Below are 57,671 nucleotides of genomic sequence, written 5' to 3'. Positions count from 1 at the left end.
GCCGGCAGCGAGGAAGCTCCCTTGCACCGCCTGGGCGGTGAAGCCTGGGAAAAGGCGCGCCGCAAGGCCGCCGAAAAAGTGCGGGACGTGGCGGCCGAGCTCTTGGACGTCTACGCCCGGCGCGAGGCCAAGCCGGGCTTTGCCTTCGCCCTCGACCAGGATGGTTACCGCGCCTTCTGCGACGCCTTTCCCTTCGAGGAGACGGACGATCAGCTCGACGCCATCGAGGCCGTGGTGCGGGACATGACGGCCAAGCGCGCCATGGACCGCCTGGTCTGCGGCGATGTCGGTTTCGGCAAGACGGAGGTGGCCATGCGCGCCGCCTATATCGCCGTCTCCAACAACCGCCAGGTGGCGGTGCTGGTGCCCACCACCTTGCTGGCCCAGCAGCATTTCGAGAACTTCCGCGACCGCTTCGCCGAGGTGCCGGTGCGCATCGAGGCCATCTCCCGCTTCCAGAGCCCGGCCGAGCAGAAGGCCATCTTGAAGGACGCCGCCGAGGGCAAGGTGGACATCCTCATCGGCACCCACAAGTTGCTGCAGAAAGACGTCAAGTTCGACGACCTGGGACTGCTCATCGTCGACGAAGAACACCGTTTCGGGGTGCGCCAGAAGGAGCAGGTGAAAAAGCTGCGGGCCGAGGTGGATATCCTCACCCTCACCGCCACCCCCATACCCCGCACCCTCAACATGGCCATGTCGGGGATGCGCGATCTCTCCGTCATCGCCACGGCCCCGGCCCGGCGCCTGGCCATCAAGACCTTCGTGCGCGAGTTCGACAAGGCCCTGGTGCGCGAGGCGGTGCTGCGGGAAATTCGCCGCGGCGGCCAGGTCTACTACCTCCACAACGAGGTGGAGAGCATCGAAGACACCGCCAAAATGCTCGAAGAGTTGATCCCCGAGGCGCGTGTCAGTGTCGCCCACGGCCAGATGCGCGAGCGTGAGCTGGAAAAGGTGATGGCGGACTTCTACCACCAGCGCCACAACCTGCTGGTGTGCACCACCATCATAGAGACCGGCATAGACGTGCCCACGGCCAACACCATCATCATGGACAGGGCCGACAGCCTGGGCCTGGCCCAGCTGCACCAGTTGCGCGGCCGGGTCGGGCGCAGCCACCACCAGGCCTACGCCTATCTGATGACGCCGCACCCCAAGCGCATGACCAAGGACGCCGTCAAGCGCCTCGAGGCCATCGCCTCCCTCGAAGCCCTGGGGGCCGGCTTCCTGTTGGCCACCCAGGACTTGGAGATCCGCGGCGCCGGCGAACTGCTGGGCGAAGATCAGAGCGGCCAGATAGCGGCCATCGGCTTCGACCTCTACATGGACATGCTGGACGAGGCGGTCGAAGCCTTGAAGGCCGGCAAGGAGCCCAGCCTCACAGGGGTGCTGGCCAGCCAATGCGAGGTGGACCTGCGCCTGCCGGCCCTGCTGCCCCATGACTACATCCCCGACGTCGGCACCCGGCTGCAGCTCTATAAGCGCATCGCCTCGGCCAAGGACGTCGAAGAGCTGCGCGAGCTCAATATCGAGCTTATCGACCGCTTCGGCCTCTTGCCGGACGCGGCCAAGCAGCTCTTCAAGACCACCGAGATCCGCCTCCTGGCCAACCCCCTGGGGCTGACCCGGGTGGAGGCCTCCAGCCAGGGGATCAGTCTCGACTTTTCTGAACAGACCAAGGTCGACCCCGGCTATCTCATTGGCCTTTTACAACAAAAGCCGTCACTCTATCGCCTGGAAGGGCCGACGCGCTTCAAGGTGCTCAAACAACTGGACCAGCCGGCAAAACGGCTGGATGAAGTGCAGCAACTTCTGGAGGAACTTGCCCGCAATGCAAAAGCTGCTTAAAGGATCCGCCCTGGCCCTGCTGGTCCTGGCCAGCGCCCAGGCCCTGGCCACCGCCACCGTCTTCGACGTGGAACTGATCGTCGTGGCCCGCCAGGACAACAGCGACGAAACCTGGCCCCCCAAGGCCCTGCCCGGCGGCAACCTCAACGCCCTGCTGACCGACCGCGAAGCGGCCCTCTGCATAGCCCCCTGCACCGACTTGCCGGTGGACGTCACGGCCCCCCCCCCGGCCCCTGGCCAGGACGACACCAAGGCAGCCACCGGCACCGAGGCGGCACCAGGTGACCAGGCTAGCCCGGATGAGGCGAATGAGCCCCTGCCGCGGCTGCTGCGGGCCGACGAGCTGCAGCTGAACGAGGCCGCCGCCAAGCTGGCCCGCCTGCCGGGCGGCCGGGTGCTGCTGCACACCGGCTGGCGCCTGGCCCCCAAACAGCCCCGCTACGCCACCCCCATGGCGGTGGAAGCGGGCCGCGACATGACCCCCTATCAGCTCTCGGCGCCGGTAGCGGAAGGCACCCTGACCGAAGGCAGCGACAACCCTGGCGCTGCCCAGGCCACCACTGAGGGCCAGGGCCAAACCGGCGCCCAGCCCCAGGACGCGCAGCCGCCAGTAGCGGCAGCGGAAGCCACCGGCAGCGCTCCTTCGCAAACAGGTGAGACCCAAACGACGGCTGCTGCCCAAGGCACTGGCCTCGGCGAAGGCACTGGCGAAAACCCTGGTGACGCAGGCGTTGCCCAAACCCACGGCCTGCCGGCCCTGCCCGAGCTCAGCGGCCAGATCCAGGTGGCCTTGGATCACTACCTGCTGGTGGACATGGCCCTGGATCTGCGCACCATCCAGGGTGAAGGCCAGCCCCTGCTCATCAAGACGCTGCGCCAAAAGCGCCGCCTCAAGAGCGGTGAATGGCACTACTTCGATCACCCTGCCCTGGGTGTGCTGATGCAGATAAGGCCGGTACTGTGACTGTCAGGCGGCGCCAAAACATGTAAAATACCTGTTAAAAAACAGGAAGCACCATGGGCCGCCTTCTCCTTCTCAATCCGCTGCTTTTCCCCCTGGTGGCCCAAGCCGCCAGGGTCGCCGTCCTTCCCAGGGGCCTGGCCAAGCTCCCCCCTTTTGACCCCCTCTTGCAGAGGAGAGCCCGATGAGTTTCAAGCGCATCCCCCTGGGCACCCGTTTCCTCTGGACTGTGATGATCTACTCCTCGGTGCTGACCTTGCTGTTTGTGGCGGTCAACCTCTACGCCCGCTACCAGCAGGAGATGGATCAGCTGGACAAGCGGGTCCGGCAGATCCAGATCACCATGCTGCCGGCCCTGGCCCAGTCGGTCTGGGATCTGGACCAGTCCCAGATAGAACTGCAGCTGACCGGCCTGACCCAGCTGCCGGACGTGGTCTCGGCCAGGCTCATCACCACAGAGGGGGCCGTCACCGACGTCAGCCGCGGCCGCTCCATAGACCGCCACGTGGTGTTCTCGGTCAACAGGCCCTCCCACGAGCTGGCGGAGCTGGATGTGGGGATCAGCTACCAACGCATCTTTGATGAGCTCAAGGTCCACGCCGCCGTGCTGGTGCTGACCCAGGGCATCAAGACCTTCCTGGTGTCCCTGCTGATCGTGGTGTTGGTGGGCCGCATGATCACCCGCCACCTCGAAGATCTCTCGTCCCAGCTCAAGGAGCACCAGGAGCCCCTGGTGCTGCACCGCAAAGGCCACTACCAGGACGAGCTGAGCACCTTGGTGGACGCCCTCAACCAGCTCCACGAAGAGAAACAGCAGCAGCTGACCGAACTCAACGCCTCCAAGGAGGCGCTGGGTAACCAGCACCAGTTGTTGGAGGAGGAAGTGGCCCGCCAGACCCAGGCGCTGCGCCAGGAAAGCGAGCTGGCGATATTGATGGGTGAACTGGCAGGGGAACTGCTGGAACAGAAATACGAGGAACTGGACAAGGGCCTGCAGCAGGCGCTGGAAAAACTGGGTAAGCGGCTGGCGCTTTCCTCCATCACCCTCTTCGAGCAGATCCTGGTGCGGGCCCATTGGCCGGCGGACGCCGAGGTCTGGCCCCTGTGGAGTTCCAGCGAGGCCCAGAAAGCGCTGCGGGACGGCGGCCACTTCTACGATGAGGCCCAGGGCCTGCTGGCCCTGCCGCTGAAAGACCAAGGCCTCTACCGCGGCGCCCTGGTGCTGCGCGGCAAGCTGGACCAGGCCTGGATGGCCAGCCATTTCACCCATGTGCACCGCTTCACCTCTTTCGTGGCGGCGCTCCTGGCCCGCCAGCAGAGCAGCCAGCTGTTCACCCCCATAGGCTGGCAGAGCAGCCCCCCCAACCTCTGGCAGGACGAGAAACAGGCCCGCCCTGCCCTTGCCGCCCTGGCCGCTCAGCAGGCCCAGGCCGGCGGCTTTTTAAGCGTGGTGCTCTGGGAGTTCTCAGGCCCGGGCGGGCTGGGTCCAGACAGGTTCGCCGAGTTGCGCTCGGCCATCAGCCACGGCATGCCCGACGCCCTTTTCGTGCAGCTGTCAAAACGGCTGCTGATGGTGGCGGTGGCAGGCCCCGGCCCTCAGGCCATAGACACCTTGGTCAGGGCCCTGACCAGCGAACTCAGGGAGCTGGCCAGCCCCCTGAGTACCCACGCCGGCGGCTTCTGCCTGGTTCCCCAGGGGCCCCTGCCCTTCGAGCAGCTTCTGGAGATGGCGGACAGGGCCCTGTTCCAGGCTCGCAGTCAGGCCGAAGGCTTGGTGATAGAAACCAGCAGCGACTGAGCCCGGGAAAGGCGTTCGGCGTCCCAGCCGGCCTTGGCCTGGAGCGGGCTTATGTCCACAGGCCCCTGCCCTTCGAGGGCGGCGAGGATAGGCGGATGGTTGGCGCTGTCGTTGCAGCACAGCAGCAGGTCGCAGCCCGCCTCGCTTGCCGCCAGGGCCCGCTGGGCAGGGGTGCCGAGGCCATGGGCCCCTTTCATGGACAGATCGTCCGAGAAGATAAGTCCCTTGAAGCCCAGCTCCCCCCTGAGCCGGCCCTTGAGCCAGCGGCCGGAAGAAGAGGCAGGCCTCTCGTCCAGGGCCTGGTAGATGATGTGGGCCGGCATGATGGCATCCAGCACACCGCCTTCGATCAAGGTCCTGAACGGCATCTCGTCCAGGGCCGCTATCTCGGCCAGAGGCCGGCTGTCGCGGGCCTCGCTCAAGTGGGTGTCTTCCTTGACCTGGCCGTGGCCGGGGTAATGCTTGGCACAGCAACCCATGCCCGCCGCCTTCATGCCCTCAGCAAAGGCCCGTGACAACAGCGTCACCGTCTCGACGTCACTGCCGAAGGCCCTGTCCCCTATGACGCTCTGGTTGACCCCCAGGTCCAGCACCGGGGCATAGCTCAGGTCGACACCGACATCGATAAGCTCGGCCGCCATCACCAGGCCGGTACACCAGGCGAGGTAGGCCGCCACCTGGCGGTTGCCCCCGGCCAGCGCCAACAGCTTGCCCGCCGCCGGCAGCCGGGTGAAACCCTCCCTGAAGCGCTGCACCCGGCCGCCCTCGTGGTCTACGGTGACCAGTATCGGCTTGCCGGCCGCCTGGCGGCACTCATTGATCAGCGCCTTGAGCTGGGCCCGGCTCTCGAAGTTGCGGGTGAAGAGGATAAGGCCGGCACAGGCCGGATGGGCCAGCCACTGGCGCTCAAGGGGGGCCAGGCGGGTGCCGCCGAGGTCGATAAGGAGCTGGGCCATGTTGGCCTCCACTTGGGGATTTTCGGCCAGTATACCAAGGCCTTGGCTTAACCTCGCCCCACAAAAAAAGCCGCCCTGGGGCGGCTTTAACGGTTGGGAAAGTCGAGCTTAGGCGGCGCTGTCGGCAGAGGCGCCCTGGCTGGATACGCCATGGCCTTCCAGTACGCCGGGGGCGAAGTGGTCCACCTGGATGGCCTGGTAGCGCAGGCTTTCTGCGTTGCGGATCTGCACCGCTTCTTCGTCGCTGATCACCTTGGCTTCCAGGGCCTGCTCTATGGCCTGGTTGAAGGGGATGCGCTTGGCGATGGCGCCGCTGCGCTGGGCCTTCATGATCTTCTTCTCGATGCCGGCGGCACCGACCATGGCCTGGAAGGCACGCTCCATCACACCCACGGCATCGTCCTTCTCCTCGGAGATGAACACCAGGTGGGTCAGGCGGTCACGGGCCACGCCAGGCTGCATCAGGGCGGTGGCGATCTGTTCACCGATGCTGTCCTTGGGCATCTTGTAGTTGATACCGAAGGGGAAGATGGCGCGCTTGAGGACGCCGGCCACGATGCGGCTTTCGAAGTTGGCGAAGAAGCCGTCGAAGGCGACACCGATCTCGAACAGCAGTTTCTGCAGGCTGTAGTGCACGTAAGGCAGGTCGGCTACCTGGCGGCCTTCATCCTCGTAGTGCTTGAGCACGGCGGAGGCGAGGTAGAGGCTGGACAGCACGTCACCCAGGCGGGCGGACAGGCGCTCACGGCGCTTGAGATCCCCCCCCAGCATCAGCATGGAGATGTCGGCGCACAGGGCCAGGGCCTTGGACATGCGGGACAGCTGTTTGTAGTAGCGGGCGGTCTCGCCGGAGACGGGGGCACCGTTGAAGGCGCCGCCGGTCAGGCCCTGGAACAGGGAACCGAAGAAGTTGCCCATGCCGAAGCCGATATGCTTCATCAGCAGGCCGTCGAAGGCTTTCAGGCCTTCCTCGGCGTTGGGGTTGGCGGCCGCTTCCATCTCGCCGAAGACGTAGGGATGGCAGCGGGTGGCGCCCTGGCCGAAGATCATCAGGTTACGGGTCAGGATGTTGGCCCCTTCCACCGTGATGGCGACCGGAATACCCAGGTAGCCGTGGCCCAGGTAGTTCTGGGGACCGAACTGGATACCCTTGCCGGCATGGATGTCCATGGCGTGGTCCAGGGCCTTGCGGGCCTTCTCGGTCATGTGGTACTTGGCGATGGCGGTGATCACCGAGGGGCTCAGGCCCAGGTCCAGGGCCGTGACGGTCAGGCGGCGGGAAGCCTCCAGCACGTAGGTGTCGGCACCGATCTCGGCCATGGCCTCCTGGATACCCTCGAAACGGCCGATGGACAGGCCGAACTGGCGGCGCACGTAGGCATAGGCGCCTGTCATGCGGCTGGCCAGGTGGCCGGTAGCGGTGCCCAGGGCCGGCAGGGAGATGCCGCGGCCGGCGGACAGGCATTCCACCAGCATGCGCCAACCGCGACCGGCGAAGTCGGGACCACCGATGATCCAATCCAGGGGAATGAAGACGTTCTCACCGAAGGTGGGGCCGTTCATGAAGGCCAGGCCCAGCGGGAAGTGGCGATCGCCGACCCGCACGCCCGGATGGCTGGTGGGGATCAAAGCACAGGTGATGCCGATGTCCTTCTGGTCGCCCAGCAGGCCGTCGGGGTCCTTCATCTTGAAGGCCAGGCCCAGTACCGTGGCCACAGGGGCCAGGGTGATGTAGCGCTTGTTCCAGTTGAGGCGGATCCCCAGCACTTCCTTGCCTTCGAACTCGCCCTTGCAGACGATGCCTTCGTCGGGGATGGCGCCGGCGTCGGAACCCGCTTCGGGGCCGGTCAGGGCGAAACAGGGCACTTCAGTGCCGTTGGCCAGGCCAGGCAGCCAGCGGTCCTTCTGCTCCTGGGTGCCGTAGTGCATCAAGAGTTCGCCCGGGCCCAGGGAGTTCGGCACCATGACGGTGACGGCGCAGGACAGGGAGCGGCTGGCGATGCGGGAGACGATGGTGGAGTTGGCCACGGCCGAGAACTCACGGCCCCCGAAGGCTTTCGGGATGATCATCGCGAAGAAGCCTTCTTTCTTCAGGAAGTCCCAGACTTCCTTGGGCAGATCCTTGGCTTCGTGGACGATCTTGTAGTCGTCCAGCATCTTCAACAGGGTTTCCACCTGGTTGTCCAGGAAGGCCTGCTCGTCGGCGTTCAGCTCGGAACGCTTGGTGTCCAGCAGCTTCTTCCAGTTGGGCTTGCCGCGGAACAGCTCGCCGTCCCACCAGACGTCACCCGCTTCCATGGCTTCCCTTTCGGTCTGCGACAGGGGCGGCAAGATCTTCTTGAAGATGCCGAAGATGGGTTTGGTAATGAGATTGCGGCGAATGTCCGGGACCCCAAGGATCACGGCCAGCGCCACCAGGATCAGCAACAGGAAAACCATTTTCCTTTCCTCTTAGTAATGACGCTCAGGCGGCGTCTTGCGAATTGCCAACCACAGGCAGGGGTGCCGTCACGGCCGAAGCCAGGTAGGGAACCAGCCTGTGGATCAGACTTTCAATACTGTTCTTCTCGCCAAAATCGCTCTCGGCGATCTCGCTCAGGGCCATGCTGGACGCCATGGTGAACACCACAGTGCCCAGGGTGAAATGCAGCCGCCAGAAGAGTTCGTTGTCGGGAAGGCCGGGAGTGGCTTTCCGGACTGTGGCCATGATGGCCCCCAGGGCATCACCGTACTGGTTGGTGATAAAGCGGCGCAGGTGGCCCTGCTTCTCTGTATAGCCGCGGCCCAGCAGCTGCATGAAGGTGGCGGTGCCGGCAGGCTTGAGCTGGTTCAGCGCCAGCAGGGGGCCTACAAAGGCGCCGAGCACCTTGGTCATGTCCACCTTGTCATCGGCCTGGAGCAACGCCATGGCGTCGCTTATCATGGGCATGAAGCTGTCCAGGTAACGGGCCAGCACGGCCTGGATCAGCGCCTTCTTGGAACCGAAATGGTAGTTGACCGAGGCCAGGTTGACCCCGGCGTCTGAGGTGATGAGGCGCAGCGAAGTGTCGTTGAAACCGTGCTCTGCGAAGAGCCGTTCCGCCACATCCAGGATCAGGGTTTTGGTATCGGGGCGCGCCATGACAAACACCAGTATCAAACAAGTGTTTTAAAAGTATGTTTACTCATCGGACTTGTCAAGGCACTTATCTAAGTGATTAAAAAGCAACCACAAAATCTTTTCCTCTAATTTGTGAACTTCGCACTTCCCCCCTGGTCATAATCTGTGCACGGCATGCGATACCCGTGCATTGAAGTTCTCTCCCTGGACCCGGCAAGCTGCCAACCGTCATTGAAGGCTTGCCGGGCTTTTTTCTGCCTGGCCTTTGCCACAGGTCCTTTACCTCCCCTGCCCTTGACGCTCCGGCCTGACCATGGTTGCCTTAGACCTGGCTCCCAAGCGGCCGCCCAAAGGCCCTTTGGAAAAACCCGTGCCGCGCTCATGTTCAAGGAGATCCCATGCGCATCTTATTGTTGGCCTGCCTGCTGTGCAGCGCCGCCCACGCCGCCTCACTGAAGGATCAGTTCGATAAGGCCCTGCCCGTGCCTGGCCAGGCCAAGGTGATTTTCTTCGCCGCCGACATGGACGGCGGCGATCTGGTCAAGGACACCTTCGGCAAGGCCAAGGACGACGAGATGGCCAAGGCCGGGGTGCTCTATGTGGCCGACATTTCCAAGATGCCAGGCCTGGTGTTCAAGCTCTTCGCCAAGTCCAAGATGCAGAAATACCCCTACCGCATGGCCCTGGACAGGGACGGCGACGTGACCGCCGGCTGGCCGCGCCAGAAGGGAGCCGTCACCGTCATCGAAGGGGAGCAGCACCATTTCTGCACCCAGGCAGAGTGCCTGCGCGACGCCCTCGCCCAAGCCCACTGAGGCAACGCCGCCCCGGCCAGGCTGAACTGGCCCTGGGCAGTGGGCAAAAAGGCGGCCGGTAGCGCCCCTGCGGGGTCGAAGCCGCCGCCTTTCTCCATTAACATCCATCCTGCCAACCCCCAGCCCTGGAGACACCATGCTGCGCCACCTGCTGCTCGCCCTGCTGAGCCTCTGCCTGATACCGGCCTGGGCCGAGCCGGTCGAGCGGCCCCACATCCAGGTGGATCTCAAGGCCGAGGTCAGCAGCTTCGTGCCCGGCCAGCCCTTCTGGGTGGCGGTGCACTTCAACCCTGAGCCGGGCTGGCATACCTACTGGCAGAACCCCGGTGATGCAGGCGCCGCCCCCAAGCTGGACTGGCAGCTGCCCAAGGATTGGCAGGCCGGCCCCATCCGCTGGCCCATCCCCAAGGCCATCGATCTCGGTGACATCGTCAACTACGGCTTCGAAGGGGAGTCGAGCCTGTTGGTGGAGCTGACCCCGCCGGCGGGAGCCAGCGACACCGAACTGCTGGTCAAGGCCAGTTGGCTGGTCTGCAAGGACAGCTGCATCCCAGGGGACGCCCTGCTGCACCTGCCCCTCAAGGCCGGCGCCAAGGCTTTGCCCGACAACAGCGGCTTTTTCGCCAGCGCCCGGGCCCGCCTGCCCAAGCCCCTGGACGGCCGCGGCCGCATGGAAGTGCAGCAGGATCTGGTGTCCTTCGCCCTCAAGGTCCCGGAGCTGGCCGGCCAACTGCCGCGCATCTTCGTCACCAGCCCCGATCTGGTGGCCGCCAGCGCCAAGCCTCGGCTCATCTGGCAGGGCGATACCCTGCTGGTCAGCCTGCCCAAGCACCTGCTGTTCACCGAGGTCCCCGATAACGTCAGGGTGTTGCTGGTCACCCCTGACCAGGCCCTGGACGTGGGCCTCGGCGGCCCGGCCAGCCCCGCCAAGGCAGGGCCGCCGCTCTGGCTGCTGCTGGCCATGGCGCTGGCCGGCGGCCTGCTGCTCAACCTGATGCCCTGCGTCTTCCCGGTGCTGGCCCTTAAGGCCATGCACCTCAAGGCCGGCCAGGGTTGGCATTACCTGGCCGGGGTGCTGGTCAGCCTCTGGGTGCTGGTGCTGGTATTGTGGTTGCTGAGGTTGGCGGGCCATGAGCTGGGCTGGGGCTTCCAGCTGCAATCCCCCTGGTTCGTGGCGCTGCTGGCCAGCCTCTTTGCGGCCATGGGCCTGGCCTTGCTGGCGGAGGTGCAACTGGGCACCCGCTTCATGGGCCTGGGCCAGGATCAGATCCACCAGGGCCATCCCTGGGAGGCCTTCATGACAGGCCTGTTGGCGGTGCTGGTGGCCAGCCCCTGCACTGCCCCCTTCATGGCCCCGGCCATCGGCATAGGCCTGACCCTGCCCCTGTGGCAGCTGCTGGCGGTGTTCAGCGCCCTGGGCCTGGGCCTGGCCCTACCCTTCTTGCTGCTGGTGCAGGTACCGGCCCTGGCCAAGCGCCTGCCAAGGCCGGGCCCCTGGCTGGCCAGCGCCCGCAAGCTGCTGGCCTTCCCGCTGCTGCTGGCCGCCGTCTGGCTGCTGTGGGTGCTGAACAGCCTCAGCGGCCAGGCCTTCTGGCTGCTGGCGGCCTGGGTGCTGGGGGTCGGGCTCTGGCTGCTGCCCTGGCGGGCCGGCCGCTACCTGGCGGCCCTGCCGCTGCTGCTGGTGGCCTTCTGGCCCCAACCCCAGGCCAGCAGCCAGGCTTTGGCCTTCGACGAGGCCACCCTCAAGGCGCGCCTGGCCGAACACAGGCCGGTGCTGGTCAACATGACCGCCGACTGGTGTATCACCTGCCAGATAAACGAACGCAGCACCCTGGCCAGGGAAGAGGCCCGCGCCCTCTTCGCCCTCTATGACGTCACCTACCTGGAAGGGGACTGGACGGCCAGGGATCCGGTGATCAGCCGCTTCCTGGCCAGTTTTGACCGCGCCGGCGTGCCCCTCTACGTCCTCTACGACCGCCAGGGCCAACCCCATGTGTTGCCCCAGCTGCTGACCCCGGCGGTCCTGGCCGACAACCTCAAGGCGATACTGGAGGCCGAGCCGGCCAGCGCCCCCTGAGCAGGGCCCCCTTGGTCAGGCGCCCCTGTTGCAGAGCCGGGGCGCCTGGTGCTAAGTTGTGCGCAACATCACAGATTGACGTTTCCATGCTGCGCACCCTCTTCACCACCTTGCTGCTTGTCTTCGCCCTGGGCGCCTTCTCGGCCCCGGGACAGGCGGCCCAGGGTGCGCCCGTTCTTCACGGCGCCAGCCAGGCGAAAGCCCACCAGGACACGCCTGGCAAAACGGTACTGAACCTCTCCCGGCTGCAACGCCATTTCAGCCACCAGGGGCTCGACGGCGAGCCCCTGAGCCCCAGCTACGGCCTGGCGGCCGAGGCCCGGGTGCTGCCGGCCGAGCGGTTCCAAAGGGGTTACCGGCAGCGGCGCCCTGCCGCCTGTGACTGGTCCCTCAACATCGCCGACAGCCCAGGCCGCCTCTTTGGCGGCCACGACACCCACCTCTTGGCCCTTTTCGCCGCCTGGCGCGGCTGATCCCTCCTGCCCAAAAACCCTTTTGTTTTTGACGCGGCCCAAGGCCGCGAGGAGAGATCATGTCCATACCAAGGGGCCAAGCCCCCGTCCTTATCAACCGCCTGGCCGGTTGGAAATATGCCGTGCTCGTCGCCAGCCTGGTGCTGCTGGTGTTGAGCGCCCTGCCCACCCTTTTCGGCGACGAGGCGCACCTGGACCTCAAGGCTCAGGCCCCTGTCAGTGCCGGCCAGCTCAAGGCGCTGCTGCCCGAGGCGGCCATTGCCCGCATCCAGGCCCGGGGCGACAGCGCCAACCTGGTACTGAAAGACGATGCCGACCCCATGGCCGCCAAGACCGCCCTGGAAAAGGCCCTGCCGGGTGCCACAGTCACGTTGAGCCGGGGCTCCAAGGCCCCATCCTGGCTGCAAGAGATGGGCATGGCCCCCATCAAGCTGGGGCTGGATCTGCGCGGCGGCGTGCAGTTCATCCTCGCCGTCGACACCCAGGCCGCCCTCGCTGCCCAGTACCAGGCCGCCAAAGACGCCCTGGCGGAGCTGCCCGCCCTGAGCGGAGTCCAGCTGCAGGCCGATGGGCTTGTCCTGCACCCGCGGGCAGGCAGCGACCTTGGCGCCCTGAAAAGCCTCATCCAGCGCCAGTACCCCAACTGGCAACTTCGCCAGGAGGGGGGTCTGTTGCAACTGGGCATGACAGCGGCGCAGCAACAGGCGCAGCAGGCCCAGGCCATGGCCCAGAGCCTCGGCATCATGCGTAACCGCATCCAGGAGCTGGGGATCACCGAAGCGGCGGTGATGCGGGACGGCAAGAGCCGCATCCGCATCGAGATCCCAGGGGTCCAGGATCCGGCTCGGGCCAGGAGCATCATAGGCGCCACCGCCTCCCTCGAATTCCGCCAGGCCTTCACCGAAGGCGGCCAGGGCCGGCTGAGGATGCGGGACGAACGGGGCCTGCCGGTCTGGCTGGCCCGCCGGCCCATCCTCACCGGCAGCCATATCACAGGCGCCAGGGCCGGGGTGGACGAGCTGGGCCGGCCCCAGGTCAGCATCCAGGTGGACGGCAAGGGGGCCGAGCGCATCGGCGACTTCAGCCGCGCCCATATCGGCGACGCCATGGCCAGCCTCTTCATCCAGTACCGCCAAGGCGAGGACGGCCAGACGGAAAAGACCAGCAAGGTGATCAGTGTCGCGCGGATCCAGAGCGCCCTGCCGGCCAGCTTTCGCATCACCGGCCTCAAGAGCCCGGACCAGGCCAAGGAGCTGGCGCTGCTGCTGCGGGCCGGCTCCCTCAGCGCCCCCGTGACCATCATCCAGCAGGGGGCCCTGGGCCCCAGCCTTGGCAAGGAGAACATCCACAACGGCCTGATGGCCCTGGCCCTTGGCCTCGGCAGCTGCCTGCTGTTCGTGGCGCTCTGGTACCGGCGTTTCGGCTGGGTGGCCAATGTCGCCCTCATCGCCAACCTCTTCATGCTGCTGGGGCTCATGGCCCTGGTGCCGGGAGCCGTGCTGACCTTGCCCGGCATCGCCGGCCTGGTGCTGACGGTGGGCATGGCGGTGGACACCAACGTCTTGATCTTCGAGCGGATCAAGGAGCTGGTGCGGGAGGGCAAGGGCCTGGGCCAGGCCATCCACCTGGGCTATGACAACGCCTTTCGCACCATACTGGACGCCAACCTCACCACCCTCTTCAGCGCCCTCATCCTCTACGGCCTGGGCCAGGGGCCGGTGCGGGGCTTTGCCGTCAGCCTGGGGCTGGGGCTCCTGACCAGCATGCTGACCGGCATCCTCGGCACCCGCGCCATCATCAACCCCCTCTGGGGCCGCGACAACCGCAAGGCAGTGAGGATCTGACCATGGACAAACTCAAGCAATTGGCCTTCTGGCGTTACCTGGCCCTGGGCCTGTCCACGGCCCTGGTGCTGGGCTCCCTGCTGACCTTGAGCCTGCGCGGCCTGCCCCTGGGCCAGGACTTTACCGGTGGCATGGTCCAAGAAGTGGCCCTGGCCCAGCCCATCGGCGCCCAGGAACTGACGCAACTCCTGACCCCCATCCTCAAGGAAAAGCCCCAGGTGGTGCGCAACGACGACGGCTGGCGCATCCGCTACAGGGCCGATCCCGGGCCCGGTTTTTCCCTCGCCAAGGCCCTGGAGGCCAAGCTCGGCAGCCCGGTACGGCTCAAGAGCTCCAGCTACCTCTACTCCCAAGTGGGGGACGACCAGGCGGCCCAGTCGGTGCTGGCGCTGCTGCTGGCGGCTCTCGCCATACTGGGCTACCTGGCCTGGCGCTTCGAATGGCGGCTGGCCAGCGGCGCCTTGCTGGCCCTGGCCCACGATCTGCTGCTGGTGTTGGGGGTCTTCTCACTGCTGGGGCTGGAGTTCGACCTTAGCGTGCTGGCGGCGCTGCTGGCGGTGATGGGCTACTCGGTGAACGATTCCATAGTGGTGGCGGACAGGCTCAGGGAAACGTTGGGCCGCCATCCCAAGGTGGCCACCGCCACCCTGGTGGACAGGGCCGTCAGGGCCACCTTTTCCCGCACCCTGGTGACCTCGGGCACCACCCTCTTCACGGTCGGGGCCATCCTCTGGCTGGGGGGCGCTGCCCTGTTCGGCTTCGCCCTGGCGCTGCTGGTGGGGATAGTGGTGGGCACCTGGTCGTCCATCTTCGTTGCCGCCACCCTCGGCGAGCTGTTCGGCCTCAAGGCCGAGCACTATGCGCCCAAGCCCAGGGAGTCCAAGGAAGGGGAGCGCCAGAGCGCCCTGCCCTACTGAGCCAAGGTGGAGCCAGAGAGACCCTGAGAGAGCGTCTCGAGCCCAGGTCAGGCAAGGCGAAATCCGGCGAGAAAGCACAGTTTATGTCCGATAAATGAGCATTCCGAGCCGGGTTTGAACGACGCATGGCCAAGCGCAGTAGCTATCGCAGGGTCTCTAAGCCGGGCTTTATTTTTTTACTTGAGGACGCCGTCCAGGTAATGGTTGCCCAGCTGGCGCATCTGCCGCTCCACCCAGGCGAGGCGCTGGGCCAGGTAAGGGGTCAGGTGGTTGGGGTCACGGCTGCGGGGGCTCGGCAGCAGCAGCGCCAGCCGCGCCGCCTGATCCGCCGTCAGGTAGCGGGCGCCCTTGCCAAAATAATGACGGCTGGCCGCTTCCACCCCGTAGATGCCTTTGCCGAACTCGGCGACGTTGAGGTAGACCTCGAGGATCCGCTTCTTGCCCCAGAGCCCTTCCAGGCTCAGCGCCAACCCTGCTTCCAGGCCCTTGCGCACCAGGCTACGCCCCGGCCAGAGCAAGAGGTTCTTGGCCGTCTGCTGGGAAAGAGTGCTGGCGCCGCGCAGGCCGCCGCCGTCGTCCAGCTGCTCGAGGGCGTTGCCAAGCTCGGTGAAATCGATGCCGTGGTGGCTGGGAAAGCGCTGGTCCTCGGAGGCCACCACCGCCAGCGGCACGGCCCTCGGCAGGCTGTCGAGGGTCACCCAATGCTGGCGCACCGGGTAGGGGCTTTGCAGCATGAAGGCGGTGGTGGGGGGCGGCACGAAACGCAGCGCCAAGAGCAGCAACGCCAATACCAGCAGCAACCGCCACAGCAGTGCCCAGAGCCAGCCTTTGAGTGTCCGCTTCTTATCCGCCATCTTTCCCCCTCGCAACGGCGCCCAGTCTAAGGCGTAAAAAAACCGGGGCAAGCCCCGGTTTTCTTCTGTTCAGCCATCAGGCCTGTTCGGGCAAGGCCACTTCGTCCTTGTCGTTGCGGCCGCGCAGCAGCAGCCAGGCCAGTACCACCAGCGAGGAAGCTATGCCGATGGGGCCGGCGATGGCCAGTGGCAGGTTGAAACCGATTTCCGCGCTCAGCAGGTAGGCGTTGACCACACCTGTCATGAAGGTGGCGGGGATGGTGCACACCCAGTGGAACTTGCCGTGGCGCTTGAGCCAGGCCGCGGCGGCCCAGAGCATCATGACGGCGGTCATCTGGTTGGCCCAACCGAAGTAACGCCACAGCACGTTGAAGTCGGTCTTGCTGATCAAAAAGCCTATGGCGAACATCGGCAGGGCGATGGCCAGGCGCTTGACGATGGGCTTCTGGTCGAAGTTGAAGAACTCGGCCAGGATCAGGCGGGCGGCACGGAAGGAGGTGTCACCGGAGGTGATGGGCAGCACCACCACGCCGAGGATGGCCAGCACACCGCCCACTTTACCCAGCAGGGAGGTGGATACCTCGTTGACCACGGCCGCGGGGCCGCCATGGGCCAGGGTGGCGTTCAAGGCCTCGGGGCTCTGGTAGAAGGACATGCCGAGGGTGGCCCAGATCAGGGCGATGATGCCTTCACCTATCATGGCGCCGTAGAACACGAAGCGGCCGTTCTTCTCGTTTTCCACGCAGCGGGCCATCAGCGGTGACTGGGTGGCGTGGAAGCCGGACAGGGCGCCACAGGCGATGGTGATGAACAGCAGCGGCCACAGCGGCAGGTGCTTGGGATGCAGGTTATCCAGGGTGATGCCGCTGTTGTAGAAGTGGTGGTCGCTGACGCCGAGGCCAACGAGCAGGCCGACGGACATGAACACCAGCAGGGCGCCGAACACCGGGTAGAAACGGCCGATGATCTTGTCGATGGGCACTATGGTGGCCAGCAGGTAGTAGCCGAAGATGACGGCGACCCAGACAGGCACGGCGGTGCCGGAGAGGTTACCCAGCAGCTTGGCGGGGCCCAGGACGAAGACCACCCCCACCAACAGCAGCAGCAGCACGGCCAGGCTGTTCATGAAGTGCTTGGCGCCCTTGCCCAGCTCCCGGCCCACCACGGCAGGCACTGAAGCGCCGCCGGCACGGACCGACAGCATGCCGGCGAAGTAGTCGTGGACGGCACCGGCGAAGACACAGCCCAGCACTATCCACAGCAGCGCGACGGGGCCGTAGAGGGCACCGAGGATGGGACCGAAGATGGGGCCGAGGCCGGCGATGTTCAGCAACTGCACCAGATACACCTTGCCGGTGGACATGGGCACGTAGTCGACACCGTCGTTGTTGGCGATGGCGGGCGTCTGGCGCGTCGGTGCGACGCCGAAGATCCGCTCTATGACTTTACCGTAAACGAAGTACCCCCCCAGAAGGGCGGCGACTCCGAGCAAGAAGTAGAACATAGACTTTCCCCCTTTGTAGTTTGGGCAAAGCCTAATATGCCCTTTACGTACGCGGCACCCGCGAAAAGCGCCAGCGGTCGAAAAGGCCACCTGAGCGGTCAGATGGGCAGCAGGTACCTGTCCTTGAGCAGTTTGAGGTAACGGCGCGACACCGGCACCTTGGCGCCGTGGTGGGTCTCAATCTCGGCGCCGCTGTCCTTGATGGCGATGGCCTTGATGGCGTCGGGATTGACCAGGTACTGGCGGTGGACCCGCAGCAGCGGCAGCCTGGCCTCCAAGGTCTTGAGCGGCAGCTGGCAATGGAGCTGCTCCCCCTGGGCCAGCACCTGGGTGCCGGTGAGGTCGACAAAGGCGCAGTCGATGTCCTTGGGCGCCACCAGGTGCACCTTGTTGCCCTGGTAGCAGGCCAGGCGCTCCAGGGGGCTGTTGTCGCTGGCAAGACCCAAGGCCTCGATGCGCTTGAGGGTCTTGGCCAGGCGCTCGGGGTCGACGGGCTTCAAGAGGTAGTCCAGGGCCGCCTCGTCGAAGGCGTCCAGGGCGTATTGCTGGTGGGCGGTGACGAAGACCAGGGCCGGCCGAGGTTCGGGCAGCAGGCTGCTGACATCGACCCCGGACAGGCCCGGCATGTCGACGTCGAGGAAAATGACGTCCGGGCTCAGCTCGCGGGCCTTGAGCAGGCCGTCCTTGCCGTTGCCCGCTTCCCCCACCACCTTGACGCCGCCGGCTTCCTCCAGGAGAGCGCCAAGCTCTTCCCGCGCCAGGGGCTCATCGTCGACTAACAGTGCCCGGATCATGACAGCTTACCTCTTTGCCAGCTGAGCTCAGCGCGGGTATGTTGCCCCGGCTGGTGGTGGAGCTCAAGTGTACAGTCTGCCCCCAGGGCGGCAAAGCGCTCTCGAACCAGCTTGAGCCCCAGGCCGTCGGTCTGCTTGGGCGCCCGGGCGGCGCTGTCCTCCACCCTGATATGGATGCAGTCCCCTTCCAGCATCGCCGACAGCCTGACCTCGCCGCCGGCCTCGGCGCGGCTGATGCCGTGCTTGATGGCGTTCTCCACCAGGGTCTGGATGGCCAGCGCCGGCACCCGCTCGTTTTCCAGCTCCGCAGCCAGGGACTCCTGGTAACAGAGCCGCTCGCCGAAGCGGGCCTTCTCGATCGCGAGATAATGCTCGATGTGGGCAAATTCCTCGGCCAGGGTGCAGGTGGCGCCGTGGCGGCCCAGGTTGCCGCGCAAAAAGCCCGCCAGGTGGACTATGAGCTCGCGGGCCTTCTTGGCGTCGCGGCGCAGCACGGCGGCCACCGTATTGAGGCTGTTGAACAGGAAATGGGGATTGACCTTGGCCTCCAGGGCCCGCAGCTCGGCCTCGGCCAACAGGGCCCGGCTGGCCTGGAGCTGGTCGTGGAGCAGCTGGTTGGACAGCACCCCGGCGATGCCCTCCCCCAGGCTGCGGTTGAGGTTACGGAACAGCTGACGCTTGGGCTCGTAGAGCTTGATGGTGCCCACCACTTCCTTTTCCCCCTTGAGCGGCACCACCAGGGAGGAGCCCAGCTCGCAGTGGGGGTCTATGGAGCACTGGTAGGGGGTGGTGAGGCCGTCGGCGAACACCACCCGGTTGTGGCGTATGGCCTCGAGGGTGATCTCTGACGAGATGGGCCTGCCCACCTGGTGGTGGTCGGCGCCCATGCCGATAAAGGCCAGGATCTTCTCCCTGTCGGTGATGGCCACCGCCGCCACCCCCGTCTCGTCCTTGACGATCTGGGCTATGGCCTGGGCCGAGGCGGCGTTGAAGCCCTGCTCCAACACCCCCACACAGCGCCGGGCGATACGCAGGGCCCGGGACGACACCTTGGCGGCCAGCTCCTCGGCGCGGAACTTGGCGTCGCGGATGAAGCTCAGGAAGAGCGCCGCCCCTGTGGCATTGGCCAGCATCATCGGCAGGGCTATCACCCTGACCAGGGCCAGCGCCTTGTCGAAGGGGTGGGCCAGGATCAGGATGATGGCCATCTGGCTGGCCTCGGCGAAGACGCCGAGGGCAAAGGCCTGCCAGGGGTTGAAGATACGTTCGGTACGGCCGCAGCGCTGCCAGAAGGCATGGACCAGGCCACCGATAAGGCCTTCCCAGGTGGTGGAAACGGCGCAGGCGATGTCGGTAAAGCCGCCCAGGGAGTAACGGTGCAGGCCGCCGGTCAGCCCCACCGCTATGCCCACCACGGGGCCGCCCAGGAGGCCGCCGAGGATGGCGCCGATGGCGCGCGTATTGGCGATGGCGTCGTTGGTCTGCTGGCCGAAATAGGTGCCCATGATGCAAAAGCCGGAGAAGATGGCGTAGACCATCAGCTTGTGGATGGGCCAGCTGGAGAGGCTGGCCAGGGGCCGGAACAGGGGCGTCTTGGAAAAGACGTAGGCGATGAGCAGGTAGACGCTCATCTGCTGAAAGAGGGGTACCACCAGTTGCAAGGCGTCGGCTTCCGTAAATCAGGTCGGATGGGGCCTGTTGATACTAGCACCTAAGGCCCCTACTGCTCCACGCCCCAGGGGCCGCCAACAAAAGAGGCGCCCAAGACGCCTTTTTTGATAGTCCCGGCTCAGTTGCCATAGAGCAGGGTCTGGTTCTGGGTGCGGGTCTTGAAGCCCCGGTACATGCCTTCGGTGTTGAAGGGCTGGGTGATGGAGCCGTCGGCGCCCAGCACTATGACGCCCCCCGTGCCCCCCAGTTTTTGCAGCCGGCCGTGGATCACCTCGTCGGCGGCCTCCTTGACCGACTTGTGCAGGTAACGGACCCGGGCGCAGATGTCGGCGGCGATGTTGAGGCGGATGAAATACTCGCCGTGGCCGGTGGCGGAGACGGCGCAGACGCCGTTCTCGGCATAGGTGCCGGCGCCGATGACGGGGGAGTCGCCGATACGGCCGTAGCGTTTGGCGGTCATGCCGCCTGTGCTGGTGGCGGCGGCGAGGTTGCCGTCTTCGTCCAGGGCCACGGCCCCGACGGTGCCGTACTTATAATCACCGGCCAGGTAGTTGCGGGCCTGGTAGCCGGTGCCTTGGATCGCCTTCTTGGCCTTGTCCAAGGCCTTCTTGCGGAACTCGGTATCGAAATAGTGGTTGTCCACCATCTCCAGCCCTTCTTCACGGGCAAAGGCGTCGGCACCGTCGCCGGCCAGCATCACGTGGGGGCTGTCGGTCATCACCTTGTAGGCGGCGAGGATCGGGTGCTTGACGTGCTTGACCCCGGCCACGGCGCCGGCGTTCAGGGTCTTGCCGTCCATGATGGAGGCGTCCAGTTCGTGCTCACCGTCCCAGTTGTATACGGCGCCGAGGCCGGCGTTGAACAGCGGCGAGCTCTCCATCACCAGTATCGCGGCCTGCACGGCGTCCAGGGCCCTGCCGCCCTTGTCCAGCACGGCGTAGCCGGCGTCCAGGGCCTCCTGCAGCTTGGCGTGGTAGGCTTTTTCCTGCTCCGGGCTGAGGTTGGCGCGGGAGATGGTGCCGGCGCCGCCGTGGATGGCGATGGCGATGGGCTTCTTGGCCGGGGCGGCTGGGGTGGCGGCCTGGGCCGTAAGGCCGGCGGTGGCCAGCAAGAGGCCGGTGAGCAGTCTTTTCATGGTGTCGTCTCCTTTTTCATTATCCATCGCTCATATACAGGGACAGCGCAAGGACACTGCGACAAAGCGCCGGCCTGGCGCCCTTTTCGACCAGGGCCGCCGCCGACTTGAACGGGCCCTGGCCTCTTTGGTTTTTCTGTCGGGGCGATCACAGCCTTAACACCTGGTCAGACCTTATGCTTTTTTCCGTGCAGACAAGCTCTTAAACTGCGCCTACGCCTCATGCGGCGTCCTTGCAAGCCAATACCGAGAAAAAAAAGAGGATCCTCATGCGTAGATTGTTGTGCGCAGCCGCCCTGATGGGCCTGAGCGCCGCCGCCATGGCGGACATCGCCGTGATCGTCAACCCCGGCCAGAGCCAGGTGCCCTCCGACGAGATGATTTCACGGCTGTTCCTGGGCAAGCAGAAGGGCCTGGTGCCTTTCAACCTGGCCGAAGGCCAGGGTGCCCGTGACGAATTCAACAGCAAGCTGCTGGGCAAGAACAGCGCCCAGCTCAAGGCCTACTGGTCCAAGCTCATCTTCACCGGCGGCGGTACCCCGCCCGCCGAGCTGGCCGACACCGCCGCCATGAAGGCCAAGGTGGCCACCGACGTCAACGCCATTGGCTATATCCCCGCCGACGCCGTCGATGCCAGCGTCAAAGTGATCAAGACCTTCTGAGGTAAGAACAAGATGAAGAAAACAGCCCTTGCCCTGGCCCTGGCAGCCCTGTGCGGCCAGGCCGCCGCCGACGTCCGCTTCAACGGCTTCGCCTCCATCGTCGCCGGCCAGACCCTGAGCAGCGACGAGCAGGCCCTTGGCTACGACAACGATATCTCCTTCAAGCCCGATTCCCTGTTCGCCATGCAGGCCGTGGCCGACCTCGGCGACGGCCTCACCGCCACGGCCCAGGCCATGGCCAAAGGGGAAGACGACTACAACCTGTCCCTGGAATGGGCTTACCTGTCCTATACCATCAACGACAACTGGAAACTGAACGCCGGCAAACTGCGGGCGCCGCTGTTCCGCTACTCCTCCTTCCTGGACGTGGGTTACGCCTACACCTGGCTGCGCCCGCCCCAGAGCGTCTACGGCGTGCCCTTCAACACCATCGAAGGCCTGCGCCTGGACAACAGCACCTACTTCGGTGACTGGGAATCCAACCTCAAGCTCTACGCCGGCAGCTACGACGGGGACCTGTCCCCCAACGGCGTCGAAGGTACCGGCAAGATCAAGGACGCCATGGGCGCCAGCTGGGAACTCAGCCGCGACTGGTTGAGCCTGCGCGGCACCTACGCCAAGGCCAAGGTTTCCTTCGCACCCAAGGATGCCGCCACCCAGGCCCAGCTGCAGGCCCTGGTGACCAACCTGCAGGCCCTTGGCCTCGCTGACCTGGCCGACGGCATGGAAACCAACGAAGACAAAGGCACCTTCTGGGGCCTGGGCTTCGGCATCGACAAGGACAACTGGCTGCTGAACGCCGAATACACCCACTTCGACGTCAAGAACTCGGTGATCCCCAAGACCGCCGCCTGGTACGCCTCCCTGGGCTACCGCTTCGGCAGCATCACCCCTTACTACACCTATGAGAAGTTCGACGCCAAGCCCGACAGCAAGTCCACCGCCGGCTTGCCGCCCCAGTTGGCCGTCCCCATCATGGCCGTCTACGCCGCCGGCCGCGAACAGACCAGCACCCACACCCTTGGTCTGCGTTGGGACTTCCACAGCAGCGCCGCCTTCAAGCTGGAGTTCAACGACATCCGCGACGATCTGGGCTCGGCCCTGGACGCCAAGGTGTTGTCCGCCGGCGTCGACCTGGTGTTCTAAGCGCCGCCCACAAAAAAGCCTCCCAGATCGGGAGGCTTTTTTTATGGCCGGGCGTCAGACCTTGAAGGACGAGGTCACCTGGTGCAGGGCGCCGGCGAACTGGTGCAGCTTGGCCGCCACCTCGGCCACCTCGCCGGTGGCGGCGACGCTCTCCTTGGCCTGGCAGCCGATCTGGTTGACGTAGCCCACCATGTCCGAGGAGGTGCTCTGCTGGGCCTCGGTGGCCTGGGCTATCTCCTGGTTCATGCCGAGGATCTGGCCCACGTCCAAGGTGATGCGCTTGAGCGCCTCGCCGGCGGTGTTGGCCCTGTCGACGCCGGCCTGGGCGTTCTCCACCGAGCTCGACATCACCGACACCGCCTGGCGCGCCCCTTCCTGGAGCTGCTCTATGGTGGCCTGTATTTCACTGGTGGAGCTCTGGGTGCGGGACGCCAAGGTCCGCACCTCGTCCGCTACCACCGCAAAGCCGCGGCCCTGTTCTCCGGCCCGGGCCGCTTCGATGGCGGCGTTCAGGGCCAGCAGGTTGGTCTGGTCGGCAATGGCGCGGATGACGTCCACCACCTGCCCCACCTGCTCGGCGTCCTTGACCAGCCGCTCCACCACCCGCGCCGACTCTTCCACCGTGCCCGACAGGGACTGCATCTGGGCGACGGTGTTGGTGACGTCCTGATGGCCCTGGCTGACGGCCTGGGTGATGACCCTGGAGGCCTTTGACGCCTCGGCGGCGTGAGCCGCCACCTGGTGCACCGACTCGTTCATCTGCTCCACCGCCCTCAACGTCTGGGAGGCGTTATCGAGCTGGGCCTGCATCACCCGGTCGGATTCGTCGGTGAGGCGGTTCAGGCTCTGGGCCAGCTCCGCCAGGGGGCTGGCGCTGGCCACCACCTTCTGGATCACCTCCTGGAGCTTGGCGACGAAGGCGTTGAACCACTTGACCAGCTCCCCCAGCTCGTCGTCGGAGCGCACTTCCAGGCGCACCGTCAGGTCACCGTCTTCGCGGGCGAAGCGCTTGAGGGAGGCCACCACCTCGCCGAGGTTGGCGCGGATGCCGCGCACCACGGGCAAGGCGATGAGGAAGAGCAGCACTATGGTGCCGCCTCCCAAGAGGCCGCCGCGCAGGGCCAGCTTGTTGGCGTCGTCCTGGGCGCTCTGGATCTGGCTCTCGAAGAGGTGCAACTGGCCGTCACGGAAGTCGGTCAGGGCCTGGCTGACCTGGTCGTAGCTGGCATTCATGGCGCTGGTGCGCTTGCCGAGGGTGGAGAAATCCAGGCTCGAATCGATCATGCCCTTGGCGATGGCGCCGGCCTCGTCGATATAACCCTGGGCCTGGGCCTTGAGGGCATCGACCTTGCCGTCACCGGTCAGCCTGGCTATCTGGGCCAGATCCTGGCTGAAGCTGCCGGCCAGGGCCTGGGTGGCCTTGAGGCCGTCTTCGTCGCCGGTGGTGACGGCCGAGCTGAAGCCGGTCTTGAGGGAGGCCCATTTCTGCAGGGACTGGTCGGCCAGGCGCAATACCGGGAAGCTCTGGCCCCGGGCCTTGGCCAGCACATTGCCGGTGTCATTGGCGGTCAACACCGTCAACGCCATGAAGACGGCAAAGCCGATGGCGCCGACCAGGGGGATGAGGAGGATTTTTTTAATAATGGTCATAGGATTACCAAGCAACTGCTGCATCCCGTTATCGGCCGCTTCCGCCGGGAATTTAGAGGTCGGACCATATTAATGAATGCCGGTGCTGGAAAAAACGCCCTTGGGACGGCCGCCGTCACAGTTTGGAAAAGGCCTTGTTGCCGAGGCAGCCCTTGAGCCCCGCCCGTATGGCCTTGTGGCCCCGGCGGCGCAGCCGCCGGGCCGCCTTGCCGGGCAAGAGGCTCAAGTCGTGGTCGTCACCCAGTTTTGCCGCCAAGTCCTTGAAACCATCGGCCACCGCCTCTGCTCCCAGCCAGCGGCTCAGGGCTTCCAGGTGTTTGACCTCCTTGCGCAGTTCATGGAGGGCGGCCGCTTGTGGATGCTTAAGGCCCCTGACGGCCAGGTAGTGGCGGCGGGCCCTGGCGTGATCTCGCAGCAGCGCCGACAGCAACTGGTCTTGGGAGGGCTCGGGAGTCAGGCCTATGACCTTGTCCAGGGCCTGGATGTCCGGCACCACGGGCGGCAATTCGGGCAGGCCCTCGAGGCCCAGCTGGGCCCGCCACTGGTTCTGGACATGGCGATCGCGGGCTTTCCCCAGGCTTTGCCTGAGCCGCTTGGCCTCACCGGCCAAGGCCTTGTCGCGCACCACGGCGGCCCAGGCCTGGCAGTCCTTGCAGACCTTGCGGCACTCATGGACGTCCAGGCTTCTCAACCGCTTCCGCAGTCCCGTCTTCATCTCTACCATGGCCTTAAAAACCGGGTCTGCCATTAGACAAAAGGATAAAGGTAGCAGCCCGCTCTCCATGCTAAATCATGGTCATCGATAGTGAAGGAGTACAGAGTCCCATGGCCCTAACGGAAAGTTTCTTCGAAGGCAGCACCACCAAGGCACTGCTCGACCAGACCATAGGCGACTGCCTCAAGGAAAAGGCCAGGCGCCAGCCTAACCACCCTGCCCTGGTGGTGCGCCACCAGCAGATCCGTTGGAGCTATGCCGAACTACAGACACAGGTGGACCGCCTGGCAACTGGGCTGCATCGCCTGGGCATAGAGAAAGGTGACAGGGTGGGGATCTGGGCCCCCAACTGCTACCAGTGGCTGCTGGTGCAGTTCGCCACGGCCCGTCTCGGCGCCATCATGGTCTGCATCAACCCCAACTATCAGAAGACGGAGCTCAAGTACGCCCTCAACAAGGTGCAGTGCAAGGCGTTGGTCTGCGCCGAAGGCTTTCGCGGCAGCGATTACCTGGCCATGCTCGAGACCCTGGCCCCCGAGCTGCCCCACACCCATTCCGGCATGGCGCTCAATGCCAGTGCCCTGCCGAGCCTTCGCCATGTGGTGACCATGGGGCCGGCCAGACCCGGCTATATCGCCTTCGACTGGCTGATGGCGGACCTCGACGCCGAGGAAGAGGCACTGCTGGACAGCCTGGATCTCAGCCCACAGGACCCCATCAACATCCAGTTCACCTCCGGCACCACGGGCAACCCCAAGGGCGCCACCCTGTCCCACTACAACATCCTCAACAACGCCATGCTGGTGGGGGACGCCATGGGCATGACGGCGGCCGACAAGCTCTGCATCCCTGTGCCCCTCTACCACTGCTTCGGCATGGTGCTGGGCAGCCTGCTGTGCGTGGCCCACGGCGCCACCGCCGTCTTCCCCGCCGAGGCCTTCGACGCCGAGAGCACCTTGAGGGCCGTCAGCGAGGAGCGCTGCACCGCCCTGCACGGGGTGCCCACCATGTTCATCAACGAGCTGGCGCACCCGGATTTCGCCAGCTTCGACCTGTCCAGCCTGCGCACCGGCGTCATGGCCGGCGCCACCTGCCCGGTGGAACTGATGAAAAAGGTGATGGGGCCGCTGCACATGCCCGAGATCCTCATCTCCTACGGCCAGACCGAATCCAGCCCCATCAACCACACCACCTTGCGCGACGATCCGCTGGAAAAACGCATCGGCACCGTCGGCAAGGCCGCCGAGCACCAGCAGGTGAAAATCGTCGACGCCTTCGGCCAGGTGGTGCCCATAGGTGAGCGGGGCGAGATCTGCAACCGCAGCTATTCGGTGATGCTGGGCTACTGGGACGATCCGCAGAAAACGGCCGAGGCCATAGACGAAGAGGGCTGGCTCCATTCCGGGGATCTGGGGGTCATGGACCAGGACGGCTATGTGCAGGTGGTGGGCCGCATCAAAGACATGATCATCCGCGGCGGCGAGAACATCTACCCCAGGGAAATCGAAGAGTTCTACTACCGCCATCCCAAGGTGCAGGACATACAAGTGTTCGGCATTCCCGACGACAAGTACGGCGAGCAGGTCTGCGCCTGGGTGATGCTCAGGAAAGGCCAGCAGGCCGACATCGAGGAGATGCGCGCCTTCGCCCAAGGCGAGCTGGCCCACTTCAAGATCCCCAAGTACTTCCACTTCGTCGAGGCCTACCCCATGACGGTCACCGGCAAGATCCAGAAATTCCGGATGCGCGAACTGATGTTGGAAAGCCTGGCCGAAGCCTTGGCAAAACAAGGCTGAGTCAAAGGGGTAGCCGCCGGGCTGCCCCTCTTTACTTTGGAATGCTAAGGTAGCGGCTTTGGCCTCCAAGGAAGAAACACCATGCGCAAGTCCCTGTTATTGCTGGCGCTGCTGAGCCTGAGCGCCCGCGCCGAGTTCAGCATCCCCGGCTTTGAGCTTATCCATACGGTGCCGGTTCAAACCCAGCTCGCCACCCCCGACCTTCGCAGCCCTACCCCCGTCTGGTGCCAGCTGTTCGACGGCGCCAAGCACAGCATCGACATCGCCCAGTTCTATGCCTCCGGCAAGCCCGGTGAGCCCCTGGACCAGGTGATGGCCCACCTCAAGGCCGCCGGGAAAAGGGGCGTGAAGATCCGCTTCCTGATGGACAAGCACGGCCTGCGCGCCTCTGAGCAAAGCACCCTGGACGCCCTCAAGGCCATCCCCAACCTCGAATTTCGCCTCATCGACTACGGCAAGGTAGGCGGCGGCATCATCCACGCCAAGTACTTCGTCATCGACGGCAAAGAAGGCTACCTCGGCAGCCAGAACTTCGACTGGCGCTCCTTGAAGCACATCCACGAGGCGGGGCTCCTGATCAGCGACGCCAAGGTAGCGGGCCAGATGCAGGCCATCTTCGACATCGACTGGCAGGCGCAGAAGCTGCTGGCCGAAGGCAAACCTGTGCCGGTGCAGAACCAGCACAAGGTGCTGGCGGACGAGTCCCAGGGAAACTACCTGGTGGCCAGCCCCAACGCCTTCAACCCGCCCGGTGTCGGTGATTCCGAATCCGAGCTGCCCAAACTGCTGGCCAAGGCCAAGAAGGAAGTGCTGATCCAGGTGATGGAATACGCGCCCCTGTCCTATGCGCCTGGGATCAGGCCCTATTACGCCGTCATCGACGACGCCATCCGCGCCACGGCCCAGCGCGGCGTCAAGGTCAAATTGATGGTGGCGGACTGGAACACCCAGGAACCGGAGCTCAGCTACCTCAAGAGCCTGGCGGTGCTGCCCAACGTCGAGGTGAAAGTCGTCACCCTGCCCCAGGCAAAGGAAGGCTTCATCCCCTATGCCAGGGTGATCCACACCAAGACCATGGACATCGACGACCAGATCGCCTGGCTTGGCACCAGCAACTGGGAGGGGGGTTATCTCGACAACTCCCGCAACCTGGAGATGGTGATGCAGGATGCCAAGATGGCGAAAAGGCTCGGCGAGCTGCACCGCCAGCTCTGGGACAGCCCCTACGCCAAGGCCATCGACCTCGACAAGGCCTACCCCAGGCCCCATCCCGGCACCGAACACTAAGCCCAGAGCAAAGCCCCCAGACAAACAGGGGGCTTTGTGCTATAGTCCGCCGACTTTTTATCGGTTGGACAAGAAGATGAGCCTGGAAAAACAACTGATGGACCGCGCCGGCGGTCAATGTGAACTCTGCGGTGCCACAGAAGGTCTCGCCCCTTACCAAGTACCCGCCAGCCCCGACAGCAGCAGCGACTGCCAGGTACTGCTCTGCCCCAGCTGCCTGGGTGAAGCCGAGGCGCCGACCAGCGTCAACCATTGGCGTTGCCTCAACGACAGCATGTGGAGCCAGGTGCCGGCCGTGCAGGTGATGGCCTACCGCCAGCTCAAGCGCCTCAGTGCCGAGACCTGGGCCCAGGATCTGCTGGACATGCTCTACCTCGACGAGGAAGTGAAGAAGTGGGCCGACGCCGGCCTGGCCGCCGAGGAAGACGACAGCGAGCCGACCCTGGACAGCAACGGCGCCCGCCTGCTGGAAGGGGACGACGTCACCCTGATCAAGGACCTCGAGGTCAAGGGCGGCGGCTTCACCGCCAAGCGCGGCACCCTGGTCAAAGGCATCCGCCTCACCAACAACCCCAAGCACATCGAAGGCAAGGTCAACGGCGTCCAGATAGTGCTGGTGGCCGAATACCTCAAGAAGGCCTGATGGAAAGGCGGCGCAAGCCGCCTTTCTTTTACGTCAAAAATTTGACACCCAGCGAGGTGCCGACCCCTACCCCCTTCTATGCTTTAACCATCGGGCAATGGCTTTTGCTTGGGGGTTCATGTGTATCGGAACACCACCCCAGGGACGGTACTCTCATGGCCAGCCTTGTTGCTGGTATCGCTGCTGGCTTTGGCTTGCCCGGCCAACAGCATGCCGCAAAACACCGCCCTGGTGCCCTCCAGCACCGCCCTGGTGCTGGCAAGCGAGGGCACCAAGGAAACCCCAGCCCCCCCAATCCAAAACCACCACCTGTTCTTGATGCTCGGCGCCCTTGGCCTCCAACTCCTCATCATTGGCCTGGTGCTCTTCGGCATAGCCCGTTGGCGCCGCCTGCAACAGGAAAGCCGCCGCCTTAGCCGGATGCTGGGCAAGGTGCTGGACGCCGCTGACGCCTTCGCCATCATCGCCACAGACGCCGGTGGCCTCATCACCCATTTCAACCGCGGTGCCGAACTGATGTTGGGCTACAAGGCCGACGAGTTGGTGGGCCTTGCCACCCCCCTGGTACTCTTCCTGGAGCGGGAAGTGCAAGTCAGGGCCAAGGCCCTGGGGGATGAGCTGGGGATAGAAGCCCAGGGCTTTCGCGCCCTGGTCGAGCTGGCAGAGCGCCAGGGCTGTGACAGCCGGGAGTGGACGCTGATGCGCAAGGACGGCCGAACCTTGCCGGTATCCCTGGTGTTCACCACCATGCGCGACCCCGATGGCCTGGTCACCGGCTACCTGGGTGTGGCCCAGGACATCACTGAGCAGAGCCTCGCCGCCAGCGTCTTTGCCAACAGTTACGAGGGCATCATGATCACCGACGCCGACAACCTCATCGTCGACGTCAATCCCGCCTTTAGCCGCATCACCGGCTACAAGGTCGAGGAAGTGCGGGGCAAGAAGCCCTCCCTGCTCTCCTCAGGCCGCCAGGGGGAGGACTTCTACCAGGCCATGTGGCAGTCCCTGGTCGACACCGGCGCCTGGCGGGGCGAGATCTGGAACAGGCGCAAGTCCGGTGAAGTCTATGCCGAGATCCTGGCCATCTCGGTGGTGCGGGACGCCACAGGCCGCATCCAGCACCATATCGGCGTCTTCTCCGACATCAGTCAGCAAAAGGCCCAGGAAAACGAGCTGGCCCATATCGCCAACTACGACACCCTGACCGGCCTGCCCAACAGACGCCTGCTCAACGAACTCTTGGGCCGCAGCCTGGCCCAGGCGGATCGCAAGGGCCAGGGCCTGGCCATCTGCTTCATCGATCTGGACGGTTTCAAGCCCATCAACGATCAGTACGGCCATCAGACCGGCGACATGCTGCTGGTGGAGGTGGCCAAAAGGCTGCAGAAGACGGTAAGACAGATGGACGTGGTGGCCAGGCTGGGTGGCGACGAGTTCGTGCTGCTGCTGACCGAGTTGGATGAACTGGACGATCTCGAAAGCCTGCGCCATTCCCTGGACCGGCTGCTGGCCGCCGTCAGCGCCCCCTTCACCATAGAGGGGGTGCCGATGCAGGTCTCTGCCAGCATCGGCGTCAGCCTCTACCCCCAGGACAAGGCGGCCCCCGAGATCCTGCTGCGCCGGGCCGATCAGGCCATGTACAGGGCCAAGCAGTCCGGCAAGAACCAGTATCAACTCTTCGACCTGGAGCGGGACAGGCAACTCAGCCACTACCAGAGCTGGCTGAACCGGCTGGAAACGGCCTTGACCGGCGGCGAGCTGTGCCTCTACTACCAGCCCAAGATCAACCTCATCAACGGCCAGGTGGAAGGTGCCGAGGCATTGCTGCGCTGGCAGCACCCCAGCGAAGGCCTCAAGTCTCCCGGCGAATTCCTCAGCCATCTCCTCGGCACCAAGTTGGAATTGCGCCTGGGGCGCTGGGTGCTGGCCACGGCCCTGGCACAGCTGGCGGCCTGGCACAGGGCCGGCCTTTCCCTGAGCCTGTCGGTCAACATCAGCGCCGCCCAACTGCTGCAGCCGGACTTCGCCGAGGAACTGGCCGCCCTGCTGGACAGTTACCCCGATGTCTCCCCCTCAGCCCTGGAGCTGGAGCTGGTGGAAACGGCGGCCTTGACCGATCTGGGCCAGGCCGCCCGCACCTTGACCCACTGCCATCAACTGGGGATCCACACCGCCCTCGACGACTTCGGCACCGGTTATGCCTCCCTCACCTACCTGAGGCGGCTGCCGGTGGACAGGCTCAAGGTGGATCAGAGTTTCGTGCAGGACATGCTCGAAGATCCCAACGATCTCTCCATCGTCGAAAACATCATCCAGATGGCCAAGGCCTTCAACCGCGACGTCATTGCCGAAGGGGTTGAGAACCAAAGCCAGGCCAGGGCCCTGCTGCAGCTGGGCTGCAGCCGTATCCAGGGCTTCGGAGTGGCCAGGCCCATGTCGGCCGAACGCTTCTGGCCCTGGTTGCATCGCTGGCAGCAGCGCCCGCGCTGGCTGGCGCCCAAGCTGCCCCCTTACCACCACCAGTTGCCACTGTTGACCGCCATCACAGCCCACCGCCTCTGGGTGGACGGGATCCTGGCCCAGGTCGCAGGCAAGGAGCCCGAGCCCCTGGAGCTATCCAGCAACCACTGCCCCCTGGGGCTCTGGTACCACACCGCCGGCATGGCCCGCTATGGCCACCTGGACAGCTTCCTGGCCCTGGAAGCCCTGCACGACAGCTCCCATGAAGCGGCCAAGGCCTTGCTGGGCGCGGACGAAACCAGCAGGGCCGCAAAAACGAAGGCCTTGCTGGCCGCCAGGGACGCCGTCATCAACCAGTTAGCCCTGGTCATCAAGGGCGAAAGCCCCAAGGTCAGGCGCAGCCAAAACGGCTAGAGCCGCTCCCTCAAGAGCCCCTCCAACCAGCCGGCAAAGGCCTGCAAACGTTTGGACAGGTGCCGCCGGTGCGGATAGAGCAGCCAGAGCGGCAGGGGCGGCGGCCTGAATTTTGGCAATATCTCCACCAGTTGGCCGCTGTCCAGCAGCGGCTGCACGCTGTGCCTGGGATTCTGGATGATGCCAAGTCCGGCAAGGCAGGCCCGGATATAGCTGTCGCTCTGGTTGACGGTGAGGACCGCGTCCATGGGGAAGCTCTCGAGGCCCCCCTGCCCCTGGAATTCGAACTCTGGAGCAGCGGCCCCCAGCACCTGGCTGTAATGCACTACCCTATGGCCGGCCAGGTCGTTGAGGCTTTGCGGGTTGCCGAAGCGGGCCAGGTAGGCCGGGCTGGCACAGTTGCACTGGGCCATGTCCGCCAGGTGCCTGGCGATAAGGCCTTGATCCACTACGGGACCGCCACGGACAACGCAGTCGAAACCTTCCGCGACCAGATCCACCCGCCGGTCTGAGCTGCTGAGCTCGACCTTGAGCTTAGGGTGGCGGTCCAGGAAATCACCCAAGTTGGGCAGCACCAGCCCCAGGGCCAGGCCTATGGGCATGTCCACCCTCAGGCTGCCGGCCAGCTGGCCGGGGCTGGTCTGGAACAAGGTTTCCACCTCCTGCACTTCTGCCAGCAACGGCTGGCAGCGCTCGACGAAGAGGCTACCGTCCTGGGTCAGGGTCACGCTGCGGGTGGTGCGGTGCAGCAGCCTCGCCCCCAGGTGGGCCTCGAGCTGGGCCACCAGGTTGGAAACATGGGTCTTGGACAACCCCAGATCCGCCGCCGCCTTGGTAAAGCTCTTGAGGTCGGCCACCCGCAAGAAGATCTGCATGGCCTGGAGCCTGTCCTGCATGGTCATTGTCCATCATTAGAAAACACAGCATCTATTATGACGGCGTTTATCCCATTACGTACGACCAATAAGCTTCTCCTCGTCCCTAAGTCCATTGGAGGAAGCCCTCATGACACCATCCATAGCCCTCATCACCGGCGGCAGCCGCGGCCTTGGCCGCAACGCCGCCCTGGCCCTGGCCGCTGCCGGTACAGACGTCCTCATCAGCTACCACAGCCAGGAAGCGGCAGCCGGCAAGGTGGTGGCCGAGATAGAAGCCATGGGCCGCAAGGCCGCCGCCCTGCAACTGGACACCGGCGACCTGGCCAGCTTTCCGGCCTTCAAGGCGCAATTGCAGGCGCTGCTGGCCGACCACTGGCAACGTAGGGACTTCGATTTCCTGGTCAACAATGCCGGCATCGGCCTCAATGCCCCCTTGGCCGAGAGCACCGAGGCCCAGTTCGACCAGCTGATGAACGTCCACTTCAAAGGGGTCTTCTTCCTGACCCAGGCCCTGCTGCCGCTGCTCAAGGACGGCGGCCGCATCCTCAACTTTTCCAGCGGCCTGGCCCGCTTCTCCCTGCCCGGCTACGGCCTCTATGGCGCCATGAAGGGGGCAGTGGAAGTGCTGACCCGCTACTGGGCCAAGGAACTGGGCGAGCGCGGGATCCGCGTCAATGTGCTGGCCCCCGGCGCCATCGAGACCGACTTCGGTGGCGGCGCCGTCAGGGACAGGGCTGAGGTCAATGCCTTCGTGGCCGGCGTCACGGCCCTGGGCCGGGCCGGGATCCCCGACGACATCGGCAAGGCAGTGGCCATGTTGCTGTCCGACCAGAGCAGCTGGATAACGGGCCAACGCATCGAGGCCTCCGGCGGCATGTTCCTCTGAGCAAAGGGCCCTGAAGGCCCTTTTTTATTGGCCCACGGCGGCATCCTGGGGCTGCCAGCCGTCCTTGTCCAGGGTCAGCCAGGCGCAGTAACTGGACTTGTCCTGGGGGACCTTGGCCTGGGGGTAAGGCTCCAACTGGTTGAGGGTCAGGCTGTAGCCCTGGTAGTGGAGGGTGGCCGGGTAACGGGCGGCACTGTTGAGGATGTAATCGGTGGGCTCGAGCCCGTCCTTTTGCAGCTGCACCTGCAAGGCCGCGTTGCCCTCCCAAATACATTGAGCACCCAGGGCGCAACGGGAGTCTTCCAGCACCGACACGAAGCGGATGTGCAAGGCCTGCTCGAGGATGGACACCTTCTGGCCTATGCCGATGGCAAAACGGCCCATCATCACCTCTGGTTTGGTCTTAGCCAGGCAACCGGTCAACAGGGGAGCGCTGGGTTTGGGTGACGGAGGCGGCGGCGGAGTTGGTTTGGGCTGGGGAGCGCTGGCACAAGCGGCCAGCAGCAATACGAGGCAAGGCGGCAGGGAACGTGTCATGGCTTTTTATAAGGTTGGCTTCCATGCCTTCATCCTAGTCAGGCTTTGGCCGTTTTGCCGATTCTTATCAATCTGTTACTCACAATTCTGCACGTTCGACCAAGAGTAACGGCGGCACGGAGAAGAAGGCGGCGAACTCCCGTACCGTTCGAAAGCTCACCCTTTTACCCAGCTCGGCCCTCTTGATGGTGGCCAGGGACAAGCGCAGGGCGCGGCGCTGGCAGGCGAAGTAGAGATCTTCCTGGCTCAGGCAATGCTGCCGGCGCAGCGACTTCAACAGTGCGGCATCAATCCTTTGTGTCCCTTTCATGACCTTGGTCCTTTTGGCTGCCCAGGCCCAGTCTAGTTGGCCATCTCGCCAGCGCAAAACAAACACCAAAGAACATAAAGCAATCAACTGTTAACGAGAGTTTCCAGTCGGGATCCGGGTGACAAAGCCGTTACCGCTCCTTGACGGTGCTGACACCGTGCTGATGCCGAACTGATACGGCGCCCCTCCCTGCCCTTTTCATACTTGGTTGGCGCCTGGCCCCCTTGGCCCGGCGGCATTTCACTATTTTCATCATCACGAGGACAGCAAGATGAGTAACGTTAACTGGAATAACGGCCAACTGATCACCCTGGAACAGGGCATGACCGCCACCTGCAACGGCAACCTCAACCCCGGGCAGCTCTACTGCCTCTTCTTCTACAATGCCGCCCAAAACGACGCCGACACCACTGTCTCCGTGGTCTGGTCCAACTCCCAACCGCCGGTGCTGGTCAAGGTACCGGGCACCACTGGCCGCCAGGGCCTGGCCTCCATCTGCTTCGTCAATGGTGACCAGACCAACACCGTTTCCGCCGCTGTGACCGGTGGCCAACCGGGCGCCTCCATCCAGGCCTTTATCGGCAGCGTCAAGATGCCCATCGACACCAGCGGCATCAACAACAAAGAACTGCCTGCCAACGGCCAGCCCCAGCCGCTGAAAGCCTTCACCCGTTACTACGACGTGCCGGCCTCCCACTGGTACCAGGCCCAGGTACAAAGCGACATCGACCAGTTCATCTTCGTGCAGATGCAGGAGCAGAAGGCCGTGGTGAACATCGTCAACAAGCTGGTGGACCCCAGCAACATCATCGCCTACGCCGGCGACGCCCAACAGTACGTGACCATCAACAGCTCCGACTACCAGCTGCTGAGCTGGAGCCTGCAAGGCAATGGCCGCCAGTTCGTGTGGATCAACGCCGACAGCGTGCAAAACTCCCAGAACGCCACCATCAGCCTCCAGTCCCTGTCCAGCCTCTATGCCGCCCAGATGGGCAACAACAGCTAAGAGCCCAGGCTCAAAAAAGGGCGGCCAAAGGCCGCCCTTTTCATTGTTGAGGGGCCTGAGCCCTCCCCTTCCAATGCTTAGTACCCGATACCGCCTCGGACAAAAAAGGCGCCCGAAGGCGCCTTTGTTCAAGAGTGAAGAGCACTGGGTTAGTGCAGTTTCCTGCGGCGACCGGCCAGGGCCGCCAGGCCTAGCAGGCCGAACAGGCCCACGGAGCCACCGCCACCGGAGGACTTGGGCTGCTCGGTGGTCGCAGCAGCGTTCACCTGTACTGTGACCTTGGCGGTGCTGGACAGCACGCCGTCGGACAGGGTCACGGTGAAGTCGTGGCTACCGGCGCCAAGGCCAGTGACCGTGATGGTGCTGCCGGTGCCGGAGACGTTGTCACCTTCCCAGCTGTAGGTCAGGGTGTCGCCATCCGGATCGGTGGAGCCGGAAGCGTCCAGGGTCACACTGTCACCTTCGGTGATGGTGGAGGCAGAGGCGCTCAGGGCTGCGACGGGGGCGTCGTTCACCGGGTTCACGGTCAGCATGAAGCGGGTGCTGGTGCTGTCGGACGGGTTGTCCATATCGGCAACGGTCACTGTCACTTCGGTACTGCCGGAGAAGTTGGCCTCAGGCAGGATGTCGACGGTAGAGCCGGAGTCGTTGCCGCCCACGGTGGCGCTGATGTGCTCGCCGCTGACGGTGATGACGTCCTTGGTGTTCTTCTCGTCGGCGTAAATCACCTGAAGGCCTTCAAGGGCGGTGTCCTCGTCGGTCACCTGATCCTGGATGGCGCCGAGGGTGATGTTGCTGGGCACGCTCAGGCTCTGGGCCAGCGTGGTGTCGGCCATGCCTTCCACCTGGCTGGTGGTCTGCCAGTTGATGGTCTTACCGGCGGCGTCATCGGCTACCTTGGCCCAGACGGTCACCTCGAACTGGGACTGCTCGGGACCTTGGTAATCCATACAGATCACCTTGCCGGATTTCACCACCTTGTCGAGGCCGTCATACTCGCCGATCTGCAGGCCTTTGATGCCCTCAAAGGGCCCATAGGTGTTGTAGAGACCACGGTAGCCTTGCAGGCCGATGGAGCCACGGCCATCGGTGCTGCCGAAGTTAACGTTGTCATAGGCGTAGTAGATCTCGTACTGGCCGTCGCCGAAGCGGGTGTTGGCGTTGAAGATGGTCTCGAAGTCGAAGCTGTCATCCTGGGGCTGGGCGAGCATGCCGTAGTAGTAGCTCTTGGCCTTATCCCATTCGATGATGCCCCAACCGCTGGGCCCGGTGTTGGCGACGCTGATGCCGCTGGTGCCGGTCAGCTCCACGGACTGGATCAACCCCTGGCTCATGTTGAAGTAACTCAGGTTACGCCACAGCGGGGCCATGGCCTGGAAGGGGCCACTGTTGGGGAAGAGGTCGTGGAAGGGGAACATCCAGGGCTGGCCCATGAAGTCCACCAGGCCGCTGCCACGGATCCCCATCATCTTGCCACCGAGGTCGTCGTCCTGGTTGTCGTACAGGTGGAAGCTGTCGTAGTAGCCACCCAACATCAGGTTGACGGTCAGGCGGTTACCGTAGCGGTAATCGGCGTTGCCGCGGCTGTCGAAGCCGCCCATGACGGGGGTGATGCCAAAGTCGCGCAGGTTGACGTAGCCGCCAGGGTTTGAGCCACCGAAATCCGGGGTCTTACACATGGCGTCATAGTCGGTGCTGGCCGGGTCGTTGCTGGTGACAGCGTAGTGAGGCGCTACATCGGTGGTATCCGGCTGGACGCCGCTGATGGTCAGCACGCCGTTTTCCAGCTTGACGTCGGCCGCGCTGGCGCGGTTGAGCATCACGTCATCGGCGGTCACCTTGAGCCCTTCCGGGATCGGGGTGGTCAGGGTGAAGGCGCGATCGCTACCGCTGTTGTTGGCCAGCACCTGCAGGGTGTAAGGCACCACTTCACCGGCGGCCGCACCTGTCTTGGCCTTGTCGGGGTTATCACCCACCTGCAGGCTGACATGGTCGGCGCCACGCACCAGTTTGAGGTCCATACGGCCGATGTCGCTGGGGTTGTTGGCTGAGGTACCCACGTCAATGGCGCTGTAGTAGACGTCGCCCGCCATCATGCCGGGGATATCCCAGTTCAGGTCGCCGCTGCCGTTGGCCGGATCGCTGTTGTCCAGGGTCATCTGCAGGTTGCTGGCAGCCTCTTCGCCCACGGCCGTGAAGCTGTAGGAGAAGGTCTCTTCGGTGCCTGAAGGCGCGCCTACCTTACGGGGGTTATAGATCACCGCCCAGTATTTGCCCGGCTCTGGGTTGTTGATGTTACAGAAGTTGTCGTAGGCGATGTGGTTGGAGACACAGAGCAGCTCGGTATTGGTATCTACCACACCGTCACCGTTGTAGTCCTTGCCCAGGTAAACCAGGGCGTTACCCTTGTTGCTGGTGCCGTTCAGGGGAGAGTCGACAGTGCCGTGGCTTTCCAGAACGAGGCGCTTGGTGCCGGCCGGCACATCGATCCAGTCGGTGTGGGTGGCTTCGTCAATGCGGTCCGACATGGGGATGGCGGGATCGTCCATGCCAGTGCTGGCCCAGGGGAAATAGCCGTCGTCATCCTTGGGCAGGGTCACTTCCTTGATGTCGGCCTTGACCGGCGCATAGACGGTGGCCATGGGGCTGGCGCTCTCGCCCAGGTTCAAGCCCTTGTAGTGCTGGCTGCCGGTGTCGTCGTGGGCCTTGGCTTCGATACGGGGAGGCAGGTCGCCACCGTCATATTTGAAGGCCATGGGCCAATGGGCGTTGGGGGCGGCGCCGTTCATTTCCTCGAACATCAGGTCGGTATGCAGCTCCACTTCGGAGTTGCTGAACCAGTCCTGGGTGTCCATGACGTGGGCCTTGACCAATATGGTCTGGCTCTCACCGGCCTTGAGGCTGAACTCGCTGGGAATGGTCTCGATGGTGACGCCGTTCTGTTCCAGCTCCTGGCGCATGTCGAAGCTCCAGCTGGTCACAGGGGCATTGCTGACCTTCCAGGTGCCGTCCTTGGTGGCGGTGACGGTACGTACCCACTGGCAGTCCGGCTTGCAGCTGAAGTTGAACAGGTAAGGCATGTTCAGCTTGTGCACCACACCGCCGTTGTCCGGGTCGGCCGCATGGAACTCGTCACCGGTGACGTCCATCACCAGGCCGGCATCGGCGGCGCTCGCCACGTTGATGCGGCCGCTACCGACGCGGTAGATGCCGGCGGTACCGACATCACCGGTCTCCTGGTTGAGGCGGTGGTACTTGACGGTTTCCTCGGCGGTCATCATCAGGGAGGACTGCACTTCGGCGGCGGTCCAATCCGGATGCACCTGGCGCAGCAGGGCCATGGCACCGGCCACGTGCGGGGTCGCCATGGAGGTACCGCTCAGCAGGGTGAAGTCGACGTTGCTGGGGGCGGCGTTGAAGGGATGCTGGTCGGCAAAGGCGGCATAGATGTTGACGCCGGGGGCCGAGACCATGGGCGCCATCACTTCCGGGTTGGAATAGGAAGGGCCACGGGAAGAGAAGGCCGCCAGCCAGTCACCCAGGCTGTCGTCGATACGGCGCTCTATGGTGGTGGCGTTGATGGTCAGGGCATGGCCATGCTCGGTGGTGGAGTCAATCCAGTCTTCGAGGCCGTAATAACCGTTGGTGTTGTCGCCGTGGTAGGCGCCGTAGCTCAGGTGCAGCGCCGGCAGGCTGTAGCTGGCGGTGGCGTAGACGGCGTCGGCCGAACCGTAGTTGTAGAGGATGAAGCCGTCGGCGCCACCGGCCTTGACGTTGTCCGCCTTGAGGGTACGGGCAACGGCAGTGGGGTCGTTGAGGTTGCCACGGGCGCAGACCACGATGACCTTGGCCGGCTGGCCAGTCTCATCAAGGATGGGGCCGCCGCCTTGCTTGGCGGGGTAGTTGTCGAAGGTGCCGGCCGGGAAGGAGTTACGGCAATAAGCGCTGCCGGTGGTGGCGGAGGTGCCGGTCTGGCCCAGGCTGTCGGTGTAGTCCTGGGCGCGCACCACCACACCGGTCACGGAGGTCTTGTTGAGGCCGCCGCCTGTCAGCTCGGTCCACTTGGGCACTTCGCTGCCCAGAGCCGGGTCGATGAAGTGGGGATCGGTGGCGGTGGTTTCCACCACCACTTCGCGGTTATGGGTGCTGGCGGCCACGTTGATCAGCCAGGGCGCAGCGTTGTCCAGGGCGCCGAAGTATTCGGCGGCACCACCGGCCTGGCCGGAGTTGCCGGCGGCGGCGGCGACGTTGATGCCGGCTTCGCGGGCGGCCAGGAAAGCCAGCTCGGTGTCGTCGGTCCAGATCGGGGAGTCAGAGCCGCCGATGGAGAAGTTGATGACGTCCACCTTGTCTTTGATGGCATCTTCGATACCGGCCAGGATGGCTTCGCCGGGGCAGCCGTTGTAGCCCGCATCGTTGGAGGGATAGCAGACCTGGTAGGCGATGATCTGGGCGTGGGGGGCCACGCCGGACATGCGCGGGAAGAAGTCGGCCTTCAGGACGTCACCGGTGCCGTTGTCCTCGCTGTTGGGCATCAGGAAAGGCACATGGGTCATGACGTTACCGGCCACGGTGGACGCGGTGTGGGAGCCGTGGCCCTGGTAATCCTCACCGTTGTGGGGGACGGCCGGGTTCAGGGTGCTGTAGAGATCGGTCACCGCCGCGTAGGAACGTACGCCGATGAGCTTGTTGTTACAGGTCAAGGTGGGGGCGTCACCGGCGCAATCACCGAGGTAGCCACCGGCCGGAGCTGGATAGACGTAACCGTCTTCGGGATGATCGGAGAAAGCAGGGTTGTCGCTGTTGATACCGGTATCGATGATACCCACGACGATACCTTCACCCTGGGCCTTGAGACCGGTGCCGGCGTCACCGTTCCAGACCTGGTCGGCCTTGATGAACTGGGGGCCGGCGTCGGTACGCAGCTGGTAGAGCTTGGAGCGCTCTACCGAGGCGACCTGGGGCAGCTTGGAGACTTCGCGGGCCTGATCCTGGGTCATCTTGACGGTAAAGCCGTTGAGGGCCTCACTGAACTGATGGCGCATGGTGGCGTTGCTGGCGATGCTCTGCACCTGGCTCAGCACGGCGGCCTGCTGGGAGACCATCTTGGCCTTGTAGCTGTCGACCTGGGCGCTCAGGCTGGAGGGCAGGGTCTTGGCGGACACGCTCATCAGGCCTTTGGTCACCGCCTGCTTTTGCAGCTCGGAACGTACCACGGCAGCGGGGGCGCCTTGCAGGCGGACTATGTAGACCTGCTCGCCTTGGACGTCAGGCTCTTCGGTGAACTTGTTGTGTTGGGATCTGACCTGGACGTTCAGGCCGTCGTTCTGCATCAGGCTGTTGCTGTCGACAAGCTCTTTTTGGAAGGCTTTGAGTTCGGCGGCAGTCGCCTTGATTGGCTGGAGAACGCCAACCTTGCCACTGGGCATGACCGGCGAGATCCCGGCCGCGGCGCCGCTGCCGAAGGCATAGAGCCCGGCCAGCACGGCGCTGGTGAGTAACTTGATTCTCATGATAGTGGTCCCATCTCTTCTGTAGTGTGATGCCGCCTGTTCCAGCTGTTGCACTTGCCCCCCAAGGAGCGGCCAGTTGTGCAACCTGATGTGAACATTCGGGCAACCTAGTTAACCCCCTTTTTCCACGGCACCATGAGCGCAGCGATGTAGCACTTTGTAACCTTCGGATAACAAACGGGTTCGAGATGGTAGGATGCTGGCACCTTTCAGAAGCCAGGCTGGCCTCGGCCTGTGAAGACGAATGATGAGATGTTGAGCCGGCGAGATAACGTCAGAATTTTCCTACAAGGACATCGGATTCCCCTGACCGAGCGCGCCAGAAGATGCTGCTAGGCTGTCGACGCAGCCCAGCGATGACTGCGGTTGCAGCAGTGGAGACCGACGATGAATAGCCACCATCACCTGTTGTTAGTTGAAGATGATGAAGCCCTCGGCACCTTGATCAAGAGGTACCTGACCCAGCACCGCTTTCTCGTTTCCCATGCCAAGACGGGTCAGGAGGCCATGCAGCACTGCCACGGCAATCGCTACGATCTGATCCTCTGTGACATCATGCTGCCGGATATGGATGGTTTCGAGCTCTGGTCCAAGCTGGAGGGAACCGTAGAGAGCGACTTCATCTTCCTCACCTCCCTCAAGAGCATCAGGGACCAGATCCGTGGCTTGGAGCTGGGCGCCTGTGACTACATCGTCAAGCCCGTGGCCCCTGAACTGCTGCTCGCCAAGCTCAAGGCGGTGCTGCGCCGCCGCAGTGCCCTGGAGAAGAGCAAGATAGTGCTGCATGACCTCTGTATGGAGAGTGCCAGCCAGACCCTGACCATAGGGGGGCGCCCCTACGATCTGACCCCCCGCGAGTTCGACCTTTTGTGGCTGTTCGCCGCCTACCCGGGCCAGATCCTGAGCCGCGACTACCTCTTTATCCACTATATAGGGCGCCAGTATGACGGCCTGGACAGGGCCGTCGACCTCAACGTCAGCCGCCTGCGCAAGACCCTGGAGAGCATGGATGTGCCCGGCCTCGAGCTGAAGACGGTGCATGGCAAGGGGTACCTGCTCAGCTACCCACCCCAGTGGGAAGGTGCCCAGGCCTGAAGTGCTGCGGCGCCTCAGCCCTTAAGCAAGGCGTCCAATTCCCGGTCCAGTGCGTCCAAGGCCGCCAGCAGGGCCGCTCTGGGCCCATCCGGCTCCCCTTCCCCGGCGCAGGCCAACTCCAAGGCTTCGCAGCGGCTCACCAGTTGCCCGGCCTGCACCATCCTCGCCGCCCCCTTGATGCGATGGGCCAGTTCGGCCAGGGCCTGTCTGTCGCCGCCGGCCTCAACCAGCGCCAGGCAGTCCTTGTGGTTGGCGTCCTTCAATGCCAGCAGCAGCGCCTTCAGCCGGCCCTCGTCATGGGCCATCAACTGGCGCAACACCCTGATATCCAAAAGGGAGGCCGCATCTCTGGCCGCTTGCAGTTGGGCCAGGCAGCCATGAAGGTCGGCAAGGGCTATGGGCTTGAACAGGCAATCATCCATGCCCGCGTCCAGGCAGCGCTGTCGTGCTTCTGGCTGGGCGTTGGCGGTGAAGCCCAGCAGCAGGCAGGGAGCCAGCCCGGCTTGGCGCTCCTCCGATCGGATGGCCCCGGCCAGCTCAAAGCCGTTCATCTTCGGCATGTTGCAGTCTGTTACCACCAGGTCGAAACCGCCCTGGCGCCACAGGGCCAGCCCTTCTTCGCCGTCCACGGCCAGGGCAACCCGATGCCCCAGTATCGCCAGTTGCTGGCCCAGTAGCTGGCGGTTGACCGGGTGATCGTCCACCACCAAGACCTTCATGGCCGCCAAGGGCGGCAGCGCACCTTCTTCCTCGGGGCCACGCCCCTTCCCGGCCAAGGCCGGTAAGGGCAGCACCACCTTGGCCCTGGTGCCCCTGCCCGGCTCGCTGTCCAGCGCCAGACTGCCCCCCATCATCTGGCAGAGGGTGCGGCTGATCATCAGGCCAAGGCCGGAGCCAGAACCCTGGTTCCCCACCTGGCTGAAGGCGCTGAACAGCTTTTGCTGGTCGGCCTTGCTGATGCCGATGCCGGTGTCACTCACCGCGAGCTGCAGGGTGAAATCCGCCCCTTGCCCCTGGCCGCAGGCCTCGAGCCTGACTTCGCCGGCTTCGGTGAACTTGATGGCATTGCCGACCAGGTTGAAGAGCACCTGCTTGAGGCGCAGGGGGTCCACCTGCACCGTCGGCAAAGGGCTGGCTTCGAGCACCAGGTTCAGGCCTTTTTGCCGGGCCAGGCCCTCAAAGACCCGGATGATGCCAGCCAGCAGGGGTTGCAGCTCGGTCGGCTTGGGAAAGAGATCCAGTTGCCCCGACTCGATGCGGGAGATATCCAGGATGTCACCCAGCAGCGCCAGCAAGCCCCGGGCCGAATCATGGGCCAGCTCCAGGGAGTCCCTATCGGGCTGCCCTACCCTGGCCCGGCGCAGCGCCAGCTCCAGCATGCCGAGAATGGCGTTCATGGGGGTGCGGATCTCGTGGCTCATGGTGGCCAGGAAGGTGCTCTTGGCCTTGTTGGCCCTGTCCGCCTCTTCCTTGGCGCGGCTCAGCTCAGCCACCATGGCCCGCCTGTCGCTGATGTCTATCCAGCCGCCGATCACGCCCTGGGCCTGGCCCTGGGCGTCACCATAGGGCTGGAACCACTGGTAGATGAAGGTCTCCTTGCCGTTGATGCAGACAACCCTGTCCAGCAGCATGGCCTCGCCACTGGCCAGCACCGCCTGGTGGCTTTGGCGTATGGCCTGCTCATCCTGGGCAGACAGCCTGCCCAGGCCCACCCTGTCCGAGCCCATGGCCTCCTGGCGGCCGATGCCCAGGAACGCCAGGTAGCTGTCGTTGCAGATCACCAGGCGCTGCGCCCTGTCCCTGGCGTAGATGGGATGGGGGGTACCGTTGATCAGGGTGTCCATGAAACGCAGTTGGTCGTTCAAGGCCAGCTCCGCCTTGCGCTTGCGGGCTATCAGGCGCCGCAAGGCGAGGTTCCAGGCGGCGGCGGCCAACATCAAGACCAGCACCACGGCGACAGCGCTGATGATGACGCTCATGTAATCCCGCCAACTGCTGGGGGGCGGGGCTATGTTGCTGCGCCAGCGGTTGATGAGGACGCTGAGTTCCTCCGGCGAGATATTGAGCAGGGCCTTGTCCAGCACCGCCTTCAACAGGGGTTCGTCCTTGCGCACCACAAAAGACAGGTGCTGCCCCTCGACCTCGGGCAGGGCCACCATCTTCAGGCTATCGCTGAACTGGCGGGCAACATAGAAGCGGGCGGAATTCAGTTCCCTGATGGTGGCGTCGGCGTCGCCTTTGCTGACGGCCACGAAGCTTTCACGGATGGTGGGGGTCAGGCGCAGCCGGATCTCGGGGTGGTGCTCCTGAAACCAGGGCACCATCAGGACCCCCTGCGGCAAGGCTAGGGTCTTGCCCTTCATGTCGGCAAGGGCGCTGGGCTGGCCCTTGCCTTGGCGGGTCACCAACACAAAGGGCAGGCCCAGGTAGGAGCGGCTGAAAAGAAACCGCTGGCGCCGCTGGGCCGTGGCGCCATAATCTGCCGCCATGTCCAAGACCCCGGCCTGCAGATCCTGGACGCCCTTGGGGATCTTGTCGTAGGGGTGGATCTCAAAGTGCAGCCCCGTCATCACGCCGATCACCGACAGCAGGTCGGATGTCACACCGTGGTAGTTACCGTCCTCACCGATATAGGAGATGGGGGCAAATTCCGAACTCACCCCTACTTTGACCAAGGCGTGTGCCGCCACCCAGGCCTGCTCTTCAGGCGTCAGCGCCAGCCTGGCGCTCCGCAGCACGCCACCGCCGCTCCAGCGATCCTGCAACGTCCGCAGTTGCCCTGCCGGTATGGCAGCCAGGGCCTGGTTTACCAGCCTGAGCAGGCGCGGCTCATCCTGGCGCAGGGCAAAGCCAAAGCCCTGGGTGGCTCCCTGGGTCGCCACCAGCCGGGTCACCCTGACCTCGTTGGGGTAATAGCGGTTGCTGAGGTAATAAGCGGAAACGGCATTGGCCAACATGGCATCGGCCTTGCCCAGCGCCACAGCAGACAGGGCATCCAGCGGTGAAACAAAGGGTTGAAGCCTGGCCTTGGGGAAAAGGCGCTTCACCTGTTCCTGATCCAGATAACGGCTGTTGAAGGCCAGGCGCTGCCCGGCCAATTGGTCATCCAGCCCCACCCAGTGGCCCATGGACCTGACCAATACCGGGTTGTCTTCCACGTAGGTACGGCTTACCACCAGCCCGGGCTGGGCAAACGCCAGGCTGTTGGCCGTACCCATAAGATCGATGTCCCCGGCCACTAGCCCTTTTACCAATGCCTGGCGGTCAGGATAGACCTTGACCTGAATGCCCAGGCCCAGGGCTTCGGCCACCACCCCCAGTACATCGGCGGTCAGCCCCTCGTATTCGCCCTCCGTGTTCAGCATTTCGAAGGGGTCTATGTCCGGCTTGGCCACCCCCACCAGCAGCTGCTTTTTCGCCGCCAGCCATTGCCTGTCTCCATCGCTCAGCGCCAGGGGAGCGGCATCGAAATGGGCCCTGGCCAGGAGCCTTGGCACCTGGGCGGCCGCCAGGGCCGGGGCCAGTACCAGGCATAGCAGCAGCCAGCCCAGCCTCATGGTCAATCCAGCCCCTGGCGCTTGGCCAACTCGAGGAGTTCCACCAGGTTGCTGGTACCCAGTTTCAGGTGCAACCTGGCCTTATAGGTACTGATGGTTTTCTCGCTGAGCAGCATGGCGTCGGCGATCTCCCTGTTGGTCGCCCCCCTGGCCAGTTGCCGCAGCACCGCCAGCTCCCTGTCGGACAGGCTGGCCAGTTGCTGCTGCTCCGAGCCGGCCTCGGCCGGCGGCAGTTGCGGGAAATAGCTGTAACCGGCCAACACCGCCTTGACGGCGTCGGCCAGGCCGTCCAGTTCCGCTTCCTTGGACAGGAAGCCACCGGCCCCCAGTTGGCGGCAACGCTGGGCCAGGTGCTGCGGCGGCTGGGAGCTGAGAACCAGCACCTTGGGAGGCCTCTCCTGCTCCAGCAGCCTCGGGATCAAGGCCAGGCCATCGAGTTTGGGAATACCGATATCCAGCAGCACCAGATCCGGGCCCTGGTTGCGGACCTGCTGCAGGGCATCGACGCCGTTGTCGGCTTCCAACACCAGGTGGCCGCCCTGTTCCAACAATACCCTCACCGCCAGCCTTACCACGGGATGGTCGTCGACCACCAACACCTTGCCCATTCACCCACCTTCGTCTTAAGGGCCGAAATTCAGGAGATCTGCCTGCAAAAACAAATAATAACACCAGCCGCCCGGGCCTGGGCGGCCATGCCCTTCAGGCTTCTACACTCAAGACATGGATAACGAGCCCCTCTTCCTGGCGGACGCCATGCTGGGCCGGCTGGCCCGCTGGCTGCGGGTGCTGGGCCTCGACACCGCCTTCGATCCCGCCCTGAGCGATGCCCAACTGGTGGCCAAGGCCAACAGGGAAGGCCGCTGGCTGCTCACCCGCGACGCCGCCCTGTTAGCCGAATTGCGGCCAAGGCTGGGGCGCTATGTCTACAGCCAGAAGCCACTGGAGCAATTGGAGGAAGTGATAAGGGGATTCAACCTGGCCAAGCCGAAGGCGCTCTTTCGCCGCTGCCTGATCTGCAACGGCCTCTTGGCCTTTGCCACCGAAGAACAGGTCCGGCAACTGGCCCCACCCAGCGCCCAGGCGCTGGGTGGGGCCTTTCTTTACTGCCGCCACTGTGGCCGCCTTTATTGGCCAGGCTCCCATACCAGGCGGATGGAAGAAACCCTGGCCAGGCAGTTCCCGCTGTGGTTCTAAGCGGCGGGCTACCGCGCGGGCACCGCCTAGAGCGGTTGCCGCCAGAACTTGGGTGGCAGGTGCTCGGCTATCTGGCCGGGCAGCAGGCGGGTCAGTTCCTTGTCCAGGCTAAGGCTCACCAGGGCGCTGGTGGCCGGGCTCAGGGCGCTTCGCAACTGTCCCAGGAAGCGAGGCGCCGCCACCAGCAAAAGCCGGCCATAGGCCTTGCCCTGGCGGAACGATTCCAGCTTATCCCCTATTTCTTTGGCGAAGACTTCGGCTTCGTGGTCCCGGCCGTGGGGGTCGGCATCCACGCTGTAGACGGCGTTACCGCCATGGCTGCGCACCATGCCGGACCTGTCGCTGCTGATCTCCTTTTCCCTGAGCCGGGAGGAGGGATGGGCCAGGGTCTCCAGCTCCTGTAATTCGCCCTTGTCACTGACATCGAAAATACGTGCTGTGGCACTGTCGGCCACGACAACCCAGGTCCCCTTCATAACGGCCCCTTAGTGGTATAGACGAACCTTAAGTATAGCCTAGCCCCTACGAAGGCAAATCCGACAACACCTTTCAAATCAACAAGTTGAAAATACACTCCGGGTCATAACCCTGCTTTGGCGCAACAGGCCCCCGCCCAAACCGGCAGGGGCAGGCCTCAACTGCCGTTGTGGTTGTTGGCCAGCAGTACCCGGTAGGCCACCACCTTGATGACGTCATTGACCAGGAACCAGATCATCGCATAGCCCCAGATCAACAGCGCGTTGACCCAACCTATGGGCGCCACGAAGACGCCGTAGACGGCCAGCAGGGTGCCGACGATCTCGGTGCCGAAGGTGGCACCAAACAGCAGCGGCGACGGCCAGGGCCGCTGCCAGAACCAGCCCTCGGAGCGGGTGATATAAAGGGTGCTGTGGCCGGCGACGATGAGCTTGAGGAACAGCAAGGTGCGCACCGTGTCCTCGGGCAGCCCCCATTTCCTGAGCAGGAAGAACAGCACGAAGGACGCCACCACCCCCGCTATGCCCAGGAGGCTCGAGATCAGCAGCAACTCGTGCATCCGCCACCTGACCGGCTTGTCATGTACCTTGGTGTTGTCATAGGCGATGGCCAGGATAGGGATGTCGTTGAGCAGCGCCAGCAGGATGATCATCAGCGCCGTGATGGGGTAGAAATTGAACACCAAGATCGACAGCGTCATGAAGAGGATGATGCGGATGGTCTCGGCGATGCGGAAGGTGGCGTAGCTCTTCATCCTGGCGAAGGTGATGCGGGCCTGGCGCATGGCCTCGTTGATCACCGACAGCCCAGGCGCAGTCAGTATGATGTCCGCCGCTGCCCTGGCCGCGTCCGTGGCGTTGGCCACGGCGAAGCCGCAGTCGGCCTTCTTGAGGGCCGGGGCGTCGTTGACCCCGTCGCCGGTCATGGCGACGATATGGCCCCCCTTCTGCAAGGTGTCGACGATGCGGTATTTGTCCTCGGGCACCGCCTCGGCAAAGATGTCCACCTCCTCGATCATCTCGATGATGGCCGACTCGTGGGTATGGAGAAATTCCCGCTCCAGCAGCCTTGTGTCGTAGAGGGCGCGCACCTCTTTCATGACATCGGCGGCGAAGGCCTTGGCCTCCTTGAGGGGCACATCCCCCTTGAAACGTTGATAGAGGGCGGCCGACAGGGCCTCGGCCAGGCCCAGCAACTCGCTGGAGGCGGCGCCGCTGAGCTGATCCGACACCAGCAGCCGCTGTTCCAGGCCCAGGCGCCGGCCTATCTCACGGGCTATGGCCTGGTTGTCCCCTGTCACCATCTTGACCTTGACGCCACAGCCGTGCATCTCGTCGATCACCGCTTTGGAATCGTCCCGGGGCGGGTCGAAGAGGGGGATGAGCCCAAGCAATGTCAGAGGGCCCTCCCCCTGCTGCCTGGCTACCGCCAGGGTGCGAAAACCCTCTCCGGCCAGGGTTTCCACCTTGGCCCGCAGTTCGGCCGAGGCTTCCTCGGACAGCTCGGCCAGGGCCAGCAACACCTGGGGTGCGCCCTTGATGGCCTTGAACTGCTGCCCCTGGTATTCCACCAGGGCCTCGGTGCGTTTTCGCACCGGATCGAAGGGCGTGAAAGCCAGCTGCCGGTAGTCCTGCCAGGAGGGGGCGCCAACCAGCTGCGCATAGTAGCTGAACAGCGGCACCTCTATGGGGTCCTGGTTCTCGGCCCTGGAGGCCAACAGGGCGTGAAGGAAGAGATCCGTCTCGGAGAAACCCGGCAGCAGCACCGGCTCGGCCACCTTCATCTCGTTGCAGGTCAGGGTGCCGGTCTTGTCGGTGCAGAAGATGTCCACCCCGGCCAGCTCTTCGATGGCGGTGAGCTGGGAGACGATGGCCTGGCGCTTGGCCAGGTTGACGGCCCCCACCGCCATGGTCACCGACAACACCGCCGGCAGCGCCACCGGAATGGCCGCCACCGTCAGCACCAAGGCGAAACGGGCTATCTCCAGGAAGGGCTGCTGGCGGAACAGGGCCACCAGCACGATCAGCAGCACCAGGGCCAGGGTGACGGCGATCAGGAAGTTGCCGATCTGCATCACCATCTTCTGGAAATGGCTGCGCCGCTCCAGTTGGGCCTTGGCCACCAGCTCCACCACAGTTGAAAACTTGGTGGCCATGGCAGTATTGATCACCACCGCCAGCATTTCCCCCTGCTTGACGATGGTGTTGGCGAAGGCCAGCTCTCCCGGGCCTTTGCTGACCGGCAGGGACTCGCCGGTCAGGGCCGACTGGTCCACCAGCAGGTAGTCCCCTTCCAGGAGCTGGACATCGGCGGGCACCAGATCCCCGATCCGCAGCTTGACGATGTCCCCCGGCACCAGTTCGCGCACAGGTATGCGCCTGAAGGCGCCGCCGCGGCGCACTGTGGCATCCTTGGCCAGGCGCTGCTTGAGGGCAGCCAGGGCGTTGAGGGCCCTGTGCTCCTGAAAGAAATCCAGGCCGGCGTTGACCAGCAGCATCACCAGTATGATGGCGAAGTCTTCCCACTTCTGGACGGCCGCCGACAGCGCCGCCGCCGTTTCGATCATCCAGGGGATGGGCCCCCAAAAGCGGCGCAGCAGCCGGTGCCAGAGCGGTTCGGCCTGCTCCACTATCTCGTTGAAGCCAAAGCGCGCCAGCCGCGTTGCGGCCTCGCCGTCGCTGAGCCCCTTGGCGGCCTCGACCCCAAGCTCGGCCAGGGTCTGGGCCGGCACTTGCTCGGCGTAGTCCTGGGTCTTTTTAACCTCGGTGTCCATCGAAACTCCCTGTACTGGGCTTCATCTAAACAACGCTTCTCCTGATGGGCCGCGCGAGGCGCGGCCACCGGCTTTTGTTCTTCGCCTTCGCTATTCGGACGGCAGGCCCAAGCCAAAGACCAGGGCACAGGCCAGGGCGCAACAGCCAAAGAGCACCAGCTTGCGGCGGCGCCGCTTCAGGCCCTTTTCATCCCAGGCGACCGCAAAAGCCACGGCACATTGCAGCATGTAGAAAAGGGCAAAGGCCCGGGAAGCATAGGCGATGATCTCGTTGACATTGGTGTTCCAGGTCAACATCAGGGTGATCAGCAGTATGGCCAGGTAGGCGTACCGCGGCGACAGCCGGCGGTGGACTATGTCCTCGATAAGGCCGCCGGCCCCCGAGGTATCGGCGACGGCGGCGCTGAACTGGCTGCCGATGGCGGCAATGGAGATCAGCAGCGGCAAGACCACCGCCACCGGCGTGACCATGGAGGTGATGGCCGTGACGTCGGCGGTCATGCCAGGCTGGAAGAGCACAGTCACCAGGCCGATGAAGGCCAGGTAGATGACCGATGAGATGATCTGCGCCAGGCGCATGGTGACGATGCGCTGCTCGGCAGGGTGCTCGTCCTGCAAATATCGGGAGGTTTCAAAGCCCTGCACCACGATCAGGAGTCCCAGCAGCACCCTGATGTCATGGCCGTCCACGGTGCCGTCCAGGGGGCTGAGCTGCCAGTGCCCGGCCAGCAGCAGCCGCAGGTTGTACAGCGCCAGCCCCAGCAGCAGCACCCCTATCATGCCGAGGTTCAGGCTCACGGCGTAGCTTTCCACCTGCTCCAGCTCACTGAGCCCCCGCCACATGCCGATACCGCCGATGATCAGCAGCAGCAGCGTGGTGATGCCATGGGCATAGAGAGTCCCCTCCACGCCAAAGGCCTTGAGCAGGAACACCGCCAGCAGTTGCAGGTAGTAGGTCACGGAGATGAAGTAGGCACCGGCCAGGACCATGCGCGACAACAGGGCGATGCTCTGGGCCCTGCCCCGCCGGTTCTCGATGGGCTCGAAGTGGCGGATATTGAAGCGGATGGCGCTGCCGATCAGGAAGGACAGCATCAGCAGTCCCGCCATGAAGAAGACAGCCCTGTTGCCGACGATCAGCCCCAGCAGGGGCGCGCTGACCAAAAAGCCGCTGCCCATGATGGAGGCCAGGGGGGTGACAGTGGCCTTCCAGTTCGAGGAATTGGCGAGGCGAGGGGAGAAAGCCAGGTAGGCCGCGATGGCCAACGCCGTAACGACAATCAGAACGTTGAGCATGGCGCCCCTTCCTTGAAGTTGAACCCCAGGGCGCTCATCGGGGGCGCCTGAGTCTATGACGCCTTGATATTAAAACAAAAAAGGGTCTTTACACCAATGCCGCCGGCGCCCTGCCCTCAAGATCCTGCGCTGACCACCACCTGGTCTCGGCCCTGCCCCTTGGCCTGATAGAGGGCCTGGTCGGCCGCCTTGAGCGCCGCTTTCACGGGCTCTTCCGGCCCCGGCCAGACGGCCACCCCCAGGGAAAGGGTGAAACGCACCTGCTCCACCACCAGGGCCGCCACCTGCTGGCGCAACCTTTCCGCCAGCTCCCTGGCCCCGGCCTTGGCACAGTCCGGCAGCAACATCAGGAATTCCTCGCCGCCACTGCGGCAGAGGATGTCCCCCTGGCGAGAGGCTTGGCGCATCTGTTCGGCCAGCACCCTGAGCACCTCGTCCCCCAGGTCGTGGCCGAAATTGTCGTTGACCTGCTTGAAGTGGTCGATGTCGAGGGCGACCACGGCGAAAGGTTTCTCGTTGGCCTCCAAACCCTCCAGCATCAGCTGCATGCCGCGCCTGTTGTAGAGGCCGGTCAGGGGATCGGTCAGGCTCTCCTTGTTGAGCCGCCCTATCCGCTCCTGCATCAGGCCCATCCCCTTGAGCAGGCCGCGCTTGAGCATGGCCGCCTCGTAATACCAGGAATGCACCTGGGCCAGGTGCTCGAGGGTGCTGTCCGCATCCATGCGGCTGGCACTGCCTGCCAGCTTGCGCAGGGGCCTGGCGATCAACATGGCGAAGATGCCGATCAGCAAGGCAGTCAGCGCCACCACCAGGCTGGTGTCCCAGAAGACCCCACGCATCTGCTGTTCGAGGTCGGTCAGGGTCGCCGCCAGCGGCCTTTGGGAAACGATACCCCAGCCGGTCACCGGCACTGGGGCATAGCCTGTCAGCATGGGCACGCCCCTGCTGTTGACCAGCCCTCGGCTGCCCGCCTGCCCGGCCGTGACGGCATCAATGGCAGGGTTGCCCCTGACCCGCTCGCCGATGCGGCTGGGGTCGGGGTGGTAGATGAGCCGCCCCTGGCCGTCCACCACATAGAGGTAGGAGCCGTCCCTGTAGTAATGCTCCCCCAGCTGGGTCTGGAGGCCGTTCTTTTCCTTGAGGTAGATGGCGGCGCCGATAAAGCCTTGGAAGCTTCCCGCCGCCGAGAAGATGGGCTGGGAGATCAGCAGTATCAGCCTGTCCGTGGCGGCATTATAGGGGCCAGTGATCAGCGGCCGGCGCTGCGCCAGGGCCTCGGCCACGCCATCGGTATGGACAATGCGCCCCACCAGCCCCAGGCTCTGGGGGGCATTGGCCAGCACCTTGCCGGTGGCGTCCACCACCGCCACCGAGTTGAAGGTATCGCTCTGGGCCAACAACCGCTTGGTTTCATGGTCAAGGGTTTCGCCGTCCGTCATGGCCCCCGACAACAAGGCGGCGCTGTAGGCCAGCTGGCGCTGCGCCGCACGGAAGAATTGGTCGGTCATGTCCGCCAGCTTGGCGGCGTAGACCCTGTTGGCTTCAAGGGTGTTGGCGATCAGCAGTTCCCGCTGGGCGCGGTAACTGGCGACATAGGCGTTGCCCAGGGTGACAAGGACCCCCGACAGGGCAAGGAAGAGGATAAGGTGGTGCAGCCTGAGCCGGGATAGCACTTTGGTCATGGGCAAATGTTAAGCGAAAAGCCCCCCCAGGTAATGGCCATAGCTCCGGAACTGTGGGCGCCGTCTTGTTACCGTTCAGACAGCCCACTTCACCTGATTGCGCCCCGCCTCCTTGGCCTCGTACATGGCCTTGTCCGCACAGTCGATGGCCTCCTCCACCGAACCTGTCGACGACAGCTCGGCCAGGCCGATGGAGATGGTCACCTGCAAAGAGCGGCCGGCCTCGTCGAAGGGGATGGCCTGACAGGCAACGGCGCCGCGCATGCGCTCCACCGCCCTGCCCGCTTCGTCCAGCGTCATGCCCGGCAAGCAGATCAGGAACTCCTCGCCGCCGTAGCGATAGATGCGGTCATAGGGCCTGATCATCTGCTGCAGGCGGCCGACCAGGGCGACCAGCACGGCGTCCCCCACTGTGTGACCATGGGTGTCGTTGACGTCCTTGAAATGGTCGAGATCCAGCATGGCGATAACACAGCTTTGCAGGCCCCGCTTGACCAGGGCCTGCTGCTCACGCAGGAAGGGGAGCAAGGTGCTCCTGTTCCTGGCCCCCGTCAGGGGATCGCGGTTTTGCATCATGTCGGTCAGTTCCTGCCGCAGGGCCTGGAACTCGAGGCGCATCCTGTCCAGGGCATTGTTGAACTGGTCGAAGGCGTTCGGCGAGATGGGCAGGCCGTCCTGCACCCGCTGCAGCAGCGCCCTGGCACAGACATGCATCTTCTCATGGGCAGGCCCCAGGGAATGGAAAGAGGGATGGTCGCGCAGGAAGGCCGCCGCCAGGCTTTCGTACCACTGCCCGAACAGGCAGCGGCGGTGGGCATCCTGCATCAGGTCGGGAGGATCCGGAGGCAGGTGCAGGATCAACACCCGCAGCACACTCTTATGCCACTGTTCGTGGTTGTAGAGGGCCTGGTCGAGCTGGGCTATGGCCGCCTGCAACTGCTGGGTGCTGAAGCTTTCCATGCTCAGCGCCTCCACCAAGGGAAAAAGGGTCCCGCCCATTTTAAGGCCGTCACCACAAAGGCATGCATAAGCGCTTGTCTCTCAACCGGAATTACTGGTCTGAGTGTAGCCGCAATTTAGCATTCCCTCTCAGGCGTGCGAAACCGGCCCAGAGCCCGCAGCAAGCTGTCCCTGCTATGCAGCTGGGGCAAGGTGTAGACGAAGAAGCGGCCTGATTCGCGCTGGGTATTGGGCACCAGGTCGTCCTTTTGCAAGCCGGCGGCATAGTGGCCCAGCACTTCGATGCGCAGCCCCTTGCGGTTGAGCGGGAACATGGCCTTCTCCATGACCCCAATGCCCTGCCAGGGCACCAGGTAAAAACGCCCCGGCACTTCGCTGAGGAAGTAAAGCCCCTCGCCATTGGCCACCAGGCTGGCCAGGCCGTGCCGCCAGAGGTTACGGGCCATGCCCAGCATCAGCAGCGCCAGGGCACCTTGCAGCCCCAGGCGCAGCCCTTCATTCAGGGGCAAGAGTGCCAGGCCCAAGACCAGCAGCGCAAAGCCCAGGCCCAGCAGGGCCATCACCAAGGGGGCCGGCGACACCACCAGCCTGGGCTTCTTGATCTGCTTGGCCGGCACCAGTTTCATGGCCGCTCGCCGGGCCGAGCCAGGGCCGGGTAGCGGGCATCCCAATCGGCCAGCAGCTTGTGGTACCTACCTTGGTGGTGGATCTCGGCAAGCCCCTCGTTGAAAGCCGCCAGCTTCGCCTCGGCCCCGGGAAAGGTCTTGGAAAACGCCATGTAGATGTCGGTGGTGGCGATGGAGCCCACCACCTTGACCTGGGTTTTCAGCTCGGGATAGCGGGTCTCGAGGTAGGCCATGACTCTGTCAAAGCCGGCGAAGTAAGGCACCTTGCCGTGGATAAGTTGGCGCAGCCCGAAGATGTCCCTGTCGGTGGGGCGCTGCTGGATGGCGGTATTGCCGTCGAAGCCCTCGCCGTAGCCGTAGAAGCGGGTGGTGGCGATACTTTTGCCCAGCAGATCCTGAAGCCCAAGGCCCTGCTCCGGGGAGTCGGCCTTGGCGTAGATGTAGGCGGCGGCGGAAAAGAGCGGCACCTTGTGCCACAGGTAGTCGGCTTCCACGTCGCTGGTGCGGGGGGTATCGAAGCACGCCAGCAGCTTGCCGGCCTTGACCTCGTTCATGCAGCGGACATAGGGCAGCAGCACGAAGCGGACCTGGATGCCCCTGGCGGCAAAGGCGGCCTTGACGATGTCCTCGGCCATACCCTGGGCCTTGCCGTCCTGGACACCCGAGTACGGATACCAGTCGTCCTCTGCGCCTATCACCACCTCTTCGGCATGAAGGCCGTGGCATCCGAGCCCCAACAACAACGCCAACCAGGCCATAGCACGCCGCATACATCACCCTCCACAGGGGTCACAATTGAGGGTCGCGAAGCCTGGGGTTCCTGTGCTGGCAGCCACCGGCTTCCAGGCCGCCCGCCAGCCTGCAACGGCCACAGCCCATAGTGCATCTGGTCCAGCCCAGCCGCAATCCACTCTCCAATTTAGCAAAAGCCAGGGTACCTATCCTCAGACGGATAGCTCAAGGGGCGTCGTCGTCCAGGTCTTCCTTGCGCTTAGGTGGAGCACCGGCGGGGGTATTGGGAAGATGGACAAGAGGGGAAAGATGGCCTGAAACAGTTAGGCCAGCAGCGGCGCCGCTGCCCTCGGCAACCATCGACAGCATGGACTTCCCTTTCTCGTGGCTGTGCTGAGGAGGTGGGCGCGGGGGCCGCTTTCAAGACAAAAAAGGCGCCCGCAGGCGCCTTTGAACTGCCTGGGCGGCTCAGCCCCTCGGCACCGCGTAGTAGGGCCGGCGCAATATGTAGTCCTGGTGGAAGTCGAACATGGCCACATAGAACTCGCTCCAGCCTCCCATCCGTACCCGCACCAGGTCGTACTTCTCGGGGTACTGCTGGGCCGCCTGGAAGGTGGCGGGATCGGCGCAGGTGATGGTGATCATGTTGGAGCCCAGCTTGCCGTGGGCAAAGTCCCGTACCAGCTCGGTCAACTTGTCCAGGGGGAAGTCCTCCGGGATGTTGAGGTCGATGGGGGCGCAGTTGGCCATGCCGTGGTTGATGGGCTCGACGTTCCAGGCCTTGAGGCTGGTGAAGGGGTCGCTCTGCTGGCTGTTGAAGGGCAGGTCGTCCGGCCAGGGGGCGGCGGCGAAGTCGTCCGCCGTGGGCTGGCCCGCCAGGCGGCCGTCCGCCGAGGCGCCCATGCCCATGCCGAGGCCGACGTTGTCCTCGAAGGTGCCCACCCCAGGGGTGATGGTGAAGGCGAAGGGCCGCTCCGGGCTGCCGTAGCGCTGCTGTATGGCCTCGTAGGCGGCCTTGATGCCCGGCAGGGGCTTGTCGAAGCACTCATGGATGATACCCACGCAGCGCGCCACCACCGATTTGGCCAGCTCGCCAAGCTCGGCGTCGTCACCGACCCCGAACTTGGGCAGGGCCAGGGCCACCTGGCGCAGCTCCTTGAAGAAGATGGCGTCCTGATCGCGGCGCAGTGGCCCTTCCAGGCTGGTGTAGAAAGGCGGCTGCATGTTCTGGCCCCAGTTGCATTGCAGCGCCAGCAGCAGCTGCGGCAGCGAGCAGCGGGCCGTGGCCGGGTCGAACACCAGTTTCTTGATGGCGTAGAGGGCGTTGATGGCGTTGGTGATGCCGCACATCATGGGCGCCACTATGTGGTAGCGGGCGCCACCGTCGGTGAGATCCCGTCCCGTCTCCAGGCTGTCGTCCAAGAAGGCAGAGAACAGCGGGCTGGGGCAGTAGTTCCAGAGCGCCCCGTAGCCGTTCATCAGGGTGTTGAAGAACTGGTTTATGCCCCACTTCCAGTGGCTGTAGAAGATGTCCATCAGCTTGTCGAAGCTGTGGATCTCCTGGGCCGGCGGCGAGTTCCAGGAGCTTTTCAGGCCGCGCAGGTTCACGGGCCCCGCCCCCTGTATGGTGGCGCCCTGGTTGATAGCCATGCCGACATAGGGCAGCAGCGGCACATAGCTGAAGGCCCATTCCGTCTTGCCGGCGATGACCGGCTCGTAGCAGCCGTCGCAGGTGTAATCCCGGGCGTCTTCGAGGCGCAGCGGGCCGCAGGCCATCAGCGCCGGCACCAGCTTGTCGTCGTTGAGCATGATGGGGTGGGCGCCGCCGCTGAGGATGGCCTTGGCCGCCTCTTCGAAGAGGGGCTCCGGCATGTTCTTGTGGACCCGCAGCGACAGGCAGGGGGCGTTGAGGGGCAGGCGCCTGGCCGAGCGCAGGCACATCAGGGTGAGGTCGTTGGAGCCGTCCTTGGGCACGGGAGCGTCGTCCGCCACCACACCGCCCACCGTCAGCTGCTGCACCCACTGGTTGATGGCCGCCCCTTGCGGGAAGTTGCCGCCGGAGTAGAAGACAGCGCCGGTGCCGTAGTTGAGGTAGTCGTTGAGGTGGTTGTAGTTGTAGAGCACCGTCTCGTCCATCTTCAGCCAGAAGGCGTCCAGCATCTCCTGGATGGCCTCCTGGCTGACCCCGGCGGCCCTGTCCTGCTCGTAAAGCGGCAGCATGAACTGGTCGAGGCGGCCGATGGACATGGGTTCGCCGGTCTGGTGCAGGGCGCAGTTGAGCAGGAACACCAGGTTCAGGCCCTCAAGAAAGGTCTCGGGGGCCTGGTGGGCTATCTTGTCCATGCGCTGGGCGATGTCCTGAAGGTTGGCCCGCTCGCTGTCCGACAGCTCCGTGCCCTCCTCCAGCATGCGCCGGGCGAGGTTCCCGTAGGCCTCGATGAAGGCCGACAGGCCCTCCAGGGTCCAGGTCACCGCCTGGTAGAAGTCGCGGCGCTCGGCCGGCGCCGTGCTGGCCCGCTCGCTGAACAGGGCGCGGACCCCGTCCAGGCCAAGCTCCAGCAGGCGGCTGTGGTTGGGCACATTGTGGCCCGTGGCCGAATACTCGTTGAGCATGCTGAAGAAGCCG

The 57,671-nt window shown here is 64.4% G+C and carries 42 protein-coding genes (2 of these 42 running past the window's edge); 18 read left to right on the top strand and 24 right to left on the bottom strand.

The annotated features are described in order from the left end of the window. The 3 genes from mfd to PVT67_RS07305 all read left to right on the top strand — a co-directional run. A protein-coding gene (gene mfd / locus PVT67_RS07315) for a transcription-repair coupling factor (RefSeq protein WP_301499250.1) crosses the window boundary here: on the top strand, nt 1-1,848 show its 3' portion. 1,611 nt of this gene lie to the left of the window's left edge; only the last 1,848 of its 3,459 coding nucleotides appear in the window; its start codon lies off the left edge, out of view; the stop codon is at nt 1,846-1,848. Beyond that, on the top strand, nt 1,832-2,812 hold the full coding sequence (locus PVT67_RS07310) for a CsiV family protein (protein WP_301499249.1): 981 nt from the start codon (nt 1,832-1,834) through the stop codon (nt 2,810-2,812). Before mfd ends, PVT67_RS07310 begins: the two co-directional genes overlap by 17 nt. Nucleotides 2,813-2,993: 181 nt before the next feature. Continuing rightward, nucleotides 2,994-4,607, top strand: coding sequence for a hypothetical protein (locus PVT67_RS07305; RefSeq protein ID WP_301499248.1), 1,614 nt, complete (start codon nt 2,994-2,996; stop codon nt 4,605-4,607). Here the strand turns inward: PVT67_RS07305 and nagZ are convergent. The 3 genes from nagZ to psrA all read right to left on the bottom strand — a co-directional run bounded on the left by nagZ (nt 4,568) and on the right by psrA (nt 8,684). After that, entirely contained in the window at nt 4,568-5,563 is a 996-nt protein-coding gene (nagZ, locus tag PVT67_RS07300) for a beta-N-acetylhexosaminidase (RefSeq protein WP_301499247.1), read from the bottom strand. The two genes, PVT67_RS07305 and nagZ, sit on opposite strands and share 40 nt — an antisense overlap. A 108-nt stretch (nt 5,564-5,671) precedes the next feature. After that, nucleotides 5,672-8,002: an acyl-CoA dehydrogenase gene (locus tag PVT67_RS07295; RefSeq protein WP_301499246.1), complete on the bottom strand. Its 2,331-nt coding sequence runs from the start codon at nt 8,000-8,002 to the stop codon at nt 5,672-5,674. 25 nt (nt 8,003-8,027) lie between these two features. Further along, nucleotides 8,028-8,684 carry a TetR family transcriptional repressor PsrA gene (gene psrA, locus PVT67_RS07290; RefSeq protein WP_301499245.1) on the bottom strand — a complete coding sequence of 219 codons (657 nt, stop codon included), beginning with the start codon at nt 8,682-8,684 and terminating at the stop codon, nt 8,028-8,030. Between the two features lie 377 nt (nt 8,685-9,061). Between psrA and PVT67_RS07285 the strand changes: the two genes are divergently transcribed. The 5 genes from PVT67_RS07285 to secF all read left to right on the top strand — a co-directional run bounded on the left by PVT67_RS07285 (nt 9,062) and on the right by secF (nt 14,789). Then, on the top strand, nt 9,062-9,478 hold the full coding sequence (locus tag PVT67_RS07285) for a hypothetical protein (protein ID WP_301499244.1): 417 nt from the start codon (nt 9,062-9,064) through the stop codon (nt 9,476-9,478). A gap of 136 nt (nt 9,479-9,614) precedes the next feature. Continuing rightward, nucleotides 9,615-11,555, top strand: a complete 1,941-nt coding sequence (locus PVT67_RS07280; RefSeq protein ID WP_301499243.1) for a protein-disulfide reductase DsbD family protein — start codon at nt 9,615-9,617, stop codon at nt 11,553-11,555. Between the two features lie 86 nt (nt 11,556-11,641). Continuing rightward, nucleotides 11,642-12,028 (top strand): hypothetical protein, encoded by a 387-nt coding sequence (locus PVT67_RS07275; RefSeq protein ID WP_301499242.1) that lies wholly within the window; start codon nt 11,642-11,644, stop codon nt 12,026-12,028. A 59-nt stretch (nt 12,029-12,087) separates the two neighbouring features. After that, on the top strand, nt 12,088-13,872 hold the full coding sequence (gene secD / locus PVT67_RS07270) for a protein translocase subunit SecD (protein ID WP_301499241.1): 1,785 nt from the start codon (nt 12,088-12,090) through the stop codon (nt 13,870-13,872). 2 nt (nt 13,873-13,874) lie between these two features. Next, entirely contained in the window at nt 13,875-14,789 is a 915-nt protein-coding gene (gene secF, locus PVT67_RS07265; RefSeq protein ID WP_301499240.1) for a protein translocase subunit SecF, read from the top strand. Between the two features lie 176 nt (nt 14,790-14,965). Here the strand turns inward: secF and mtgA are convergent, their stop codons facing one another. The 5 genes from mtgA to PVT67_RS07240 all read right to left on the bottom strand — a co-directional run bounded on the left by mtgA (nt 14,966) and on the right by PVT67_RS07240 (nt 20,747). Next, the gene (gene mtgA / locus PVT67_RS07260; protein WP_301499239.1) at nt 14,966-15,643 is read right to left on the bottom strand and encodes a monofunctional biosynthetic peptidoglycan transglycosylase; all 678 of its coding nucleotides are present in this window, start codon (nt 15,641-15,643) and stop codon (nt 14,966-14,968) included. Between the two features lie 76 nt (nt 15,644-15,719). Next, nucleotides 15,720-17,147 carry a carbon starvation CstA family protein gene (locus PVT67_RS07255; RefSeq protein ID WP_301499238.1) on the bottom strand — a complete coding sequence of 476 codons (1,428 nt, stop codon included), beginning with the start codon at nt 17,145-17,147 and terminating at the stop codon, nt 15,720-15,722. Between the two features lie 98 nt (nt 17,148-17,245). Continuing rightward, nucleotides 17,246-17,941 (bottom strand): two-component system response regulator BtsR, encoded by a 696-nt coding sequence (gene btsR, locus PVT67_RS07250; protein WP_301499237.1) that lies wholly within the window; start codon nt 17,939-17,941, stop codon nt 17,246-17,248. After that, nucleotides 17,938-19,572 carry a LytS/YhcK type 5TM receptor domain-containing protein gene (locus tag PVT67_RS07245; protein WP_419181032.1) on the bottom strand — a complete coding sequence of 545 codons (1,635 nt, stop codon included), beginning with the start codon at nt 19,570-19,572 and terminating at the stop codon, nt 17,938-17,940. Before PVT67_RS07245 ends, btsR begins: the two co-directional genes overlap by 4 nt. 158 nt (nt 19,573-19,730) lie before the next feature. After that, entirely contained in the window at nt 19,731-20,747 is a 1,017-nt protein-coding gene (locus PVT67_RS07240) for an isoaspartyl peptidase/L-asparaginase family protein (protein WP_301499236.1), read from the bottom strand. Between the two features lie 269 nt (nt 20,748-21,016). Here PVT67_RS07240 and PVT67_RS07235 point away from each other — a divergent pair, with 269 nt between their 5' ends. Together PVT67_RS07235 and PVT67_RS07230 are read left to right on the top strand one after the other, a co-directional pair. Beyond that, entirely contained in the window at nt 21,017-21,409 is a 393-nt protein-coding gene (locus PVT67_RS07235; RefSeq protein WP_301499235.1) for a type 2 periplasmic-binding domain-containing protein, read from the top strand. A gap of 12 nt (nt 21,410-21,421) precedes the next feature. After that, nucleotides 21,422-22,555, top strand: coding sequence for a porin (locus PVT67_RS07230; protein WP_301499234.1), 1,134 nt, complete (start codon nt 21,422-21,424; stop codon nt 22,553-22,555). 54 nt (nt 22,556-22,609) lie between these two features. Here the strand turns inward: PVT67_RS07230 and PVT67_RS07225 are convergent, their stop codons facing one another. After that, a complete protein-coding gene (locus tag PVT67_RS07225; RefSeq protein WP_301499233.1) occupies nt 22,610-24,205 on the bottom strand; it encodes a methyl-accepting chemotaxis protein in 1,596 nt (531 codons plus the stop codon). Nucleotides 24,206-24,320: 115 nt separating this feature from the next. After that, nucleotides 24,321-24,920 carry a CHAD domain-containing protein gene (locus PVT67_RS07220; protein WP_301499232.1) on the bottom strand — a complete coding sequence of 200 codons (600 nt, stop codon included), beginning with the start codon at nt 24,918-24,920 and terminating at the stop codon, nt 24,321-24,323. 110 nt (nt 24,921-25,030) lie between these two features. On the opposite strand from PVT67_RS07220, the gene PVT67_RS07215 reads away from it, so the two are divergent. From PVT67_RS07215 to PVT67_RS07200, 4 genes are all read left to right on the top strand, one after another. After that, complete coding sequence (locus tag PVT67_RS07215) at nt 25,031-26,716, top strand: AMP-binding protein (protein ID WP_301499231.1); 1,686 nt, start codon at nt 25,031-25,033, stop codon at nt 26,714-26,716. An 81-nt stretch (nt 26,717-26,797) separates the two neighbouring features. After that, on the top strand, nt 26,798-28,003 hold the full coding sequence (locus PVT67_RS07210; protein ID WP_301499230.1) for a phospholipase D-like domain-containing protein: 1,206 nt from the start codon (nt 26,798-26,800) through the stop codon (nt 28,001-28,003). A gap of 76 nt (nt 28,004-28,079) precedes the next feature. After that, entirely contained in the window at nt 28,080-28,646 is a 567-nt protein-coding gene (locus tag PVT67_RS07205) for a PhnA domain-containing protein (protein WP_301499229.1), read from the top strand. Nucleotides 28,647-28,811: 165 nt separating this feature from the next. Continuing rightward, nucleotides 28,812-31,520, top strand: coding sequence for an EAL domain-containing protein (locus tag PVT67_RS07200; protein WP_301499228.1), 2,709 nt, complete (start codon nt 28,812-28,814; stop codon nt 31,518-31,520). Here PVT67_RS07200 and PVT67_RS07195 read toward each other — a convergent pair. After that, nucleotides 31,517-32,416 (bottom strand): LysR family transcriptional regulator, encoded by a 900-nt coding sequence (locus PVT67_RS07195; RefSeq protein ID WP_301499227.1) that lies wholly within the window; start codon nt 32,414-32,416, stop codon nt 31,517-31,519. The two genes, PVT67_RS07200 and PVT67_RS07195, sit on opposite strands and share 4 nt — an antisense overlap. A gap of 109 nt (nt 32,417-32,525) precedes the next feature. Between PVT67_RS07195 and PVT67_RS07190 the strand changes: the two genes are divergently transcribed. After that, a complete protein-coding gene (locus tag PVT67_RS07190; protein WP_301499226.1) occupies nt 32,526-33,284 on the top strand; it encodes an SDR family NAD(P)-dependent oxidoreductase in 759 nt (252 codons plus the stop codon). Nucleotides 33,285-33,308: 24 nt separating this feature from the next. On the opposite strand, the gene PVT67_RS07185 is transcribed toward PVT67_RS07190, so the two are convergent. Together PVT67_RS07185 and PVT67_RS07180 are read right to left on the bottom strand one after the other, a co-directional pair. Further along, the gene (locus PVT67_RS07185) at nt 33,309-33,821 is read right to left on the bottom strand and encodes a hypothetical protein (RefSeq protein WP_301499225.1); all 513 of its coding nucleotides are present in this window, start codon (nt 33,819-33,821) and stop codon (nt 33,309-33,311) included. 79 nt (nt 33,822-33,900) lie between these two features. Further along, nucleotides 33,901-34,131 carry an XRE family transcriptional regulator gene (locus PVT67_RS07180; protein ID WP_301499224.1) on the bottom strand — a complete coding sequence of 77 codons (231 nt, stop codon included), beginning with the start codon at nt 34,129-34,131 and terminating at the stop codon, nt 33,901-33,903. A 271-nt stretch (nt 34,132-34,402) separates the two neighbouring features. Between PVT67_RS07180 and PVT67_RS07175 the strand changes: the two genes are divergently transcribed. Then, on the top strand, nt 34,403-35,137 hold the full coding sequence (locus tag PVT67_RS07175) for a hypothetical protein (protein ID WP_301499223.1): 735 nt from the start codon (nt 34,403-34,405) through the stop codon (nt 35,135-35,137). A 149-nt stretch (nt 35,138-35,286) separates the two neighbouring features. Here PVT67_RS07175 and PVT67_RS07170 read toward each other — a convergent pair whose 3' ends face one another. Further along, nucleotides 35,287-40,650: a S8 family serine peptidase gene (locus tag PVT67_RS07170; RefSeq protein ID WP_301499222.1), complete on the bottom strand. Its 5,364-nt coding sequence runs from the start codon at nt 40,648-40,650 to the stop codon at nt 35,287-35,289. Between the two features lie 387 nt (nt 40,651-41,037). On the opposite strand from PVT67_RS07170, the gene PVT67_RS07165 reads away from it, so the two are divergent. Beyond that, nucleotides 41,038-41,745, top strand: coding sequence for a response regulator transcription factor (locus tag PVT67_RS07165; RefSeq protein ID WP_301499221.1), 708 nt, complete (start codon nt 41,038-41,040; stop codon nt 41,743-41,745). Between the two features lie 14 nt (nt 41,746-41,759). Here PVT67_RS07165 and PVT67_RS07160 read toward each other — a convergent pair whose 3' ends face one another. After that, a complete protein-coding gene (locus PVT67_RS07160) occupies nt 41,760-45,302 on the bottom strand; it encodes a transporter substrate-binding domain-containing protein (protein WP_301499220.1) in 3,543 nt (1,180 codons plus the stop codon). A 2-nt stretch (nt 45,303-45,304) separates the two neighbouring features. Further along, nucleotides 45,305-45,910, bottom strand: a complete 606-nt coding sequence (locus PVT67_RS07155) for a response regulator transcription factor (protein WP_301499219.1) — start codon at nt 45,908-45,910, stop codon at nt 45,305-45,307. A gap of 115 nt (nt 45,911-46,025) precedes the next feature. On the opposite strand from PVT67_RS07155, the gene PVT67_RS07150 reads away from it, so the two are divergent. Then, a complete protein-coding gene (locus PVT67_RS07150; RefSeq protein ID WP_301499218.1) occupies nt 46,026-46,499 on the top strand; it encodes a Mut7-C RNAse domain-containing protein in 474 nt (157 codons plus the stop codon). A gap of 26 nt (nt 46,500-46,525) precedes the next feature. On the opposite strand, the gene PVT67_RS07145 is transcribed toward PVT67_RS07150, so the two are convergent. The 8 genes from PVT67_RS07145 to PVT67_RS07110 form a co-directional block, all read right to left on the bottom strand. Further along, nucleotides 46,526-46,975: a host attachment protein gene (locus tag PVT67_RS07145; RefSeq protein ID WP_301499217.1), complete on the bottom strand. Its 450-nt coding sequence runs from the start codon at nt 46,973-46,975 to the stop codon at nt 46,526-46,528. 158 nt (nt 46,976-47,133) lie between these two features. Then, entirely contained in the window at nt 47,134-49,749 is a 2,616-nt protein-coding gene (locus PVT67_RS07140) for a plasma-membrane proton-efflux P-type ATPase (protein ID WP_301499216.1), read from the bottom strand. Nucleotides 49,750-49,839: 90 nt separating this feature from the next. After that, entirely contained in the window at nt 49,840-51,045 is a 1,206-nt protein-coding gene (locus PVT67_RS07135) for an amino acid permease (RefSeq protein WP_301499215.1), read from the bottom strand. A gap of 116 nt (nt 51,046-51,161) precedes the next feature. Then, on the bottom strand, nt 51,162-52,727 hold the full coding sequence (locus PVT67_RS07130) for a GGDEF domain-containing protein (protein ID WP_301499214.1): 1,566 nt from the start codon (nt 52,725-52,727) through the stop codon (nt 51,162-51,164). Between the two features lie 75 nt (nt 52,728-52,802). Continuing rightward, the gene (locus tag PVT67_RS07125; protein ID WP_301499213.1) at nt 52,803-53,687 is read right to left on the bottom strand and encodes a diguanylate cyclase; all 885 of its coding nucleotides are present in this window, start codon (nt 53,685-53,687) and stop codon (nt 52,803-52,805) included. A gap of 116 nt (nt 53,688-53,803) precedes the next feature. After that, the gene (locus PVT67_RS07120; RefSeq protein WP_301499212.1) at nt 53,804-54,313 is read right to left on the bottom strand and encodes a hypothetical protein; all 510 of its coding nucleotides are present in this window, start codon (nt 54,311-54,313) and stop codon (nt 53,804-53,806) included. Continuing rightward, nucleotides 54,310-55,083, bottom strand: coding sequence for a substrate-binding periplasmic protein (locus PVT67_RS07115; RefSeq protein WP_301499211.1), 774 nt, complete (start codon nt 55,081-55,083; stop codon nt 54,310-54,312). The genes PVT67_RS07120 and PVT67_RS07115 overlap by 4 nt, the downstream gene beginning before the upstream one ends. Before the next feature lie 430 nt (nt 55,084-55,513). Beyond that, nucleotides 55,514-57,671, bottom strand: the 3' portion of a protein-coding gene (locus PVT67_RS07110) for a Dyp-type peroxidase (protein ID WP_301499210.1). Its footprint extends 1,448 nt past the window's final position; the window shows 2,158 of its 3,606 coding nt (coding positions 1,449-3,606); the start codon falls outside the window, past its right edge; its stop codon occupies nt 55,514-55,516.

It is taken from the genome of Gallaecimonas kandeliae (assembly GCF_030450055.1).
Lineage (GTDB): Bacteria > Pseudomonadota > Gammaproteobacteria > Enterobacterales > Gallaecimonadaceae > Gallaecimonas > Gallaecimonas kandeliae.
The sequence above is the reverse complement of the archived record's forward strand: the minus strand, read 5'-3'. Positions and strand labels throughout refer to the sequence as shown.

Excerpts from the sequence above, each read along its gene's own strand:
- PVT67_RS07310 (WP_301499249.1), top strand. The coding sequence starts at position 1,832 with ATGCAAAAGCTGCTTAAAGGATCCGCCCTGGCCCTGCTGGTCCTGGCC.
- PVT67_RS07305 (WP_301499248.1), top strand. The coding sequence starts at position 2,994 with ATGAGTTTCAAGCGCATCCCCCTGGGCACCCGTTTCCTCTGGACTGTG.
- nagZ (WP_301499247.1), bottom strand. The coding sequence starts at position 5,563 with ATGGCCCAGCTCCTTATCGACCTCGGCGGCACCCGCCTGGCCCCCCTT.
- PVT67_RS07295 (WP_301499246.1), bottom strand. The coding sequence starts at position 8,002 with ATGGTTTTCCTGTTGCTGATCCTGGTGGCGCTGGCCGTGATCCTTGGG.
- psrA (WP_301499245.1), bottom strand. The coding sequence starts at position 8,684 with ATGGCGCGCCCCGATACCAAAACCCTGATCCTGGATGTGGCGGAACGG.
- PVT67_RS07285 (WP_301499244.1), top strand. The coding sequence starts at position 9,062 with ATGCGCATCTTATTGTTGGCCTGCCTGCTGTGCAGCGCCGCCCACGCC.
- PVT67_RS07280 (WP_301499243.1), top strand. The coding sequence starts at position 9,615 with ATGCTGCGCCACCTGCTGCTCGCCCTGCTGAGCCTCTGCCTGATACCG.
- PVT67_RS07275 (WP_301499242.1), top strand. The coding sequence starts at position 11,642 with ATGCTGCGCACCCTCTTCACCACCTTGCTGCTTGTCTTCGCCCTGGGC.
- secD (WP_301499241.1), top strand. The coding sequence starts at position 12,088 with ATGTCCATACCAAGGGGCCAAGCCCCCGTCCTTATCAACCGCCTGGCC.
- secF (WP_301499240.1), top strand. The coding sequence starts at position 13,875 with ATGGACAAACTCAAGCAATTGGCCTTCTGGCGTTACCTGGCCCTGGGC.
- mtgA (WP_301499239.1), bottom strand. The coding sequence starts at position 15,643 with ATGGCGGATAAGAAGCGGACACTCAAAGGCTGGCTCTGGGCACTGCTG.
- PVT67_RS07255 (WP_301499238.1), bottom strand. The coding sequence starts at position 17,147 with ATGTTCTACTTCTTGCTCGGAGTCGCCGCCCTTCTGGGGGGGTACTTC.
- btsR (WP_301499237.1), bottom strand. The coding sequence starts at position 17,941 with ATGATCCGGGCACTGTTAGTCGACGATGAGCCCCTGGCGCGGGAAGAG.
- PVT67_RS07245 (WP_419181032.1), bottom strand. The coding sequence starts at position 19,572 with ATGAGCGTCTACCTGCTCATCGCCTACGTCTTTTCCAAGACGCCCCTG.
- PVT67_RS07240 (WP_301499236.1), bottom strand. The coding sequence starts at position 20,747 with ATGAAAAGACTGCTCACCGGCCTCTTGCTGGCCACCGCCGGCCTTACG.
- PVT67_RS07235 (WP_301499235.1), top strand. The coding sequence starts at position 21,017 with ATGCGTAGATTGTTGTGCGCAGCCGCCCTGATGGGCCTGAGCGCCGCC.
- PVT67_RS07230 (WP_301499234.1), top strand. The coding sequence starts at position 21,422 with ATGAAGAAAACAGCCCTTGCCCTGGCCCTGGCAGCCCTGTGCGGCCAG.
- PVT67_RS07225 (WP_301499233.1), bottom strand. The coding sequence starts at position 24,205 with ATGACCATTATTAAAAAAATCCTCCTCATCCCCCTGGTCGGCGCCATC.
- PVT67_RS07220 (WP_301499232.1), bottom strand. The coding sequence starts at position 24,920 with ATGAAGACGGGACTGCGGAAGCGGTTGAGAAGCCTGGACGTCCATGAG.
- PVT67_RS07215 (WP_301499231.1), top strand. The coding sequence starts at position 25,031 with ATGGCCCTAACGGAAAGTTTCTTCGAAGGCAGCACCACCAAGGCACTG.
- PVT67_RS07210 (WP_301499230.1), top strand. The coding sequence starts at position 26,798 with ATGCGCAAGTCCCTGTTATTGCTGGCGCTGCTGAGCCTGAGCGCCCGC.
- PVT67_RS07205 (WP_301499229.1), top strand. The coding sequence starts at position 28,080 with ATGAGCCTGGAAAAACAACTGATGGACCGCGCCGGCGGTCAATGTGAA.
- PVT67_RS07195 (WP_301499227.1), bottom strand. The coding sequence starts at position 32,416 with ATGCAGGACAGGCTCCAGGCCATGCAGATCTTCTTGCGGGTGGCCGAC.
- PVT67_RS07190 (WP_301499226.1), top strand. The coding sequence starts at position 32,526 with ATGACACCATCCATAGCCCTCATCACCGGCGGCAGCCGCGGCCTTGGC.
- PVT67_RS07185 (WP_301499225.1), bottom strand. The coding sequence starts at position 33,821 with ATGACACGTTCCCTGCCGCCTTGCCTCGTATTGCTGCTGGCCGCTTGT.
- PVT67_RS07180 (WP_301499224.1), bottom strand. The coding sequence starts at position 34,131 with ATGAAAGGGACACAAAGGATTGATGCCGCACTGTTGAAGTCGCTGCGC.
- PVT67_RS07175 (WP_301499223.1), top strand. The coding sequence starts at position 34,403 with ATGAGTAACGTTAACTGGAATAACGGCCAACTGATCACCCTGGAACAG.
- PVT67_RS07170 (WP_301499222.1), bottom strand. The coding sequence starts at position 40,650 with ATGAGAATCAAGTTACTCACCAGCGCCGTGCTGGCCGGGCTCTATGCC.
- PVT67_RS07165 (WP_301499221.1), top strand. The coding sequence starts at position 41,038 with ATGAATAGCCACCATCACCTGTTGTTAGTTGAAGATGATGAAGCCCTC.
- PVT67_RS07160 (WP_301499220.1), bottom strand. The coding sequence starts at position 45,302 with ATGAGGCTGGGCTGGCTGCTGCTATGCCTGGTACTGGCCCCGGCCCTG.
- PVT67_RS07155 (WP_301499219.1), bottom strand. The coding sequence starts at position 45,910 with ATGGGCAAGGTGTTGGTGGTCGACGACCATCCCGTGGTAAGGCTGGCG.
- PVT67_RS07150 (WP_301499218.1), top strand. The coding sequence starts at position 46,026 with ATGGATAACGAGCCCCTCTTCCTGGCGGACGCCATGCTGGGCCGGCTG.
- PVT67_RS07145 (WP_301499217.1), bottom strand. The coding sequence starts at position 46,975 with ATGAAGGGGACCTGGGTTGTCGTGGCCGACAGTGCCACAGCACGTATT.
- PVT67_RS07140 (WP_301499216.1), bottom strand. The coding sequence starts at position 49,749 with ATGGACACCGAGGTTAAAAAGACCCAGGACTACGCCGAGCAAGTGCCG.
- PVT67_RS07135 (WP_301499215.1), bottom strand. The coding sequence starts at position 51,045 with ATGCTCAACGTTCTGATTGTCGTTACGGCGTTGGCCATCGCGGCCTAC.
- PVT67_RS07130 (WP_301499214.1), bottom strand. The coding sequence starts at position 52,727 with ATGACCAAAGTGCTATCCCGGCTCAGGCTGCACCACCTTATCCTCTTC.
- PVT67_RS07125 (WP_301499213.1), bottom strand. The coding sequence starts at position 53,687 with ATGGAAAGCTTCAGCACCCAGCAGTTGCAGGCGGCCATAGCCCAGCTC.
- PVT67_RS07120 (WP_301499212.1), bottom strand. The coding sequence starts at position 54,313 with ATGAAACTGGTGCCGGCCAAGCAGATCAAGAAGCCCAGGCTGGTGGTG.
- PVT67_RS07115 (WP_301499211.1), bottom strand. The coding sequence starts at position 55,083 with ATGCGGCGTGCTATGGCCTGGTTGGCGTTGTTGTTGGGGCTCGGATGC.